The 57,671-nt window shown below is 34.5% G+C and carries 56 protein-coding genes and 2 tRNA genes (1 of these 58 running past the window's edge); 35 read left to right on the top strand and 23 right to left on the bottom strand.

Going from position 1 to position 57,671, the window contains the following annotated elements:
- Positions 1-58 carry the 5' portion of a hypothetical protein gene (locus tag ACVFVN_RS09695; protein WP_456235091.1) on the bottom strand. It extends 386 nt beyond the left edge of the window, so the window shows 58 of its 444 coding nt (coding positions 1-58); its start codon is at positions 56-58; the stop codon falls past the left edge of the window.
- 140 nt (positions 59-198) lie between these two features.
- Here ACVFVN_RS09695 and ACVFVN_RS09690 point away from each other — a divergent pair, with 140 nt between their 5' ends.
- The 4 genes from ACVFVN_RS09690 to ACVFVN_RS09675 all read left to right on the top strand — a co-directional run bounded on the left by ACVFVN_RS09690 (position 199) and on the right by ACVFVN_RS09675 (position 4,818).
- Complete coding sequence (locus ACVFVN_RS09690; RefSeq protein ID WP_456235090.1) at positions 199-1,725, top strand: helicase HerA-like domain-containing protein; 1,527 nt, start codon at positions 199-201, stop codon at positions 1,723-1,725.
- Positions 1,726-1,770: 45 nt separating this feature from the next.
- A complete protein-coding gene (locus tag ACVFVN_RS09685) occupies positions 1,771-2,997 on the top strand; it encodes a 3'-5' exonuclease (protein ID WP_456235089.1) in 1,227 nt (408 codons plus the stop codon).
- A gap of 105 nt (positions 2,998-3,102) precedes the next feature.
- Positions 3,103-4,302 carry a diaminopimelate decarboxylase gene (gene lysA / locus ACVFVN_RS09680; RefSeq protein WP_456235088.1) on the top strand — a complete coding sequence of 400 codons (1,200 nt, stop codon included), beginning with the start codon at positions 3,103-3,105 and terminating at the stop codon, positions 4,300-4,302.
- Positions 4,303-4,308: 6 nt separating this feature from the next.
- Entirely contained in the window at positions 4,309-4,818 is a 510-nt protein-coding gene (locus ACVFVN_RS09675; RefSeq protein ID WP_165135026.1) for a hypothetical protein, read from the top strand.
- Between the two features lie 25 nt (positions 4,819-4,843).
- Here the strand turns inward: ACVFVN_RS09675 and ACVFVN_RS09670 are convergent, their stop codons facing one another.
- Entirely contained in the window at positions 4,844-5,530 is a 687-nt protein-coding gene (locus ACVFVN_RS09670) for a methyltransferase domain-containing protein (protein WP_456235087.1), read from the bottom strand.
- 105 nt (positions 5,531-5,635) lie between these two features.
- Here ACVFVN_RS09670 and ACVFVN_RS09665 point away from each other — a divergent pair, with 105 nt between their 5' ends.
- Genes ACVFVN_RS09665 through tsaB form a run of 3 tightly spaced genes read left to right on the top strand, consistent with a single transcriptional unit; the run spans position 5,636 to position 7,515 of the window.
- On the top strand, positions 5,636-6,385 hold the full coding sequence (locus tag ACVFVN_RS09665; RefSeq protein WP_456235086.1) for an SDR family NAD(P)-dependent oxidoreductase: 750 nt from the start codon (positions 5,636-5,638) through the stop codon (positions 6,383-6,385).
- A complete protein-coding gene (locus ACVFVN_RS09660; RefSeq protein WP_456235085.1) occupies positions 6,385-6,819 on the top strand; it encodes a nuclear transport factor 2 family protein in 435 nt (144 codons plus the stop codon). The genes ACVFVN_RS09665 and ACVFVN_RS09660 overlap by 1 nt, the downstream gene beginning before the upstream one ends.
- Positions 6,820-6,828: 9 nt before the next feature.
- On the top strand, positions 6,829-7,515 hold the full coding sequence (tsaB, locus tag ACVFVN_RS09655) for a tRNA (adenosine(37)-N6)-threonylcarbamoyltransferase complex dimerization subunit type 1 TsaB (RefSeq protein WP_165135014.1): 687 nt from the start codon (positions 6,829-6,831) through the stop codon (positions 7,513-7,515).
- Positions 7,516-7,536: 21 nt separating this feature from the next.
- Here tsaB and ACVFVN_RS09650 read toward each other — a convergent pair whose 3' ends face one another.
- Positions 7,537-8,754, bottom strand: a complete 1,218-nt coding sequence (locus ACVFVN_RS09650; RefSeq protein WP_456235084.1) for a PQQ-dependent sugar dehydrogenase — start codon at positions 8,752-8,754, stop codon at positions 7,537-7,539.
- 136 nt (positions 8,755-8,890) lie between these two features.
- On the opposite strand from ACVFVN_RS09650, the gene uvrB reads away from it, so the two are divergent.
- Positions 8,891-10,882 carry an excinuclease ABC subunit UvrB gene (gene uvrB, locus ACVFVN_RS09645; RefSeq protein ID WP_456235083.1) on the top strand — a complete coding sequence of 664 codons (1,992 nt, stop codon included), beginning with the start codon at positions 8,891-8,893 and terminating at the stop codon, positions 10,880-10,882.
- Here uvrB and ACVFVN_RS09640 read toward each other — a convergent pair.
- From ACVFVN_RS09640 to ACVFVN_RS09625, 4 genes are all read right to left on the bottom strand, one after another.
- Positions 10,877-11,131, bottom strand: coding sequence for a DUF3820 family protein (locus ACVFVN_RS09640; RefSeq protein ID WP_456235082.1), 255 nt, complete (start codon positions 11,129-11,131; stop codon positions 10,877-10,879). The genes uvrB and ACVFVN_RS09640 overlap by 6 nt on opposite strands.
- Positions 11,131-12,222 carry an AI-2E family transporter gene (locus tag ACVFVN_RS09635; RefSeq protein ID WP_165135002.1) on the bottom strand — a complete coding sequence of 364 codons (1,092 nt, stop codon included), beginning with the start codon at positions 12,220-12,222 and terminating at the stop codon, positions 11,131-11,133. The genes ACVFVN_RS09640 and ACVFVN_RS09635 overlap by 1 nt, the downstream gene beginning before the upstream one ends.
- A gap of 11 nt (positions 12,223-12,233) precedes the next feature.
- The gene (locus ACVFVN_RS09630; protein WP_165134999.1) at positions 12,234-12,965 is read right to left on the bottom strand and encodes a beta-carotene 15,15'-monooxygenase; all 732 of its coding nucleotides are present in this window, start codon (positions 12,963-12,965) and stop codon (positions 12,234-12,236) included.
- A gap of 67 nt (positions 12,966-13,032) precedes the next feature.
- The gene (locus ACVFVN_RS09625; protein ID WP_456235081.1) at positions 13,033-13,752 is read right to left on the bottom strand and encodes a hypothetical protein; all 720 of its coding nucleotides are present in this window, start codon (positions 13,750-13,752) and stop codon (positions 13,033-13,035) included.
- Positions 13,753-13,803: 51 nt separating this feature from the next.
- On the opposite strand from ACVFVN_RS09625, the gene ACVFVN_RS09620 reads away from it, so the two are divergent.
- Together ACVFVN_RS09620 and ACVFVN_RS09615 are read left to right on the top strand one after the other, a co-directional pair.
- The gene (locus tag ACVFVN_RS09620) at positions 13,804-14,781 is read left to right on the top strand and encodes an aminodeoxychorismate synthase component I (RefSeq protein WP_456235080.1); all 978 of its coding nucleotides are present in this window, start codon (positions 13,804-13,806) and stop codon (positions 14,779-14,781) included.
- Positions 14,765-15,394, top strand: a complete 630-nt coding sequence (locus tag ACVFVN_RS09615) for an aminotransferase class IV (protein ID WP_456235079.1) — start codon at positions 14,765-14,767, stop codon at positions 15,392-15,394. Before ACVFVN_RS09620 ends, ACVFVN_RS09615 begins: the two co-directional genes overlap by 17 nt.
- Here ACVFVN_RS09615 and menD read toward each other — a convergent pair whose 3' ends face one another.
- Positions 15,395-17,062, bottom strand: coding sequence for a 2-succinyl-5-enolpyruvyl-6-hydroxy-3-cyclohexene-1-carboxylic-acid synthase (menD, locus tag ACVFVN_RS09610; RefSeq protein ID WP_456235078.1), 1,668 nt, complete (start codon positions 17,060-17,062; stop codon positions 15,395-15,397). It abuts the gene before it with no gap.
- Positions 17,063-17,371: 309 nt separating this feature from the next.
- Between menD and ACVFVN_RS09605 the strand changes: the two genes are divergently transcribed.
- The 5 genes from ACVFVN_RS09605 to ACVFVN_RS09585 all read left to right on the top strand — a co-directional run bounded on the left by ACVFVN_RS09605 (position 17,372) and on the right by ACVFVN_RS09585 (position 20,544).
- A complete protein-coding gene (locus tag ACVFVN_RS09605; RefSeq protein WP_456235077.1) occupies positions 17,372-17,806 on the top strand; it encodes a DUF6646 family protein in 435 nt (144 codons plus the stop codon).
- 43 nt (positions 17,807-17,849) lie between these two features.
- Positions 17,850-18,326 carry a hypothetical protein gene (locus tag ACVFVN_RS09600; RefSeq protein ID WP_456235076.1) on the top strand — a complete coding sequence of 159 codons (477 nt, stop codon included), beginning with the start codon at positions 17,850-17,852 and terminating at the stop codon, positions 18,324-18,326.
- A gap of 115 nt (positions 18,327-18,441) precedes the next feature.
- Complete coding sequence (rseP, locus tag ACVFVN_RS09595; RefSeq protein WP_456235075.1) at positions 18,442-19,779, top strand: RIP metalloprotease RseP; 1,338 nt, start codon at positions 18,442-18,444, stop codon at positions 19,777-19,779.
- An 85-nt stretch (positions 19,780-19,864) separates the two neighbouring features.
- Positions 19,865-19,938: transfer RNA gene (locus ACVFVN_RS09590), tRNA-Asn, on the top strand.
- Positions 19,939-20,046: 108 nt separating this feature from the next.
- A complete protein-coding gene (locus ACVFVN_RS09585; RefSeq protein WP_456235074.1) occupies positions 20,047-20,544 on the top strand; it encodes a DinB family protein in 498 nt (165 codons plus the stop codon).
- Positions 20,545-20,663: 119 nt separating this feature from the next.
- Here the strand turns inward: ACVFVN_RS09585 and ACVFVN_RS09580 are convergent, their stop codons facing one another.
- Positions 20,664-22,787 carry a carboxy terminal-processing peptidase gene (locus ACVFVN_RS09580; protein ID WP_456235073.1) on the bottom strand — a complete coding sequence of 708 codons (2,124 nt, stop codon included), beginning with the start codon at positions 22,785-22,787 and terminating at the stop codon, positions 20,664-20,666.
- A 207-nt stretch (positions 22,788-22,994) separates the two neighbouring features.
- On the opposite strand from ACVFVN_RS09580, the gene surE reads away from it, so the two are divergent.
- Entirely contained in the window at positions 22,995-23,762 is a 768-nt protein-coding gene (gene surE / locus ACVFVN_RS09575; RefSeq protein WP_165134969.1) for a 5'/3'-nucleotidase SurE, read from the top strand.
- Between the two features lie 31 nt (positions 23,763-23,793).
- Here the strand turns inward: surE and ACVFVN_RS09570 are convergent, their stop codons facing one another.
- From ACVFVN_RS09570 to ACVFVN_RS09540, 7 genes are all read right to left on the bottom strand, one after another.
- On the bottom strand, positions 23,794-24,366 hold the full coding sequence (locus ACVFVN_RS09570) for a 5'-methylthioadenosine/S-adenosylhomocysteine nucleosidase family protein (RefSeq protein ID WP_456235072.1): 573 nt from the start codon (positions 24,364-24,366) through the stop codon (positions 23,794-23,796).
- Between the two features lie 69 nt (positions 24,367-24,435).
- Complete coding sequence (locus ACVFVN_RS09565; protein ID WP_456235071.1) at positions 24,436-25,839, bottom strand: radical SAM protein; 1,404 nt, start codon at positions 25,837-25,839, stop codon at positions 24,436-24,438.
- A gap of 15 nt (positions 25,840-25,854) precedes the next feature.
- Entirely contained in the window at positions 25,855-26,085 is a 231-nt protein-coding gene (locus tag ACVFVN_RS09560) for a hypothetical protein (RefSeq protein ID WP_456235070.1), read from the bottom strand.
- Between the two features lies 1 nt (position 26,086).
- Positions 26,087-26,854 (bottom strand): prolipoprotein diacylglyceryl transferase, encoded by a 768-nt coding sequence (locus ACVFVN_RS09555; RefSeq protein ID WP_456235069.1) that lies wholly within the window; start codon positions 26,852-26,854, stop codon positions 26,087-26,089.
- A 60-nt stretch (positions 26,855-26,914) separates the two neighbouring features.
- The gene (gene fabG / locus ACVFVN_RS09550; RefSeq protein WP_456235068.1) at positions 26,915-27,658 is read right to left on the bottom strand and encodes a 3-oxoacyl-[acyl-carrier-protein] reductase; all 744 of its coding nucleotides are present in this window, start codon (positions 27,656-27,658) and stop codon (positions 26,915-26,917) included.
- A gap of 94 nt (positions 27,659-27,752) precedes the next feature.
- Complete coding sequence (gene rsmI, locus ACVFVN_RS09545; protein ID WP_456235067.1) at positions 27,753-28,427, bottom strand: 16S rRNA (cytidine(1402)-2'-O)-methyltransferase; 675 nt, start codon at positions 28,425-28,427, stop codon at positions 27,753-27,755.
- The gene (locus tag ACVFVN_RS09540; protein WP_456235066.1) at positions 28,427-29,599 is read right to left on the bottom strand and encodes a hypothetical protein; all 1,173 of its coding nucleotides are present in this window, start codon (positions 29,597-29,599) and stop codon (positions 28,427-28,429) included. Before ACVFVN_RS09540 ends, rsmI begins: the two co-directional genes overlap by 1 nt.
- A gap of 128 nt (positions 29,600-29,727) precedes the next feature.
- Between ACVFVN_RS09540 and ACVFVN_RS09535 the strand changes: the two genes are divergently transcribed.
- The 6 genes from ACVFVN_RS09535 to ACVFVN_RS09510 all read left to right on the top strand — a co-directional run bounded on the left by ACVFVN_RS09535 (position 29,728) and on the right by ACVFVN_RS09510 (position 38,244).
- Positions 29,728-30,324, top strand: a complete 597-nt coding sequence (locus ACVFVN_RS09535) for a thymidine kinase (protein WP_165134948.1) — start codon at positions 29,728-29,730, stop codon at positions 30,322-30,324.
- Between the two features lie 15 nt (positions 30,325-30,339).
- The gene (locus tag ACVFVN_RS09530; protein ID WP_456235065.1) at positions 30,340-32,784 is read left to right on the top strand and encodes a bifunctional UDP-N-acetylmuramoyl-tripeptide:D-alanyl-D-alanine ligase/alanine racemase; all 2,445 of its coding nucleotides are present in this window, start codon (positions 30,340-30,342) and stop codon (positions 32,782-32,784) included.
- 2 nt (positions 32,785-32,786) lie between these two features.
- Positions 32,787-34,943 carry a patatin-like phospholipase family protein gene (locus tag ACVFVN_RS09525; RefSeq protein WP_456235064.1) on the top strand — a complete coding sequence of 719 codons (2,157 nt, stop codon included), beginning with the start codon at positions 32,787-32,789 and terminating at the stop codon, positions 34,941-34,943.
- Positions 34,944-34,947: 4 nt separating this feature from the next.
- The gene (ybeY, locus tag ACVFVN_RS09520) at positions 34,948-35,367 is read left to right on the top strand and encodes an rRNA maturation RNase YbeY (protein ID WP_456235063.1); all 420 of its coding nucleotides are present in this window, start codon (positions 34,948-34,950) and stop codon (positions 35,365-35,367) included.
- Between the two features lie 54 nt (positions 35,368-35,421).
- On the top strand, positions 35,422-37,284 hold the full coding sequence (gene mnmG, locus ACVFVN_RS09515) for a tRNA uridine-5-carboxymethylaminomethyl(34) synthesis enzyme MnmG (protein ID WP_456235062.1): 1,863 nt from the start codon (positions 35,422-35,424) through the stop codon (positions 37,282-37,284).
- A 132-nt stretch (positions 37,285-37,416) separates the two neighbouring features.
- The gene (locus ACVFVN_RS09510) at positions 37,417-38,244 is read left to right on the top strand and encodes a class I SAM-dependent methyltransferase (RefSeq protein ID WP_456235061.1); all 828 of its coding nucleotides are present in this window, start codon (positions 37,417-37,419) and stop codon (positions 38,242-38,244) included.
- Between the two features lie 215 nt (positions 38,245-38,459).
- On the opposite strand, the gene ACVFVN_RS09505 is transcribed toward ACVFVN_RS09510, so the two are convergent.
- On the bottom strand, positions 38,460-39,650 hold the full coding sequence (locus ACVFVN_RS09505) for a phosphoglycerate kinase (protein WP_456235060.1): 1,191 nt from the start codon (positions 39,648-39,650) through the stop codon (positions 38,460-38,462).
- A gap of 623 nt (positions 39,651-40,273) precedes the next feature.
- On the opposite strand from ACVFVN_RS09505, the gene rpiB reads away from it, so the two are divergent.
- From rpiB to ACVFVN_RS09480, 5 genes are all read left to right on the top strand, one after another.
- A complete protein-coding gene (gene rpiB, locus ACVFVN_RS09500) occupies positions 40,274-40,705 on the top strand; it encodes a ribose 5-phosphate isomerase B (protein WP_165134932.1) in 432 nt (143 codons plus the stop codon).
- A gap of 54 nt (positions 40,706-40,759) precedes the next feature.
- Positions 40,760-42,907: a ribonuclease R gene (gene rnr, locus ACVFVN_RS09495; RefSeq protein WP_456235059.1), complete on the top strand. Its 2,148-nt coding sequence runs from the start codon at positions 40,760-40,762 to the stop codon at positions 42,905-42,907.
- Between the two features lie 84 nt (positions 42,908-42,991).
- Positions 42,992-43,675, top strand: a complete 684-nt coding sequence (locus tag ACVFVN_RS09490) for a LysE family translocator (RefSeq protein ID WP_165134928.1) — start codon at positions 42,992-42,994, stop codon at positions 43,673-43,675.
- The gene (locus tag ACVFVN_RS09485; RefSeq protein WP_456235058.1) at positions 43,675-44,610 is read left to right on the top strand and encodes a S66 peptidase family protein; all 936 of its coding nucleotides are present in this window, start codon (positions 43,675-43,677) and stop codon (positions 44,608-44,610) included. The genes ACVFVN_RS09490 and ACVFVN_RS09485 overlap by 1 nt, the downstream gene beginning before the upstream one ends.
- Before the next feature lie 4 nt (positions 44,611-44,614).
- Entirely contained in the window at positions 44,615-44,983 is a 369-nt protein-coding gene (locus tag ACVFVN_RS09480) for a YraN family protein (protein ID WP_165134923.1), read from the top strand.
- A gap of 76 nt (positions 44,984-45,059) precedes the next feature.
- Here ACVFVN_RS09480 and ACVFVN_RS09475 read toward each other — a convergent pair whose 3' ends face one another.
- Positions 45,060-45,566 (bottom strand): superoxide dismutase family protein, encoded by a 507-nt coding sequence (locus ACVFVN_RS09475; protein ID WP_456235057.1) that lies wholly within the window; start codon positions 45,564-45,566, stop codon positions 45,060-45,062.
- Between the two features lie 230 nt (positions 45,567-45,796).
- Between ACVFVN_RS09475 and ACVFVN_RS09470 the strand changes: the two genes are divergently transcribed.
- The 4 genes from ACVFVN_RS09470 (at position 45,797) to ACVFVN_RS09455 (ending at position 49,382) form a co-directional block, all read left to right on the top strand.
- Positions 45,797-45,940: a hypothetical protein gene (locus ACVFVN_RS09470; RefSeq protein WP_456235056.1), complete on the top strand. Its 144-nt coding sequence runs from the start codon at positions 45,797-45,799 to the stop codon at positions 45,938-45,940.
- Between the two features lie 32 nt (positions 45,941-45,972).
- Positions 45,973-46,617 (top strand): hypothetical protein, encoded by a 645-nt coding sequence (locus ACVFVN_RS09465; RefSeq protein WP_456235055.1) that lies wholly within the window; start codon positions 45,973-45,975, stop codon positions 46,615-46,617.
- A 94-nt stretch (positions 46,618-46,711) separates the two neighbouring features.
- Positions 46,712-48,832: a prolyl oligopeptidase family serine peptidase gene (locus tag ACVFVN_RS09460; RefSeq protein ID WP_456235054.1), complete on the top strand. Its 2,121-nt coding sequence runs from the start codon at positions 46,712-46,714 to the stop codon at positions 48,830-48,832.
- Between the two features lie 118 nt (positions 48,833-48,950).
- Complete coding sequence (locus tag ACVFVN_RS09455; protein ID WP_165134910.1) at positions 48,951-49,382, top strand: hypothetical protein; 432 nt, start codon at positions 48,951-48,953, stop codon at positions 49,380-49,382.
- A gap of 21 nt (positions 49,383-49,403) precedes the next feature.
- Here the strand turns inward: ACVFVN_RS09455 and ACVFVN_RS09450 are convergent, their stop codons facing one another.
- From ACVFVN_RS09450 to ACVFVN_RS09440, 3 genes are all read right to left on the bottom strand, one after another.
- A complete protein-coding gene (locus ACVFVN_RS09450; RefSeq protein WP_456235053.1) occupies positions 49,404-49,874 on the bottom strand; it encodes a YdeI/OmpD-associated family protein in 471 nt (156 codons plus the stop codon).
- A gap of 2 nt (positions 49,875-49,876) precedes the next feature.
- Positions 49,877-50,650 carry a hypothetical protein gene (locus ACVFVN_RS09445; RefSeq protein WP_165134904.1) on the bottom strand — a complete coding sequence of 258 codons (774 nt, stop codon included), beginning with the start codon at positions 50,648-50,650 and terminating at the stop codon, positions 49,877-49,879.
- A gap of 75 nt (positions 50,651-50,725) precedes the next feature.
- Entirely contained in the window at positions 50,726-52,267 is a 1,542-nt protein-coding gene (locus ACVFVN_RS09440) for a glycine--tRNA ligase (protein WP_456235052.1), read from the bottom strand.
- 409 nt (positions 52,268-52,676) lie between these two features.
- Here ACVFVN_RS09440 and ACVFVN_RS09435 point away from each other — a divergent pair, with 409 nt between their 5' ends.
- Positions 52,677-53,378, top strand: a complete 702-nt coding sequence (locus ACVFVN_RS09435; protein ID WP_456235051.1) for a pseudouridine synthase — start codon at positions 52,677-52,679, stop codon at positions 53,376-53,378.
- Positions 53,379-53,449: 71 nt separating this feature from the next.
- Positions 53,450-54,487: a quinone-dependent dihydroorotate dehydrogenase gene (locus ACVFVN_RS09430; RefSeq protein ID WP_456235050.1), complete on the top strand. Its 1,038-nt coding sequence runs from the start codon at positions 53,450-53,452 to the stop codon at positions 54,485-54,487.
- 105 nt (positions 54,488-54,592) lie between these two features.
- Here ACVFVN_RS09430 and ACVFVN_RS09425 read toward each other — a convergent pair.
- Positions 54,593-54,666, bottom strand: a tRNA-Asn gene (locus ACVFVN_RS09425).
- A 247-nt stretch (positions 54,667-54,913) separates the two neighbouring features.
- Here ACVFVN_RS09425 and ACVFVN_RS09420 point away from each other — a divergent pair.
- Both ACVFVN_RS09420 and scpA read left to right on the top strand, forming a co-directional pair.
- Positions 54,914-55,144: a putative signal transducing protein gene (locus ACVFVN_RS09420; RefSeq protein WP_165134892.1), complete on the top strand. Its 231-nt coding sequence runs from the start codon at positions 54,914-54,916 to the stop codon at positions 55,142-55,144.
- Between the two features lie 85 nt (positions 55,145-55,229).
- Positions 55,230-57,350, top strand: coding sequence for a methylmalonyl-CoA mutase (gene scpA / locus ACVFVN_RS09415; RefSeq protein WP_456235049.1), 2,121 nt, complete (start codon positions 55,230-55,232; stop codon positions 57,348-57,350).
- A gap of 59 nt (positions 57,351-57,409) precedes the next feature.
- Here the strand turns inward: scpA and ACVFVN_RS09410 are convergent.
- A partial coding sequence (locus ACVFVN_RS09410) for an integrase core domain-containing protein (protein WP_456235048.1) occupies positions 57,410-57,671 on the bottom strand: 262 nt, incomplete at its 5' end.

Below are 57,671 nucleotides of genomic sequence, written 5' to 3'. Positions count from 1 at the left end.
TATCAATCACTTTTTGTTGTTCTTTGATAATAGCATCCATTATTCTGGTTCTGTCCATATTGCTAGGATTTTGTACATTAACAAATTTACTAAAATTAAGTAAGATTCGATTAGACTTATATCAACTAAGCATTTTAAGATATCTTGCATTTTTACTAAGAAATTATTTACCTTTATCCTTTTATTTAAATTAAAAAAATGGTGGAGAAAGCAAAATTTATTGAAGAACTTAATTCCAGATACAGGCCAAAAGGCGAACATATTATTCTCGGAAAAGCGATGTTAGATGGTGAAGTAATCCCTGAGGTGAATGTCACTATCCCACTGAAAACCATCAACAGACATGGTCTAATAGCTGGTGCAACAGGAACAGGAAAAACCAAAACTCTTCAAGTTTTTGCTGAACAACTTTCGCACGCGGGCGTTCCGTCTTTGGTATTGGATATCAAAGGAGATTTTTCTGGAATTGCAGAACCAGGAACGCGCAATGTTATTATTGATGAACGTTACAACAAAACGCAATTACCTTACGAGCCTCAGGCTTTTCCAGTAGAATTGATGAGCATCTCTGGAGAAAAAGGTGTGAAGCTTCGCGCAACCGTTACAGAATTTGGGCCGCTATTATTAAGTAAAATTCTTGGATTAAACGATACACAGACGAGCATTATGTCTATCGTTTTTAAATATTGTGATGATAAAGGTTTGCCATTGATCGACCTTGACGATCTTAAAAAAGTTCTCCAATATGTGACCGATAACAAACAAGGAAAAGCAGAACTTGCTTCCAATTACGGTTCTATTGCATCCGCTTCTTTAGGTGCCATTTTGCGATCAATTGTTGCATTAGAACAACAAGGCGCAACGGCTTTTTTTGGAGAACCGAGTTTTGACGTTCAGGACTTGTTACATACGCGCGACGGAAAAGGCGTTGTTAATATTTTGCGCGTTGCAAACATCCAGAATCAACCGCAATTATTTTCAACATTTATGCTGTCTTTATTTGCTGAAATCTACATGACTTTACCAGAAGAAGGCGATAGTGGGAAACCAAAATTAGTCTTGTTCATCGATGAAGCGCATTTGATTTTCAGTGAAGCCTCCAAAACGCTTTTATCACAAATCGAAACCATGGTGAAATTAATTCGATCAAAAGGTGTCGGAATTTATTTCATTACTCAAATTCCAGGAGATGTTCCGGAAAATGTATTGTCACAATTGGGTTTAAAAATCCAACACGCATTGCGTGGTTTCACGGCTAAAGACAAAAAAGAAATTTCTAAAGCCGTAGAAAATTATCCTACGACTGAATATTATAATGCCGCGAATCTTATTCAGAATCTAGGAATTGGGGAAGCTTTTATAACAGCTTTGGACGAAAAAGGTATTCCTACACCTTTGGTACAAACTTATTTGGTTTCTCCAGAATCGAGAATGGATGTTCTAAATGATGCTGAAGTTACAGAACTTACCAACAAATCAGCTTTGGTGGCGAAATACGAACAAACGATAAACAAAGAGTCGGCCTTCGAAATTCTTAATCAAAGGATGAATCAAGCTGTAGAAGCGGCGTCACAAGCTCAAAAAACCAAACCCATCAAAGAAGAACCAGGCATGTTCGAAACTGTTATGAAATCCAGTGCTGGTCGTACTTTTACCAATACCATCATGCGCGAAGGTGCCAGAGCTATTCTGGGAATGTTGGGACTTGGTGGACGTAGAAGATAATAAAATTTGATCCGTTTGAAAAAGCGAAGAACATTAATAATGTAGATGTATTCCATAGTAGACATAGAAAGCAATGGCGGACCGTACCGCAAAGAAAATATAATAGAAATCGCAATATACCGTTACGATGGCCACGAAGTTGTCGATCAATTCATCTCTTTGGTAAATCCAGAATCTGACATCACCTCTTTTGTACAAAAACTGACTGGCATTTCTCCAAATATGGTGAAAACTGCTCCTAAATTCCATGAAATCGCTAAACGAATCATCGAAATTACCCAAAATTCAACTTTGGTGGGACATAATATAGAGTTCGATTATCGGATGTTGCACCAATCTTTTAAAAGACTTGGATACAATTTCAAAATCAATACTTTAGACACAATTCCTTTAGCCAAAAAACTAATTCCTGAAGAAAAAAGCTACTCATTAAGTAAACTTTGCAAGTCGATTGGCATTCCTCTTTCGGAAGCCCATCGTGCAAGTGGTGATGCGAGAGCGACTTTGGACCTACTTAAATTACTGATTACCAAAGACAAAGACCACGAAATAATCCAGTCGCAATTCGAAGAAAGCAAAGCCATCAATTATGTCAACAAAATCAAGGAGTTAACCGAAGATCTTCCGGCTGACAAAGGCATTATTTATTTCCAAAATAAAGACGGCAAAATCATTTTCCATGATTTGGTAGATAATATTTACAAAGCTGCCAAAAAAGTCTTTAATTCCAATGCAAAAAAATACAAAGCCATACAGCAAAACGTTGAGCAAATTAATTACGAACTAACTGGTAACGAAGTTATTGCACAGCTTATCATGAAAACCAAAAACTTAAGCAAAGTTCAGAAATTAAGTTTTGGTTTATTTTATCAAAATGGAAAATATAATGTTGAGAAATTCACCAAAGAATCTGAACCTCAACCTATTTTAAAATTCAAAAGCTATACACAAGGCCTTAAAGCATTAAGTTTTCTTAAACATCAGGAAGATCTTCAGGATTTAGTTAATTTAACACAGAAAATTAATCTTAAAACGCGTCACGAAATCTGGACTTCCAGCGGCAGACAATTGGGCGAAAAGGTTTTCATTGTTTTTGAAAAGGGAAAACTAAAAGGTTTCGGTTTTTATGAACTCTATCATCAGATTAAAACATTGGACAAAATCAAAAAACTGATGATTCCCGTTTCTTCTGTTTCGCCTTATCTTAAAAACGAGTTACAATTATCCCTTTTGCGTGGCGATTTTGAAATCCAAGTTTTGCCAGAAAAATAATTTCAGATTTAGATTATAGAATTTCAGAGCTTTTCGGTGTTTTTATCCAAAAAAATACCGAAATTCGCGTGTTTATTTATTTCAACTACAATATAGTTTAATCCAATGACCAATCAAGATTTATTAAAAATTGCTGATGAGTTTGGTACACCAGTATATGTGTACGATGTAGAATCGATAAAAATGCAGTACGAAAAGTTGACTGGTTCTTTCTCGAAGAACACGCGATTTTTCTACGCTGCAAAGGCTTTAACCAACATTAATATCTTGAAATACGTTGAGAAACTTGGCGCCAATCTCGACTGTGTTTCTATCAACGAGGTCAAACTGGGATTAAAAGCTGGATTTTCGTCAGACCGAATTCTCTTCACACCCAATTGTGTGGATATCACAGAAATTGAAGAAGCCATGGGCCTTAACGTGCATATCAATATCGACAACATCTCGATGCTAGAGCAGTTCGGGAACAAGCACGGCGACAGCTACCCTATTTTTGTAAGAATTAATCCGCATATTTTTGCAGGCGGAAATTATAAAATTTCTACAGGACATATCGATAGCAAATTTGGTATTTCAATCCACCAAATGCGTCATATCGAGCGTATCGTGAAATCTACAAAAATCAATGTAGAAGGACTACACATGCATACAGGAAGCGAGATTAAAGATCCTGATGTTTTCCTACAAGGCCTTGAAATTATGTTTGAACTGGCAGAACATTTCCCAAATCTAAAATACTTGGACATGGGAAGCGGTTTCAAAGTACCTTTCCAAGATAGCGATCTAGAAACCGATGTGAAGTCTTTAGGAAAAAAGGTTGACAAAGCTATGAAAGACTACACCAAAGATTCTGGCAAAGATTTCCAACTTTGGTTTGAGCCTGGGAAATATTTGGTAAGTCTTAGCGGCCATTTTTTAGTAAAATCAAATGTTATTAAACAAACGACCGCTACGGTATTTGTTGGGGTTAATTCTGGCTTCAATCATTTGATTCGTCCAATGTTCTACGATGCTTATCATAAGATTGAAAATTTATCGAATCCAAAAGGTCCAGAAAGAATCTACACAGTTGTTGGAAATATTTGCGAAACGGACACGTTTGCATGGGATAGAAAACTTCACGAAGTTCGAGAAGGCGATGTTTTGGTATTTAGAAATGCGGGCGCTTATGGTTTTGAAATGAGCTCTAACTTCAACTCCAGATTAAAACCTGCCGAAGTCATGTTTATCGATGGTAAAGCGACTTTAATCAGAAAACGTGAAGATTTTGAAGATTTATTAAAAAATCAAATTGAAGTTTTGTAAATTAGTATGATGAAACGATTAGCTTTAATTTTTAGTTTTATTTCTGCCTTTTCTTTTGCACAAACCGATGTTGAAGAACAAGGACAAGAGAGTTTTGTGTCGATAGATTCTTCAAAAAATTTGATGACGTACGACCTTCGCGGGATCTATCAATTGGCAGAGAAAAAATGTAGCAACACAGAAGGACATCAGTTCAACAGCGCTAAGATTAATTTGGGAGAAGAAAATTTCAAGCAAGACTTAAAAAAACGAATTAACCAATATCTTAATAATGATGCTTACGCCGCGAATGGACCTTTTTACATCGATTTTTTGATTGATAAAGATGGTAAAACGACTGACATAAAAGTTGGGCCAGCTATTGAAAATTCAAAGTATTTTTATGATGATCTAAAGTCCGCTGCTAAAAAAGTGAAAACCAATTGGACGCCCGCAAATTGCGATGGGCAAGCAATTCCTTCAACTGTTAGAGTTAAACTTCTTTTTGATTCTTTAGTTATTGACAATTCACAATAAAGAAAAACCTCGGATAATCCGAGGTTTATTTTTTTAGTTCTACTAGATAATGGTAATGATTGTCTTCAAAAAGATGTGTCATTTTCCAACCCAGTTTTTCACAAATATCTTGTAGTTTTTCTTCATCGATGTATAGCCATTGGAAGGTTTCCGTTTTAATGTCTTTATAAGAATAAGAACATTTTATTTCTCCGTAATAGCGCTCTGGCAGCAGATCGTCTTCGTACATATAAATAACATCGGAAGAATCAAAAATCAATTTTCCATTATCAGCCAACAAATTTTCTGCTTTTTTAAGAAAAATTTCCAACTGATCTAGTGTTCCACAAAGTCCAATTCCGTTCATTAATAATAGAATTGTATCAAATTTTTCAACAGTTTCAAACTCAAAAAAATCCTCACAAATAACATTATTTACTCCACGATGTTTCATAACATCACAAGCCGCTGGAGAAATTTCCAAAGCAGAAACCTCATGGCCACGCACTTGCAAAGCCAAAGCATGGGCACCGGCGCCGGCGCCAATATCCAAAACCTTTCCTTGACATTGGTCAAGCGCCAAAACTTCCAATTCGGGCATTTCTATTTCGTTACGGAAATAAGCAGAAATCGGCATTTCCACTTTCGGTCCAAATTCATCATGTACAAAAAGCTTAGACTTTGTTCGTCCTTCATAAAATTCTTTAATTGCTAAACCTGGTAAATCTGTCATTATTTTGAATTGAAGCGTAAAATTAATCATTAAGTCCAAAATATAATTCTAAAAGTCTATTTAAAATTTAGAAATGAAATAAATTTGTGTCGCAATTACATTCTTATGAAAACAATATTCATCACCGGAGCAACTTCTGGAATCGGAAAAGCAACAGCTATTGTGCTAGCAAAACAAAAACAAAGATTAATTCTTTGTGGAAGAAACGTCACAATTCTTGAAGATTTAAAAAATAAATTATCCGAAGAAACCGAAATTATTACATTGAACTTTGATGTAAGAAACTCGGAGGCGGTTTTTAAAGCAATTGACTCTTTACCAGAATCTTGGAAAAACATTGACGTCCTTATCAACAATGCAGGAAATGCTCATGGTTTGGATTCTATTTCTAATGGAAACATCGAGGATTGGGACGCTATGATGGATGGCAATGTTAAAGGCCTACTCTATGTTTCGCAACCGATTATTAAGTTGATGAAAGAAAAACAAAATGGACAAATCATCAATATAAGTTCTGTTGCTGCTAGACAAACTTACGCCAATGGTGTTGTCTATTGCGCTTCCAAAAAAGCGGTGGATGTCATCTCTGAAGGTATGAGAATTGAGTTAACAGAATTCGGAATTCGCGTTACCAACATTCAGCCTGGCGCTGTAGAAACGGACTTTTCCAAAGTGAGATTTAAAGGTGATGAAAAACGTGCCGCAACAGTCTATACTGGTTACGAGCCACTTACAGCAGAAGATATTGCAGATGCCATTGCCTATTGCATTAATGTGCCCGAAAGAGTTTCTATCGCAGAGATGACCATTTATCCAAAAGCCCAAGCAGAGCCAAGAACCATCTATAAAAAATAATGAAGTCGTTTTTAAAGCTTTTATTTCTATTATACTTTACCATTGGTTTTTCGCAAGACTATTCCAGAAAAGAAACAGAAATTTTGATGCAAGTTTCAAAACTGGATTCTTTAATGGAACATAATGACAATAAGATTTTAAACTTGTTGGCTGATGATGTTTCATTCGGACATTCCAATGCTTGGATTCAGAATTATGAGGATTTTCGCAAGGATTTTGAGTCGGGAAAAGTAAAATATCAATCTGTCAAACAAACCGAACTGAAAGAATTAAAATTCAGAAAAAAATTAGCCAACATCAGAAGAATTATTTCTGTAAAAGGTCTTTACAACAATCAGCTTTTTAGCATGCAACTTTCTGTCTTAGAAATTTGGATTCATAAAAAAGGCGTTTGGAAATTGTGGACCAGACAAAGTGTTGGTTTGAAATCGTAAATTTGTAACATGAAAATCTTACACATCGAAACCTCATCAAAAAACTGCTCGGTTGCCATCTCCGACAATGCCGAATTGCTATGTCTTTGCGAAGAAGTTTCAGAAAATTATAAACAATCTGAAAGCCTGCATACATTTGTAGAATGGGCATTGGAAGGAGCAGAAATAGAACTAAAAGATCTTGACGCGATTTCTCTTGGAAAAGGTCCCGGATCTTACACAGGACTAAGAATTGGCTCGGCTTCTGCCAAAGGTTTTTGTTTTGGATTAAAGCTGCCACTTATTTCAATTAATTCTTTAGATAGTATGATTGAAAAATTTGTGAATCAAGGATTTGACAAAATTATTCCATTAATTGACGCCAGAAGAATGGAAGTATATACCGCAACCTATGATGGTACAACAGGAAACATCATTTCTGAAACTGAAGCTAAAATTCTTGACGAACATTCTTTCCAAGATTTAAAATCAGAAAAAGTTTTGTTTGTTGGCGATGGCGCAACGAAAGCACAAGAAGTTCTACAACTTCCTAATGCAGAATACAAGGCGGATATTTTTCCTTCTGCTCAATATTTAATTAACAAAGCAAAAGCAAAATACGAGGCAAAAGATTTTGAAGATGTTGCCTATTTTGAACCATTTTATCTTAAAGATTTTCATGGTGTCAAGAGAGCTGATCGCATAAAAAAATCCTAAGTTTCCACTTAGGATTTTATTTTATTTTTTAGAAATTTTCATCAATTTTCCGCTATCGGTTATTGTATAAAGATTGCCATCTTTTCCATCCAAAATATCTCGAAAGCGTTCGCCTTTGTCATCCAAAAGCCGTTCTTCACCAACAACTTTATTGTCTTTGATGACGATTCTGTCAATATGTTCGCCACTAAGGCAAGCTAAAAACAAGTTATTTTTCCATTCATCAATTGTACCTGTATAAAAGGTTATGCCACTTGGAGAAATCACGGGATCCCAATAATAAACGGGCTGCTCCATACCTTCTTTCTGGGTGATGTGTTTTCCGATGTTGTTGCCGCTATATTCAATACCATAAGTGATGTCAGGCCAGCCGTAGTTTTTCCCTGGTTTTATTAAATTAATTTCGTCTCCACCGCGAGGTCCGAACTCCGAGTTCCAGAGTTCTCCAGTCGAAGAATCTATCGCCAAACCTTGTACGTTGCGATGTCCGTAGGAATATATTTCGGGCTTTACATCGGTTTTTCCAATAAAAGGATTATCGACAACAGCTTTTCCTTCTTTTGTAATTCGGACAATTTTCCCAAGATAGGTTGTAAGATCTTGCGCCAAAGGTCGCGTCACTTTATCAGACCGTTCGCCAGTGCTGACAAAAAGATGTCCCGAAGTATCAAACACGATTCTACTTCCGTAATGCAATTTACCATTATAAGATGGTGTTGCACGGAATATCACTTGTGGGTTTTCTATTTGGGTTTCGTCCAAAGACAGCCTTCCTTTCGCAACGGATGTTAGATTTCCATTTTCAAAAGGTTCTGAAAATGTCCAAAATAACATTCTATTATTTGCAAAATCTGGATCAACTGCAACATCTAGCAAACCGCCTTGTCCAGAAGCATCGACTTTTGGAAGTCCCATTATTTTTTTAACATATTGTCCATCTGCTGAAACCAAATGTAGAAAACCACTTTTTTCTGTGATTAAAAATCGACCATCATCCAACTGCGTAATTCCCCAAGGACGACCAAGTTTTTCATTAAGCGTTTCTACTTTGTAAGCGGTATTCGTCTTAACAGCAGCAATTCTTGTTTGTCCAGAAAATGCAGGTTTAAGATCTGTAGAATTGGGTTTTTCAGTTTCTACAGAATTATTTTGGTAGGTATTTTTATTCTGAGATTTTGACTCGCACGAGAATAATATTGCCAAAATACTAAAGATTGAAATTTTAATATTGGTTTTCATCTTTTACACTTTTTATTAAGTTTAAAATTAATGTTTTTAAACCAAATAAATAAACATTTGATAATCAATGAATTTATTAAAACACACAATTAAAAAGCATCGATAAAAAATATAAAATCTTTCGTAATTTTGAGGTATGAATTTTAAACTTCAATCAGATTATCAGCCAACCGGCGATCAACCAAAAGCTATCGAAAAACTTGTAAAAGGCATAGAGCAAGACGAGAAGTACCAAACACTTTTGGGCGTTACAGGTTCTGGAAAGACTTTTACAATTGCTAATGTGGTTAACCAAATCCAAAGACCTACCATTGTCTTGGCACATAACAAAACATTGGCAGCACAACTTTTTATGGAGTTTAAAGAATTTTTTCCTGATAATGCTGTAGAATATTTTGTGAGTTATTACGACTACTATCAACCCGAAGCATACATCGCTACAACAGGAACTTACATTGAAAAAGACCTCAGCATCAACGAAGAGGTTGAGAAATTGCGACTTTCGGCAACAGCATCCTTACTTTCTGGACGTCGCGACGTCTTGATTGTGGCTTCTGTATCGTGTATTTATGGTATTGGAAATCCATCAGAATTTCATAAATCTTTGATAACCATTGAAAAACATGAAAAATTATCAAGAACAAAATTGCTCCACTCGTTAGTTAGCGCATTATATTCCAGAGCATTGAATGATTTCCAACGCGGAACTTTCCGTGTTAAGGGTGATGTGGTTGATATTTTCCCCGCTTATGCCGATAATGCCGTCCGAATTCAATTTTTTGGAGATGAAATCGAGAAAATACAGAGTTTTGACCCTGTTAGCGGAAATGTACTTTCTAATTTTGACCAAATTAATATTTATCCTGCCAATCTTTTTGTAACCTCTCCAGAAACTATGCAAGGCGCAATTCGCGAGATTCAGGATGATATGGTTAAGCAAGTTGATTTTTTTAATCGGATAGAAAAACCACTTGAAGCCAAAAGAATTCAAGAACGGACAGAACTGGATTTAGAAATGATAAAAGAACTCGGCTATTGTTCGGGCATCGAAAATTATTCGCGTTATATGGATGGCCGTTTGCCAGGATCTCGACCTTTCTGCCTTTTGGATTATTTCCCTAAAGATTATTTGATGGTCATTGACGAAAGCCACGTTACTATTCCGCAAGTCCATGCGATGTATGGCGGCGATAGAAGTCGTAAAGAGTCTTTGGTAGAATACGGCTTCCGACTTCCCGCTGCAATGGACAATCGTCCATTAAAATTTCCAGAGTTTGAACAAATGCAAAATCAGGTTATCTATGTTTCGGCAACACCGGCAGATTATGAATTAGAAAAAACTGGTGGCGAATATATCGAGCAAATTATTCGTCCTACAGGACTTTTGGATCCGATTATTGAAGTGCGACCAAGCTTGAACCAAATTGATGATTTAATCGAAGAAATTCAAAAACGTGCTGAAATAGATGAACGAACTTTGGTAACAACTCTAACCAAAAAAATGGCGGAAGAGCTCACCAAATATTTCATAAAATTCGGAATTAGAACACGTTACATCCACTCTGATGTAGAAACACTTGAACGTATCCAAATTATGCAGGATCTTCGTCTTGGTTTATTTGATGTATTAATCGGTGTTAACCTTTTGAGAGAAGGTTTGGATTTACCAGAAGTGTCGTTGGTTGCGATTTTGGATGCCGATAAAGAAGGTATGTTGAGAAGTCGCCGATCGATGATACAAACTGTTGGCCGTGCTGCAAGAAATGTGAATGGTAAAGCGATTATGTATGCTGATAAAATGACCAAATCCATGCAGGCAACGATTGATGAAACCTATTATCGTCGTGAAAAGCAAATGCAATACAATGAAATAAATGGTATCGTACCAACTGCTCTTAACAAAAAAATAAGTGAGAATCTTGTGGGTAGAAGCAAGGATTTCCCTGATGAAAAATACACTCAGAAATCTATTCTCCAAGAAGTTGCTGAAGTTAAAGCCCATTACGCTTCTGGAGATATCCAGAAATTGATTGACCAAAAACAAAAAGAAATGGAAGATGCTGCGAAAAAATTAGACTTTATAGCTGCAGCAAGACTTCGTGACGAAATTGCCGCGTTGAAATCATAGCCTATATATTTTGGGTTTCGTTGGTGCTTCTGGCTTTTTATTCTCTCGAATAACAGAGAAAATATGATCGAGGCCATTTAGTTTAATTTCATAAACTGTAGCAAGCTGCGAGCCTAATTTGTTTTTGGGAAAACCTTTGCGGTTAAACCATTCCAAATACGAAATAGGAAGATCAATTATCCATTGATCCTTATGCTTTCCATAAGGCATTTTGGTATTGCAAAGTTCTTGAAGAATTTCTGGCGTCATTATATAATCAAATCTATTTTATCGTCAAGTTCGTCTTTATCGGGCATCAAAATATCTTTTGGAGTATCATCATCACCTGAGAATTCGTCGCGATAAACCTGAATTAGCAAAGCGGTAACGGACACAAGAATTGGTCCAAAAATAAGACCAAGGAACCCAAAGATATTCATCCCCGCAATAATCCCAAAAACGGTATTCAAAGGATGGATGTTTTCTAATTTTTTTAATAATGTAAAACGCAACAAGTTGTCTGTAAGTCCAACAATTACCAAACAATATACTGCAAGTCCTAATCCGGCTCCAGTTTGTCCTTCTGCAATCATAAAAATACTTACCGGTACATAGATGATTGCCGCTCCAACTATTGGAATCATACTTGTCACAAAGGTTAAAGCAAACAAAAGAATTGGACTTGGCGCACCAAAAATAAAATAACCAATAATAGCAACCACAGCCTGTCCCAATGCTACTACAGGAATTCCGACGGCATTAGCAATGACCATTTTTCGGATTTTTTCACCAAGCAGATTAATATTGGATTTTTTAAAAGGTGCTGCATTGGTTAGCAATTTTTCAAACTTCCGCGGTGCAATCAACATAAAATACAAAATAAAATACATTGAAAAAATCACCGTAAACGTATTGAAGGTTGTACTTAGCGCTGAAGTAGAAAATCGTCCAGCTGCGGATTTTAGCTTATCAAGATTCTCTTTGCTAAGAATATCAACTTGGAGTTGAGAAAAGATATAATCGTGAACTTTATCAATAAAAGCATTGAATTTTACCATATAAGCTTGTGCATTTCCCAACTTTTCGATGAGCAAATCCACAATCCAATAGACTGGTAAAATAAGAATGACTAAAGTTGCCACAATAATAACGCTTGCGGCTAAAGCTGGTTTCCAGCCTCTATCTTCTAAAAGATAAAGAAGGTATCTTCTGGAAATAATGTATAATGTTAAAGCGCCTAACAACGATGGGATAAACATCGCAAGATTATAACAAATGAGCCCTGTAAGAATTACTATCAGAAGTATAAGAGCAATTTGTTTGATAATGTTATCGTTGATTTGTTTTTCGGGATTAGGCACTTTAATATATTTTAAGAATTATAAACAATCTTTTTTGGAAGATCAGTAAATGCTATATACATCGAATAAGCAGCAGTTAAATAAAATGGCGCAGTTGCAATAATACCAATACCACAAAGGATTATTCCTGCAATACTGATAATTGCAGACAAAAATGCAACGCCTAAAAATGTGCCGTAATTTTCTTTAGCAATATTAAAAGATTTGCTCAAAGCTTCTGTAGCTGAGGCATTTTCAAAAATTAAAATCGGATAACCAATGAAAAACAATGGCAATATTAACAATCCCGGAAGAATGCATAAAGCAAAACCTATAGTTGTTATAATTCCTGTAATTACACTATAAAGTAGGATATTTACCAAATTGTTTTTGTAGCCATAAAACAAATCTCCAAAAGAAACAGCCTCCTTCACATTCACTTTGTGAGAAATATAGATAAGACTTAAAAATAATGGGGAAATTAAAAGTCCAAACAAAGACGAAAACGCATAATAAGTTGTAAGCCCTGGAATTGCAAAATAATTAATATTTCCGCCAGGATTAGCCATAATCTCCTCATACATCGATTGAGAGTTAAAACCAGAAAGCCCTTGTACCAAAAATGATGCAATCATATACAATATCATCGCTACAATCGCGTACAAAACCACACCTTTATAGGTTTCAAAAGCGTGGGAAATAATATCACCTGTATTCCTAGCAGGAACTTTTCCTTGTGAATCAAAATCGTTGAATGTCTCCATAATTTATTTTTTTGTTGATTCCAAATTACAATTTTTTTAGCTTCAAAATGTTAATTAATTAAAAACTTTAAGCTTTTGCTACAAAAACATGTCGAAAACAAGCATAAATGATCGCATTCCAAAAAGGAAAAGTCAACAAAAAGCCAAATCCAAACATTAGTAACCCAGAATAAGAAAATGCAATTGCCACCAATGTGCAAACAAATATCAAAATAAAATTACTCTTCAAAGCTGCAAAACCAAGGCTAATCGCTTTGAAACTACTTTGGTTAAGAAAAAACATAATCGGACTAACAAAGAAACTCACCAAAACCCAAACTAAAAGTAATGGCGCGAAAATCGAACTCAAATAATAAACAGAGCCCCAGAAAATACCGTAAGTAAAATATTTAAAAAAATTAATGCCTTGATATCCCACCAAAAGATCGCTTAATAAAGGGTCTTTGCCGCTTTCCTTCACCGAGAAAATATTCAGCATTCCAATATTAAGAGGAAAAACAATAGCTTTGATAACAATAAGAGCAAACATGAAATTGGAATATTCTTCCGTAACCGCCAACTCTTTCATCTTCGTCATAAAAACATCAGGATTGCTTTGTAACAAAGGCGCGAAAGCTTCTACTTTTTCGTTAATTCCAAAATAATTAAAGGCAAATGACGCCAATGCAAAAAGAATTGCAAAATAAAAAAGACTGAACGAGATCTGAAATTTCAGCGTACTACTCCACAAGTTAAAAGCGCGCGAAAGTACAAGATTAATATCAGAAGTATTGGGAGTTTTCTCCATATTGATTTATATTTGAACTGCAAAAATAAAGCTTCAAAGCCTAATAAAAGAATGTTACAAGAAATTGATTTTGATTCCGAGATGATTGATGCGCTTTCTCTTGCGAAAAAGCCTTTCGCTTTCTTCATCGATTTTTTGAAACAGAAAATGATTCTATTGCAAAATAATGAATTAAAAAAATCTAATATTCTAATTGATTTCCCAAACTTTCAATCTTCTGAAAACATTTCATTTAACGATAATCAATTTAAGTTAAACTTTAATTCTGAATCTTTAGAATCCTACAAAATTGGATTTGATATTGTACAACATAATCTTCGGAAAGGCAATTCTTATTTGGTGAATTATACCCGAAAAACACCCATTGAAATTAATTTTTCTTTAGAAGAAATTTTTGCATATTCTAAAGCAAAATACAAGGCTTGTCTTCCCAATCGTTTTGTATTTTTCTCGCCAGAAACCTTTATTGAGATTAAAAACAACAAAATCTCGACACATCCGATGAAAGGCACAATCGATGCTAACATAGCCAACGCAAAAAAGCTTCTCAAGCAAAACATCAAAGAAAAAGCAGAACATTACACTGTTGTCGATTTGTTGAGAAACGACCTCAGCATGGTTGCAAATGATGTTAAAGTGGACAAATTTCAACGCATTGATTATATCCAAACGCAACAAAAAAATCTTTTTGCGATGAGTTCTGAAATTTCGGGGATGCTGAAACCCGAATTTCATAATAAAATTGGAAGCATTCTTAATCTTTTGTTGCCAGCAGGATCGATTTTGGGGGCACCAAAAAAGAAAACTTTAGACATTATTTTGGAAGCAGAGCAATATGACCGCGGCTATTATTCTGGCGTTTCGGGATATTTTGATGGTGAAAATTTGGACTCTTGCGTTATGATTCGTTTTATTGAAAAGACGGGTGAAAATTATGTTTTTAAAAGTGGCGGCGGCATCACACATCAAAGCCAATTGCTCGACGAATACGAAGAAATGAAAAATAAAATTTATGCTCCAATTTATTGAAAGTATTAAAATTGAAAACCAAAAAATCCATTTGGTAGAACTTCATCAACAACGTGTTTTTGAAACATTTAAGCATTTTGAAAGAGAATGTCATCTTAATCTTTTAGAAATTTTTAAGACTTTGGAACACGATGAAGATGGTCTTTATAAACTAAGAATTATTTACGATTTGGACCACAATTTTGAAACCCAAATGATTCCTTATGCGATTTCAGAAGTTAAAGATTTTGAGTTGGTTAATAATAATCAATTAAAGTATCAGTTCAAATATTTAGACAGAAATAAATTTAATAATCTCAAACAAAATTCTACCGCTGACGAAATTATAATCATCCAAAATGGGAACATTACAGATACGAGTTTTAGTAATATAATTTTCCTAAAAAATAAAATATGGTATACGCCAGAAACTTGTCTGTTGCAAGGCGTACAACGTCAACATCTTTTGCAAACCAATCAAATTAAAACAATGCTAATCACACTTGACAACATCTCGGAATTCAGTCATTTTAAAATTATTAACGCCATGAATAATTTTGAAGAAAGTTTCATTTATCCCATTTCAAAAATTAAAAACCTCCCGACTAAAATTACCGATATCGATGATTTATAATCAAGCTTTTAGATTTTCAAAATAGGCTTTTAGCTTGTCTTCATTATGTTCGTCCTTAGTCATAACTTCCAAAATTTTTGGTTTTGGTCCAGATTTGAAGAAAGCCTCCATCACACGATCTAGACTCATCTCATCTTCAGCTTTTATATAATCGAAACCAAAATTCTTAGCCAACAACTCTGCCGTGCGATGATGTTGTGTAGCGATCAATTCATCAACCGCATTGGTATCACTAGGTCCAGGAATGATTCGGAAAATATTACCTTCTCCATTATTGAAAATCACAATTCTTGTGTATGGCGGGATGTAGGGATTCCAAAGTCCATTTATATCATAAAAAAAACTGATATCGCCCGTTATCAAAAGTGTTGGTTCGTCGTTCATAATGGCAAATCCCATTGCTGTAGATGTACAACCATCGATACCGCTGGTTCCTCTATTACAATAGGTTTTGTATTTATTAAAATCAAAAAGTTGAGCATAACGAATCGCCGAACTATTAGAAATATGAATGTTATATTCTGCGGGAATTGTTTGAGAAAGTATATTAAACAGGTAAAAATCCGAATAGCCTATTTTTGGCAAACTTTCTTGATGGCGCACATCTATTTTATCTCGCAAAACATCCCATAGATTAAAATAAGACGAAGGCTCTAGGCTAATATTATTCAAAAGTTTACCAAAAAAAACTTCTGGTTTAGTTTCTATTTTTCTATCTAAAGCAAAATAAGTGTCTGGTTGCCAATATTCGTCAATATGCCAATGGTGCTTTGGTTTTGCCTCGCGCAAGAAATTTTTCACTTTTTTGGAAACCACATTTTGTCCAACTGTGATTAACAGATCTGGCGCATAAGTTTTGAAATCTTCTTCTTTAAAATTAAAAATATAACGATCGATATGCGAAAAGAATTTTTCGTTCTCCAAGTTAGATGTTACTTCTGTAAGAATTACCGCGCTGTGATTCTTCACTAGTTGTGACAACTGCATTTGCAATTCTGGATTGGGATCTTGCATACCTACCAAAATCAAAATTCTTTTGGAAGTATTCCACTCGGCTGCCAAATTCGGTGAAAAGTCAAAATTCTTTGGCTGAATGCTTGACTCTATACTTGGCAAAACAGGAAGTTCGTTCACCAAATTATAAAGAGGCTCGCTCAAAGGAATGTTAATATGAACTGGTCCATTTTGTTCGATACACAGTTCTACCGCTTTTTTTACAGTATCTAAATTGTAATCATAAGAGTTTTCTTCTGTATCATCCATCAATTGAAAGTCACCATACGAATGTTGCTGGTAAAGATTATTTTGGCGAATGGTTTGTCCATCAAAAATATCAACATAATCCCTTGGGCGATCTGCTGTCAAAATTAAAAGCGGAACATTTTGATAAAAAGCTTCAACAATAGCTGGATAATAGTTGGTTGCTGCAGAACCACTTGTACAGGTTATAGCTACAGGTTTTTTCAAAGCTTTTGCCATGCCCATTCCTACAAATGCAGCAGAACGCTCATCCACAATACTATAACAATGCATAGCATCCATCTCCGAAAAATGAATTGCCAATGGTGCATTACGAGATCCTGGCGAGACTACAACTTTATCGATTCCGTATTGTTGTAAAACATGCGCTAAAATCTGTACACTTCGTATTGAGGAATATTGTTTCATACTTGTAACTTAATTATAAGTGCAAAACTAAGCAAAATCCATGGCATTTCTGGAACGAAAACTCATTTTAAAACGATGATTTTGGAGTAATTACTATTTGATTTTTTTAAAAGAATTTACTTTTTAATTTCAAAATCATATTAGTTTTAAAATATTATTTTATACTAAAAAACAACAGAACATCATTCACCAAAACCTATTAATTATGAAGCTTTTAACACAATATTATATTATTTTTTGTTAAAAAAACTATGCTATTCATAAAATCTTGGTCTTATTTTTGATGAGCATTTTAACAGAAGAAAACTTATGAAGAAATTGATGATAGCAGTTATGGGCTGCTTTATGATGACAACAGCCACTGCACAAGCTTGGAATGGTAAAGGCGATCAAAAAGTTCAGGCTGGTTTTAATTTTTACGGAAACGAAGGCCTTGGTCTTAAAGGCAGTTACGATTATGGTGTAACAGATGCTATTTCTGCTGGTGCAGGATTAGGACTTTACTTCGGAAAAGACGATCACGGATCGGACTTTTCTATTCATGGCCGTTTTAATTACCATTTGCAAGATTTATTAAGTCTTGATGATAATTTTGATATTTATCCTGGTGTAACGCTAGGTGTGTTAGGAGACACTTTTGATCTTGGTGCGCATGTTGGTGTACGCTATTTCTTTACGGATAAAATCGGTGGATTTGTGGAGCTTGGAAATCGTGGCGGATTAGGAGTCGTTATTAATTTATAAGAATAAAATACAAAATAGACACAAACAATTAAAATTTACAATAATGAAAAACTTAGTTAAATCAATCGCTTTATTAGGTGCAGTAGCACTAGGAAGCCAGTTCGCACAAGCACAATCGTATAAAGATGCATTAGGTATCGCTGTAGATCTAGGAGATGGCCCAACATTATTTGGTCCTCAGTACAAACACTCTTTCGATGGAAGAAATGCTGGTAATTTGCAAGTATTATTCGGAGACAACACCACCGTCTTGGGTGCAGATTATACTTATAACGAAAAATTCAACGGAGCTGGTGGCCTTGGTTGGTATGTTGGTGTAGGTCCACAACTTACTTTTTGGAAAGCTGGCGGTCATAGTGATACATCTTTCGCCATTAGACCACAATTAGGTTTAGAATACAAAATCCCATCTGCTCCATTAGCAATGAGCTTTGACTGGAAGCCTTGGTGGAACCTTTCTAATGACTCTAACTTCGAAGCTGGTCGCTTTACTTTAGGTTTCAAATATGTTTTAAAATAAGCAATTATTATAAAAATAAGTTAAAAAAGGTCTTATCTTGTGGATAAGGCCTTTTTCTTGTTAAGAATCTAAGCCAATTGCTTACCTTTGCGTAATTTAATTTTAAACAAAATAAATGGCACCAGAACAGTTATTTCAATTTATACTGAGTATTTCAATTCTTGTTATTCTACACGAATTAGGACATTTTATCCCAGCAAAACTTTTTAAAACTAAAGTTGAAAAATTTTATCTATTCTTTGACCCTTGGTTTTCTGTGGTTAAAAAGAAAATCGGTGATACCGAATATGGTATTGGTTGGCTTCCTTTAGGAGGTTACGTGAAAATTGCCGGAATGGTTGATGAGAGTATGGATACCGAACAACTTAAAAAACCTGCAGAACCTTGGGAGTTTCGAGCAAAACCAGCTTGGCAACGTCTTATCATCATGCTAGGTGGTGTTACGGTTAACTTCTTTTTAGCATGGTTAATCTATTCTTGTTTATCTTATTTTAAAGGTGAAAAATATTACGACAATTCCAAATTTGAAGCAGGAATAGCTGTCACTTCAGAAGGCGAAAAAATGGGCTTAAAAACAGGTGATAAAATTCTGAAAATAGACGGAAAACCTGCCGAGCGTATGCAAACGTCAATTATGAACATGTTATTCGCGAACGATGTTACAGTTTTGCGCGATGGTCAGGAAGTTACCTTCCCTGTTAACGAAGATGGCGTTGCCGAAGTTTTGAAAGCCAATGAAGCGAAATTATATTTCAGCAATCGTTTTCCTGCTGTTGTTGATAGCATTGTTCCTAATATGCCAGCAGCAAAGATGGGATTACTAAAAGGTGATAAAATTGTAGATATTAACAACCAAAAAACAGAATATTACGACCAGGTAACTTCAGCTTTAGCTCAAAATGCAGGCAAACCAATTAGCATGAAAGTTCTTAGAAACAACCAAATTCAAGATTTACAAATTAATGTTGGAAAAGATGGAAAATTAGGCTTTTCTTTTAGTCTGGAAGTTGCTCAAAAAGAATTAAATAAAACTGAAGTTGTTAAAAGCTATACCTTCTTACAAGCCATCCCTAGAGGTTTTGAACGTACTATTGATGTTTTGGTAATGCAGGTAAAGCAATTCAAAATTATCTTTAATAGCAAAACCGAAGGTTACAAAAAAGTATCTGGCCCAATCGGAATTATCAAACAAATGCCAACCACGATCAATTGGGAATTTTTCTGGAGTTTTACAGCAATGTTCTCTGTTTGGTTAGCATTCCTTAATCTAATCCCGATTCCTGGATTAGACGGTGGTCACGTGATGTTTACGCTTTGGGAAATGATTACAGGAAAACCTGTTCCACAAAAAGTTTTGGAAAACGCCCAAATGATTGGTGTCATCTTCTTACTAGGATTAATGGTCTTAATCTTTGGAAATGACATTGTTAAATGGATTACTGGACGATTCTAGATAAAAAAAACAGAAAAAAGTTCTTGAAAAATTTGGTGCAAATATAAATTCGTTTTATATTTGCACCACTTTAAACAAAGGACATTCCTCCTTAGCTCAGTTGGTTAGAGCATCTGACTGTTAATCAGAGGGTCGCTGGTTCGAGCCCAGCAGGAGGAGCTTTCAAAAGTAAAACACCTACAGATAAATGTAGGTGTTTTTTTTATCACTTCTTTAATATAGTTTTGATGTTATTCTTTGTAATTTTATTTTTTAAAAACATAAGATATGGATACTTTAAAACAATTAAAATCAGAGCTTAAAAGCGAATACGAAACGACCAGACGTTTCTTCGAGCGATTTCCAGAAAACAAAAACGATTATTCTCCTCACGACAAAAGCATGAAAATGATGCCTCTTGCGGCACATATTTCAGAAGTTTTCGGTTGGCCAAAATATATTCTTGATACATCCGAACTTGATTTCGGTAAAAATGAATATAATCCACCCAAAGCAACTAATAAAGAAGACCTGCTTAACATGTTGGACAATTCTTACAAGTCAGGTTTAGAAAGTCTAGAAGCAGCAACAGAGGAGCAGCTAGAACCCAACTGGGCGATAAAAATGAATGGCAAAACGCTGATGGAATGGAGTAAGTATGGCGCCATTCGACATGCTCTTAATCAGGCTACACACCATCGCGCGCAACTTGGCGTATATTATCGCTTAAATGACATTCCGCTTCCTGAAAGCTATGGTCCCTCAGCAGATACAGAATTTAAATGATAGAAACAAAAACGAGGCTGTCTCAAAAGGTAAACCAATACTCTGAGAATCTTCTAAATGACAAAAGTTGTCAGACAGGAGTCCGAGAGATGGGGTACTTTTGAGACAGCCTCTTTTGTTTATTTAGTAGATTGTTCTAATGCGTCTAACGTTTCCTTGAGATAAAAGTCTTTCTGTAGGTTTTTAATCCAGTTTTCGGATTTTTTAGCAAAAGCTTCATCTTTTTTCTCTCTTGCTACTTCGTCAGCATGCAAGGAAATTTTGAGACCATTATTGTATTTATCTAAGGCTTTGAATTTTTCAATCTGGGCTTTTCTTTCTTTCATCAAAGCCAGGTATTTTGTTTCGTTCAACGTTATTTTTTCTTCTTTAGATAATTTTTCTCTCCATTTTGCTGATTCTATCAAAAGCTGATAATTGGCATTATTTTTAATTTTAGAATCAATAGATTGTTGAAGTGCTGCGGTATTGATGTCTTTAACTTTGTTAAACTTAGCGGGCGCTATTTTATCCCATGGCAAAGCAAATTGATCATATCGCTCCCCTATCTCTGCATAGGTAAATAGATCTTGCATTTTAACATCGGATTCTACACCTTTTCGTTGTGTTGACTCGCCCGTTACACGATAATATTTTTGAATGGTTAATTTAAGGTCTCCAAAATCATCATTAGAATTTAAAAATCTATTGAGCGACACAAAAGTTTGCACAGTTCCTTTACCAAAAGATTGTGGAGAACCTATAACCGCTGCTCTACCATAATCTTGCATGGCGCCTGTCAAAATCTCTGATGCCGAAGCAGAAAGTTCGTTTTGCATCACCACAAGCGGTCCTGTCCATACTGGTGCGCTGGTTTTGTTATTAAGAACATTAATTTTTCCATTGCCATCTTTAACCTGAACAACTGGACCTGCGTTAATAAACAATCCCATAATATCCACAACTTCTGTTAACGAACCGCCACCATTATTCCTAAGATCAAGAACGATACCTTCAACTTTTTGTGCTTTTAATTTTAGCAATTCCGCTTTTAAATCATCGGAAGCATTTCTACCTTTACTATCTTCAAAATCTGCATAAAATCCAGGCAAATAAACGTAGCCTAATTTTTTAGCATTTGGAGAATTAATGATAGAGCTTCTGGCATAAGTATCTTCTATCGCAACTTCTTCACGAATTAATGTAACATCTTTCACCGTTCCATCTGTTTTTTCTACAGTAAGTGTAACAGGTGTTCCTTTTTCACCGCGAATAAGTCTTACGGCTTCTTCTGTCAACATTCCAACAACATTCACAGGATCTTCTTTAGGTTTTGAACGAACTTTTAGTATTTTATCACCTTTGGTAAGTTGTTTAGATTTCCACGCTGGCGCACCAATCGTTAAATCGCCTAAATACAGATAACCTTTTTTCTCTTGAATTAAAGCGCCGATACCAATAATCTTACCTGTAAAATTGGTGTCAAAATCTTCTTTATCTTTTGGTGAAAAATAGTTCGTATGCGGATCAAAAACTTCCGTATAAGCATTCATATAAACTGTGAACCAGTCGTTTTGTTTTCTCTTTTTGTAACGACGGAACATATCGGTAATCAAATCTTTAACCTCGCTTTGTGCTTTGATACGTTTTTGTTCGCTTGATAAAATGTCAAGTTTTATGGTATCTTTCAATTTGTTAGCGATAACAGAATCCTTTTTTTTCTTTTGAGTTTCTTCTTTATTGTTAAGAGACTCCATTTCGCGAAGGATATAGTATTTTACATAACGTTTCCATTCTGCTTTTTGCTCGGCACTATTTATGGCATTTTTCTTCAACTTTGGTTCAAGAATCATGCTGTCATCTTCGTTAAGATCAATAGGCTTGCTCAAAATTTCTTGTGTCATTTTATCGACATCATCTAATCTCTTATAAAGGCGATCCGTTGTGGTTTTATAAAACGTAAGATCACCATTGTTAAGATAATCATCAAGTTTTGTTTTGTGCTTTGCAAACTCATCCATATCAGACTGAAGAAAAATTCTTTTGTCAGGATCAGCAGACTCGAAAAACTTGTTATAAACTTCCGCAGAATAAGCGTCGTTAATCGGTTTTGGTGAATAATGTAAATATGAAAGTGTATTTTTGACGCTTACCATTATGGTTTGCATCTTTTCATCATCATTCTGTGGTGCGTTGAAACAAAACATCAGCGTCATAAGTGGCGCAAACATTAATATTCTGTTCCATTTAAAATTTTTAAACATATAAAGTACTTAAATGATAAATATTGGTAAAAAGTTTTTAAGTTTTGTTACAGATGCTAAGAAAATAATTTCAAAATTCTAAGCGAAACTGACATCAAATTTAATACCTTATTTCTATTCTGCTACTATATTTTAACTAATTTTGTGTAATTCTTAAAAGTAATTTTCAATTGAAAGGTACTTTGCTAAACATTTTTGACTATTATTATGAAAAAACCTTTGATTTTGGTAACTAATGACGACGGCATTACGGCGCCTGGCATTAGAAATTTGGTGGAATTTATGAACGAAATAGGCGAGGTAGTCGTAGTTGCACCTAACTCGCCACAAAGTGGAAAAGGTCACGCCATAACTATTAATTCTACTTTAACATACGAAGAAATTAATCTTGAAGGCCCACAGAAAGATTTTTCACTTAGCGGAACACCTGTTGACTGTGTCAAATTTGCACTGGACAAAGTTTTAACAAGAAAACCCGACATCGTTGTTTCGGGTATTAATCATGGGGCTAATTCTTCCATAAATGTCATCTATTCGGGGACGATGTCTGCCGCAGTAGAAGCCGGTGTAGAAGGACTTCAAGCTATTGGATTTTCCTTATTGGACTTTTCGTGGGACGCCGATTTTGGACAAGCCAAAGAATATATTCAAAAAATTGTTTTGAAAACTTTAGAAAAACCAATGCCCAAAGGCGTTGTTCTGAATGTCAATATTCCAAAACTTTCGAAAGATGAGATAAAAGGTGTTAAAGTTTGCAAACAAGCCCATGCAAAGTGGGAAGAAAGTTTCGATGAACGCATCAATCCGCATGGTAAAAAATATTATTGGTTGTCGGGATATTTTAACAACATGGACCAATCTGAAGATGCTGACGAAACGGCTCTAGCAGACGGATACATCTCTATTGTCCCTGTTAAATTTGATCTTACCGATTATGAATATATGAAAGAACTCGATGCTATCATGAAATTCTAAAACAAATAAGGACTCAATTTGAGTCCTTATTTTATTTATCCAAAGCTACTTTTAAAGCTTTTGCTGCTTTTTTAACTTCCGTAGTCCAATCGTCAACCGCATTTCCGTCGGCGCCGTCAGAAATATATTTTAAACACAGAAAATCTATTTGTTCTAGCTGACAGACTTTCGCCAAAGCAAAAGCTTCCATATCAATAACATTGTATTCATGGTTGTTGTGCTCCATCTCAAATTGATCGCCACTTCCACAAATCCCGATAGGCAAATATTCTAACTCAATTCCATGATTAAGAATAATTGAAGAGTTCTCAAAAGGCGTTTCAAATTTTTGAAATCCTAAAGCCATCACCTCCATATCTCGTTGGATAAATTGGTTACAACAAACCACTTCTCCTCTATTAAAAGTCGTACTTCCCGCCGTTCCTAAATTGATGACAACATCTGGCTGATGCTCGTGTAAAGCTTTCATTAAATAATAGGTTGCATTTACTTTTCCCACACCAATAAAGACTTTATTTTCACCTTTAAATTCAACGTCTGCTTCACTTTCTAATGCAAAGACAAAAAGTGGATTTTTATATGTTTTCTGATTAATTTCTAACATTATTTCTTACTAAAAGGACAAAAATACAGACAAAAACTAGCTTATCCGAATTTCTTGAAATTAAATTTATTAAAATAAAACCCTTGTATCTTTTCTTAATTCTTCCAAATGTTTCTGTTTATCATCTCTGTAAAAAAGATTCATCGTTTCGAAAGGGATGAGCTTTAAATCTTTATTCACGATATGTACACAAGATTTTTTCACTGCTCGAACATCGAAATCATGAGCATCCATAAAATTCATAATGATGATTCTGAAAAGATTGTCGTAACCCAAATCTGGCGCGACAACTTCTGGAAGGCAACACAACAATTGGTTAACTTTTGGCTGAACTTTATCCACAGAAATTCCCGTACTAAAAATATCGATGAGCTGCATTTTCAAACCCTCATCTTGTTCATAAACAATGGTGTTTTTGGATTCATTGTTCAGTAAATCAGCAGGATTGATGTATCGGGTTAAAGGAATAATTTCATTGTCTAATTTTAAAAAATATCCCATCGCCAAAGCATCTGGATTACACGGAACAGGAATAATATCATCTGAATTTAACAAAGGAAACTGGTTGAGAATTTCTTGACGAACCTCGGTTAAAGTAATTTTTTCGTGCGGAGAATCTTCACGGTTTCTTCCTGCAATTTCCACGGGTTGAAAAGTAATTCCACGAACGCATTTTTGTTTCAAAGCAAAATCTATGATTTTACCAATTTCGTCAATATTTTTCCCTTGTTGAAGAACCACCACCAAAGTTGTTGAAAGATTGAGCGCATTTAATTTTTCAAGCGCTTTCATGCGAACATCCGTCAAATCTTTTCCTCTAAAATCGTCTAAAACTTCAGGTTTAAAAGAGTCAAACTGAAGATAAACTTCAAATTCGGGAGCATAAGTTGCCAATTTTTCTGCAAAACCAGGATCATTTGCAATCCTAATTCCGTTGGTGTTCAACATTAAATGTTTAATTGGTTTCGACTTAGCAATATCCATAATTTTAAAAAACTCTGGATGTATGGTAGGTTCGCCGCCGCTAATTTGCACCACATCGGGTTCACCTTCATTTTTTACAATGATATCAAACATGGCTTCTATTTCCTCCAAACTTCTGTGACTTCCGTAATGTGGCGAAGACATGGCATAACAAGTTGGACAGGTGAGATTACAACGATCTGTAACTTCTACAATCGACAAACAGCTGTGTTGCTCGTGATCTACACACAATCCGCAATCGTAAGGGCAGCCGTAAAGAACATCTGTCCCAAAATGAATTGGCATTTCCGAAGCTTTGTTGTAGTTTCTGATATTTTTGTAATAGTCAACATCTGTGGCAATTTTTGTTTTGAAAAATCCATGATCTGGACAACGTTTGGTCATGAAAACATTCTCATCTTCGATAATAATTTTCGCGCCAACACGCTTCAAACATTCTGGACAAAGACTTAGTGTATAATCGTAATAGGTATAATTTCTTATTGGCATTTTATTTTTTTAAAATTACATACAAATCATTCCTGTAATAAGTCCGCAAATAAGCAAACAGACAAGAACAACCTGCCAAAATTGGGATTTAGAAAGCTTTTTCGTGCCTTTAAATTCATACATTAATTTATAAATTCCAGCAACGATTAAGGATAATAAGAAAGCACCAATGCCAATTATTGCAAAAATCATAACAACAACACCTCCAAGATTGCCTACTTCTAATAATATTAAGGAATTTTTCATATTATTTTACAATTGTGTTTTTGAGATTGACGTTTAGAGAATTTTTAATCTTATAAATGTAATAAATTATGACAAACAGACTTACAATTTGTATGGTTCCAAGATTAAAAATTAAATCAACTTTAGGTTTAATAAAATCTAATAAAAACCTAAATGTAAAGTAACTCAACATAAATATTTGAAACACAAATCCCGATGGAAACGCATTTTTATCTTTTATTTTCTTTAAAATAAACCAAAGGAAAATTAAGAAGACAATTTCATACAAAGCTACGGGATGTCTTTTGTAATCATCACCGAGATACATTCCAAAAATTGAATTGGTGGGAAGTCCATAAGTTTCTTCATAAACTCCCGTTAAGAAACAACCAATTCTCCCGATAATCATCGCAAGAATAAGCGGAAAAACAATTAAATCTCCCGTGCTTTCTTTATGTTTTACCATTTTTTTAGCAAGTTCTACTCCTATAAGTCCAAACGCTAATCCACCAACAATGGTATTACTGGACCAAAACTCTTTCAAATTAAACTGTTGATTAAAAAGAGTAAATGGATCTTCAAGATTTCCGATAAGTTTAGAACCCAATAAAGCACCGCCAGTTGCACCAATAATAACGGCTAAAGAAACTGTAAGCGACATTTTTTCTGTAGAACGTCGCTTTAGAAAATAATAGTAACGCATCGCAAGAAAAATCCCAAAACTTTCCATGATGGGATGCAACAATACATCATAACCGAAAAAATGAAGCGTTATGGGGAAATCAATCATTAAATGAAGATATAAAAAAAGCAGCCCGAAAGCTGCAATATTTTAAATTTAATTTTGAATCTAAGTTAACATTCCTCCATCAACATTGATGACTTGTCCTGTGATATAGCCTGACATATCGCTTCCTAGAAACACACAAGCATTGGCAACATCTTGTGGCTGTCCACCGCGCTTCAACGGAATGGCTTCTCTCCAGCCTTTTACTGTATTTTCATCCAAAACGGCAGTCATTTCAGTTTCAATAAAACCTGGCGCAATAACATTACAACGAATGTTGCGCGAACCAAGTTCTAAAGCTATTGATTTAGAAAAACCAATAACCCCAGCCTTAGAAGCCGCATAGTTAGCTTGTCCGGCATTTCCTTTAACCCCAACAACCGATGACATATTAATAATTGACCCCGATTTTGCTTTCATCATCGGCTTAATCACCGCTTTTGTAAGATTAAATACAGAATCTAAATTCACTTTGATAATGGTATCCCAATCGTCTTTTGACATTCTCAACATCAAATTATCTTTTGTAATGCCTGCATTATTTATCAAGATATCAATTTTTCCAAATTCAGCCATAACATCATCCACCAACTTTTGAGCAGCATCAAAATCTGAAGCATCCGACTGATAAGATTTTACTTTTGTCAACTTTGAAAGTTCTTCTTCCAAAGCTTTGGCTTTATCAACTGATCCTGCATAAGTAAAGGCTACTTGTGCGCCTTGCGCTGCAAAAATTTCAGCAATGCCTTTTCCTATTCCTCGTGTTGCTCCAGTGATTAGCGCCACTTTTCCTTCTAATAATTTCATATATTATTTTATCTTTTTCTTAAATCAAATGTAACGAATAATATTTTGTGTTAATAGCCTTGTTAGGGTTTTGAGCTCTAACAAGGCTCCTACATCATATTACATTATTAACTATTAAAACGATTTCTCCTTTTAAAGTTTTACTTTTAGAAAACTCAATTAACTCATTGATTGTCCCACGTTTAGTTTCTTCAAATTTTTTAGAAATTTCTCGGCTAAGACTTACTTTAGTATGTTCACCGAAAAACTCTTTAATTTGTTCTAGTGTGGTATTTATCTTATGCGGACTTTCGTAAAGAATAATGGTTTTCTTTTCTTCTGCCAATTGTTTAAGTTTTGTTTGACGTCCTTTTTTCTGAGGTAAAAATCCTGCAAAATAGAAATCATGATTGGGTAATCCAGACACCACCAAAGCGGGGACAAAAGCCGTTGCACCTGGTAAACAAATCATTTCGATGTAGTGATCTGCGCCTGCTTTGGCTAAAAGATAACCAGGATCCGAAATTCCTGGAGTTCCTGCATCGGTTATAATTGCAATATTTTGACCGTTTTTTAAATCAGAAATAACTTTTTCTGTAGCTTGATGTTCGTTATGCAAATGATAAGATCTCAAAGGTTTCGAAATTTCATAATGTTTTAATAAAATTCCTGAAGTTCTGGTATCTTCACATAAAATATAATCTACTTCTTTCAGAACCTTTATTGCTCTGAAGGTCATATCCTCAAGATTTCCGACTGGCGTAGGAACAAAATATAAAATACCACTCATTATAAAAATCGATTTTCTACCAAAGTCCAGAGACGCTGTGCGTAACTATCAACTTTTTCCCAACCTCGGTTGTAATATAAGTCACTCAAAAATTCTTTAGCATCATCAACATTATCAAATTCGTTAAGGCGAGTAACTACCTGATTGAGTTCTACTTGACTGTTTTTGAACAAATGTTGCGAGAAGGCTATTTTATCATTCAGGTCAAGACGAAATTCTGGTTTTGGTTTTGGTGCCTCCATGTAATCTGTCGGCATATTGCTTTTACTAAGGCTGCCTGTAATCTTAGTTTCCAAAGTTGGCGAATCAGTAGAAATAATTTTTTCCAAGGGATCGTCATCAAATAATGTTTTACCAATTCCTTTGATGTTTGCCAATTTTATTTTTTTAGCATTCGCATTTGCTTCGTCACTTTCGAAAATCGAATCATGAAGTTTTTCTTCAATTCTGGCTGCAATTTCTTCTTGAGGCTCTGCAACTTCAGTATTTTCTTCTAAGTCTTGGCTTGGTTCTTCTTCAACAATTTCAGATTCATCTTTATTTTCTGCCTTAATTTCTTCAACATTATCAACATCCGATTCTTCTTCTGACACAAAAATTTCGGAAATCAAACTCGGCTCTTCAACTTTTTGTTCTTCAGCTGAATTATCTAGCGCAAAAGAAAACTGACTTTCATTATTTAAAAACGAAGCCGATTCTTCAATTTGCGAATCAATATGTTCTTCGTGATGCTCAGTATCATCATCTTTTAACATTTCGTTGTCGTACAAATCTAGTTGGTCATTTTCAAGCTCATCTTCATCAACAAGCTTTTCCTCCACTTCTTCAAGCAATTCTTCCTGATGCGCTTCTGCTAAAATTTGATTATCATTAAGGTCCAGATCTCCGTCATCTATAACTTCTTCCAATTCTGGCTCTTCTAACATTTCGTCTTCAAAAACAGTTTCAGTTTCTGGACTTAAAACAATTGGCACGGCGGTATTAGATTTTGAAACAAGATTATTAAGTCCAAATGCTTCACTTAGTTTTAAGAAAGTTGCCTTTTCTGACAATTCTTTTATTAATTTTTCTTTTTGAAGAAGCTCATCGATGGATGAAATTTCAGTCAATTCCTCAATAATATTTTGAATATCAAGAAACAACTCGTCTTGGATTTCTTGTAGTCCGTTCATAACAATCTTATTATCTTTTTCGTAATTTTGAACTTCATTTTACAGCGAAATTTTTACAAGACAAAAGCTTAAAAAAAAGCTTAAATGTTGTGAAATTTTTTCACCTTTATGAATTGCTAAATTAAAGAATGTTTTTAGAAAATACAATAAATCATTCTAAACAGAGTGGTTGGATGGAAGTTATCTGTGGATCGATGTTTTCTGGTAAAACAGAAGAGCTGATTCGCCGATTAAGACGCGCCGAAATGGCAGGACAAACGGTTGAAATTTTTAAACCAAAAGTGGACACACGCTATTCGGATGATGATGTTGTGTCGCACAATCAAAACAAAATCAGAAGTACAGCGGTAGATTCTTCTAACGAGATTCTGTTGTTGGGCTCGCATTGCGATGTTGTTGGCATAGATGAGGCACAGTTTTTCGATGATGGTGTTGTCGAAGTTGCCAATCAATTAGCCAATTCTGGCACAAGAGTTGTCGTTGCTGGACTCGATATGGATTTTCTCGGAAGGCCTTTTGGACCAATGCCCAATCTTATGGCAACTGCAGAATATGTTACAAAAGTGCATGCCATTTGTAAAAGAACGGGAAATCTTGCCAACTACTCGATGCGGACTTCACATGGAAAAGATATTGTTGAACTTGGAGAAACCGATAGCTACGAAGCAGTTAGCAGACGGGTTTTTATCGACGAAGTTCTGTCAAAAAATAATCCAGAATCATAATGATTCTACAACAAAATGAAATATACAACTCAAGAAATTGCTTTTATTACCAATGCTGGACTAATTGGTAACCCAAAACGCGTTGTCAAAAATATTGCTTTTGACAGCCGTAGTATTTATTCTTCAAAAAACACTGCTTTTATTGCAATCAATTCTTCAAAAAATTCTGGTGAAAAATACATAGAATCCGCGATTGAAAAAGGAATTGAAATTATTATTGCTGAGAAAAAAAGTAGTGACAATCCTAACATTACATGGATTATTGTTGAAAACAGTTTGCAATTTTTGAGGCAATTAGCCAAATATCATTTTGAAAATTCAATTATAAAAAGCATCGGCATTACAGGAAGCAATGGCAAAACAATTCTTAAAGAATGGCTCTATCAAAGTCTTTGGAGCGAATTTTCAACAGTAAAAAGCCCGAAAAGTTTCAATTCTCAAATAGGACTCCCCCTTTCTCTACTACAGATTAATCCAAAAAATGAATTGGGAATTTTTGAAGTTGGCATTTCTAAACCTACTGAAATGACTCAACAAGAAGAAATTTTCCATCCAAACATAGGTGTATTAACTTATATCGGCTCTGCTCATTCGGCTAACTTTGAAAATGAAGCACAACTTATTGACGAAAAAATAAAACTTTTCAAACATTCTAAAGTTATTATCTTTAATGGAGATAAAGAACTGATTGTTAATAAAATAAACAAATCCTATTCAAGTAAAAAATTAATAAGTTTTGGATTAAATCCTACCAATAATATTTTCATTAAAAATAATTTTAACAATAGAAAAGAACCTATTATTGTTCAAGTTTTTAATGAAGAAATTAGTTTCCAAGCACATAACAGAGACCGCGCAACATTGTCAAATGCCCTAGCATTGATTGCTGTATTGAAAAAATTAGGATTTTCTAATGCAAAAATCGTTGAGAAAATAAATGCTTTACAAGCAGTAGAAATGCGTCTAGAAAGTGTCGAAGGAGTTCGTAATAACTTGATTATCAATGATTCTTATAACTTAGATTTAGATTCACTTAAAATAGCATTTCAATTCATTAAAGAATATAACAAGCCAAAAAAATCTTTGGTATTAACCGATTTTGTAGAGTCTGATATTGATGATAATTTTTACAAAGAAGTTATTGATCTGGTAAATGAACAAAATTTTGAACGGGTTTATCTCATTGGAAATGAAATAATTAAATTCTCCAATGAAATTAAAACTAAAATTTATACATTTACTTCAACCCATGATTTCATAGAAAGCAGATCTTTTGATGAATTTGAAAATCAACTCATTCTTCTGAAAGGTGCCCGAAAATTTGAAATCGAACGTATTAAAGATATTTTAGAACTAAGAAAACATGAAACTCGGCTTGAAGTAAATCTCAATGCTTTGTTACATAACATCAACATTCACAAGTCTTTACTAAAACCAGAAACCAAAATAATGGCAATGGTTAAAGCTAATGCGTATGGCTTAGGAGGTTTTGAAATCTCTGAGTTTTTGCAACACCATCACATTGATTATCTAGGCGTTGCTGTTGCTGACGAAGGTGCAGATTTACGAAAAAAAGGAATCACCACTCCCATTATTGTGATGAATCCAGAGCAACATAGTTACAGAACTGTTATTGAGTATAATCTTGAGCCTGAAATCTACAGCTTTCGTGTGTTAGAATTATTTTGCAACGAGTTAAAACGTCTTGGTATTACTGAAAAATATCCTATCCATATTAAGCTAGAAACTGGTATGCATCGTTTAGGTTTCAAAGAGAATGAACTTGGGGAACTTTCCAAAATAGTCTATGAAAACAATATCAAGGTACAAAGTATTTTCAGTCATTTGGCTACCGCAGATATGCCGGAAGAAAAAGAATACGTAAGATTTCAATTAGAAAATTTTAAAAGAGCATCAAATAATTTAATAGATTTGCTTGGATATCAACCAATAAGACATATCCTTAATTCTTCTGGAATTCTTAATTACACTGAGGATCAATATGACATGGTGAGAATCGGAATTGGAATGATGGGAATCGCTTATAATGAAAATATTCAAAAAAGTATGCAGACGACTGTTAGTTTTAAAACTGTAATTTCACAAATTTCGGATATAAATATCGGAAAAACAGTTGGTTATGCACGACGTTTTAAAGCAGAAAAGGAATCCAGAATCGCCACAATTCCTGTTGGATATGCCGATGGAATTCCTCGATTAATTGGGAATGGAGTAGGAAAAGTTAGTGTCCACAATCAATTAGTTCCTATTGTAGGAACTGTTTGTATGGATATGTTAATGATTGATGTTACAGATATTTCCGCGAAAGAAGGTGATGATGTCATAATTTTTTCTGAAAAACCAAGTTTGATTGATTTTTCAAATTACTGTAAAACAATACCTTACGAAGTATTATCATCTATTTCGCCCCGTGTAAAAAGAGTTTATATAAAAGACTAAATGTGAAGAATTTTTGGATTTTAATTGGTTTAACACTCTTTAATTTGTTTAATGCACAAGTTAAAGAGCCTCTTGTTATTCCTCAAAATCCGAAAATTGGTCTATCCTTAAGTGGCGGCGGTGCTAAAGGATTTTCGCATGTGGGCGTGTTAAAAATTATTGATTCTTTAGGAATTAAAATTGATTATATTTCCGGAACAAGTATGGGAGCTATTATTGGTGGCTTATACGCTTCTGGTTATACTGGGAAAGACATCGAAAAAATTGTGATGGATACAGATTTTTATTCATTAATCACAGATCCTACTTCCAGAAAAGATGCTACATTTTTTAGTAAATCCGTTGATAAATATCTTTTAAATATCCCATTACATGACGGAAAAGCCAGTTTCCCTTCTTCTATATCCACAGGTCAGCGCAATGTCTATATGTTGAAAGAATTGCTAAAAAATGTGTCCACAGTAACAGATTTTTCAAAGCTTCCAATTCCCTTTTTATGCGTAGCTACCAATCTGGAAAGCGGAAATATGAAGGTATTAGAAAATGGTGATTTGGTACAATCTATCATGGCAAGTTCCGCATTTCCTTCGCTTTTAGAACCTGTAAAAATTGGTGATAGTCTTTATGTAGATGGAGCAATGACAGTAAATTATCCATCAAAACCGCTTAAAGACAGAGGAATTGACATCGTAATAGGTGTTGATCTCAACCAAGGTCTTGCCAAACGTGATGACCTCAAAAGTATAATTTCGATTTTAAATCAAATCATCGATTTTGGGATTCAAAGGGATACAAAACGACAATATAAATATACCGACATCAACATAAAGCCAGATTTAACGGGTATGACGGCTACAAGCTATGATAACAAACGAAACATTCTCGATAGCGGGTATGTTGCGGCAAAGCGATACGAAACGGTTCTAGATAGGCTTCCTAAGCGCGAATTTGATCGTCTTAGAATTCCAATTAACCCTATCTACAGCAATGTTTATAAAATAGACAGTCTTATCATTGAAAAAAATTATATCTACGGAAAAAATTATATTTTAGGAAAAATGGGACTTCGCACCCCATCGATGCAGACCTATGGCAGCATCAACAAAATGATTGATAAACTGTATTCAACCAATAATTACCGTTTTATAAATTATGATATTATCCAAAATGAAGACAGTAATTATCTAAAAATAGAAGTTACTGAAGATAATACAAGACATTTTATAAAATTTGGACTGCATTATGATGAGATATTTAAGACAGGTTTATTAATTAATTATTCTGCAAAACGGCTATTGTTCAGGAATACGGACTTATCGATGGATTTTGTTGTGGGCGACAATCCTAGATACTATTTTAATTATTTTATAGACAATGGCTACATTCCTGGCTTTGGATTATATGCATCAGGAATAAGTTTTGAATTGTTAAATGCTAATAAATCAGTTTATGAAGATTGGAAATGGTTCAGAAACGAAGCCTATATTCAATCGGTATGGAAAGATAAATACGCCATGGGAACCGGTATTAGCTTTGATTATTTTGATAAAAAAGATGCAGCTGGTGCAAATTATAATTCCGACAGATATCTTAATTTGTATGCCTTTGTAAAAAGCGACACACAAAACGATCGAGATTTTCCAACGCGGGGATTTTATCTAAATAGTGAAGTCAAAGTTTTGGACGTATTTTCTTCAGAATTAGAGAAAAAACCCGTCCAAGTCAAAGCAGATATAAGAATGAATTTTCCTATTTCTAAAAAACTCACCTACAGGCTTTCTTTGTATGGTGGCTTCAGTTTTGGAGAAATTATTCCACATTTTTATCAGTTCCGTCTTGGCGGAATTTTCGAACAAAATTTAGGAAATATAAAATCTATGCCTGGTTTTCAGTTTGCCCAAATTGGTGAGAATAATTTATTATCAGCTTCCAACGATTTACAATTTAGATTTAACAAAAACTATTTTATTATTGGAAACTTTAGTTTTGCCAACACATTTGATAATTTTGATTTAGAAAATACCGTTAAAATTAATTACAGTTCGGTTGGCATCACTGTGGGATACAAATCTCCTTTTGGTCAAATTAAACTTAATTTCAGCCAATCTATTAACAAACAAAAAGGAATGTTCAGTGTAATATTGGGACACTGGTTTTAAAATTATGATACAATTTTTCTTTGAAGAAGTAGAAAATACAATAGATACAAGCTATTCTGCATGGCTTGAAGAACTTGTATTAAAAGAAAACAAAAAACTTGGCGATATCAATTACATATTGTGTGATGATGATTATTTATTAAAAATTAATCAGGACTTTCTACAACACGATTATTACACAGACATTATTACATTTGATAAAGTAAGAGGCAAAACAATAAACGCTGACATTTTTGTATCTTTGCAGCGTGTAACAGATAATGCAGAACTTATGAAAAAATCCAAGGATGAAGAACTTAGACGCGTATTAGCGCATGGCCTACTCCACTTGGTTGGTTTCAAAGACAAATCAGAAGACGAACAAAAAACAATGCGTTCTAAAGAAGATTTTTATCTAGCATTATATAACGAAAAGTATCAATAATTTAAAAATGTTTCACGTGAAACATTTTGTTTTTTTTTATAAACTGAATAAAAAATGATTTCAGAAATATATGACGTTATCGTCGTAGGTGCAGGTCACGCAGGTTGCGAAGCAGCCGCGGCCGCAGCTAATATGGGTTCAAAAACTCTTTTGTGCACCATGAATATGCAAACCATTGGACAAATGAGTTGTAACCCTGCAATGGGAGGAATTGCAAAAGGACAAATCGTGAGGGAAATTGACGCCATGGGTGGTTATTCTGGTATAATTTCTGATAAATCCGCTATCCAATTCAAAATGCTTAACCTTTCAAAAGGTCCAGCAATGTGGTCTCCGAGAACCCAAAATGATAGAATGTTATTCGCTCAAGAATGGCGTATAGCTTTAGAAAATACACCAAACTTAGATTTCTTTCAAGACATGGTTAAAAGCTTAATTATCAAAGATAATAAAGCTGTTGGAGTTGTAACCTCTCTTGGAATAGAAATTCATGGAAAAGCCGTTGTACTAACCAACGGAACCTTCTTAAATGGTTTAATTCATGTTGGCGAAAAACAATTAGGTGGTGGGAGAATGGGAGAACCCAGAGCTTTTGGCATAACAGAACAACTCGTTTCTTTAGGTTTTGAAGCTGGAAGAATGAAAACAGGAACCCCACCACGTGTTGATGGAAGAAGTCTTGACTATTCTAAAATGGAAGAACAAGCTGGTGACGAAAATCCAAAAAAATTCTCTTATCTGGATACGCCAAAACTTACAGAACAACGCAGTTGCTACATCGTATATACCAACGAAGAAGTTCATAACGTTTTACGTTCTGGATTCGATAGAAGTCCGATGTTTAACGGAACCATACAAAGTCTAGGACCTAGATATTGTCCAAGTATTGAAGATAAAATTAATCGTTTTGCAGAACGTACAAGACATCAACTTTTTGTTGAACCAGAAGGCTGGAATACCGTAGAAATCTATGTTAATGGATTCAGTTCTTCACTTCCAGAAGATGTACAAATTAAAGCAATGAAACTTATTCCTGGTTTTGAAAATGTAAAAGTTTTCCGTCCGGGTTATGCAATCGAATACGATTACTTCCCCCCTACCCAACTTTATCACACTTTAGAAACAAAGCTTATCCAAAACCTATATTTCGCAGGTCAAATCAACGGAACAACAGGTTACGAGGAAGCCGCAGGACAAGGTTTAATTGCTGGTATTAATGCATCACTTAAAGTACAAGATAAGCCAGAATTCACCTTAAGTAGAGATGAAGCTTACATAGGAGTTCTTATCGACGATCTTATCACAAAAGGAACCGAAGAACCTTATAGAATGTTTACTTCTAGGGCAGAATACAGACTTCTACTTCGTCAGGATAATGCCGATATTCGTTTAACAGAAAAATCTTATCATATTGGCTTAGCAAAAGAAGAGCGTTTAAGAAAAGTTAATGATAAAATCGCTAAAAGTCAAGAACTTGAGAGCTTTTTGAGAGAAACTTCTTTAAAACCCGGCATTATAAATCCTATTTTAGAAAGCATCAATTCTAGTCCGGTTGATCAAGCATACAGAGCAGCACAAATCTTGACGAGACCTAATATGTCTTTAGAAAAATTAGAAGAAATCCCAGCCATAAAAGAGTTCTTAAGCCAATATAATGATGAAGTAAGAGAGCAGGCAGAAATTAATATCAAATACAAAGGTTATATCGAAAAGGAAAAAGAAAATGTATCTAAACTTAACAGATTAGAAAATATCAAAATACCTGAAGATTTTGATTTTAGTAAAATTTCAAGTTTATCTACCGAAGCCAAACAAAAACTAGGAAAAATAAAACCTAAAACTATTGCACAAGCAGGAAGAATTAGTGGTGTTTCGCCTGCTGATATCAATGTTTTATTAGTTTATCTGGGAAGATAATTTGTGGATAACTTGTTAAATGTTTCACGTGAAACATTTATAAAAGCTAAAAATTAGACTTATTTATTAAATTGTGGAATTGTGGATAACTACAATTCCATTTTTTTAAGGCATTAAAATTAATATCATCAAATGAAAATAAAAGATCATTTTCTAAGCCAAGAAATTTTTGAATTAGAAGAAACTAAAACCAAAGGGGTTTGGAAAACCTACCCTATTCCGGCGAATCTTTCAAAATATTATGAAAGCAAAGACTATATTTCGCACCATCAAGATTCTGGAAGTGCTAAAGAGAAATTATATAAATTTCTGCAAGGATTTAATCTTTCTTACAAGAAAAATATCATAAAAACTTATGCAAATAATAATTCGAAAATAAAAATATTGGATTATGGTTGCGGCGCAGGAGAATTTTTAAAATATATCGAAAATGATTTTGAAACTTTTGGATTTGAGCCCAATCAAGATGCAAGAAATGCTGCTAAATCTAAAACTTCAAAAACGAAGATAATTTCAAATCTTGATGAAATAGAAGATGAATCTTTTGATGCAATAACACTTTGGCATGTTTTCGAGCACGTGGAAAATCAAGAAGAAATGCTTTCTTTATTTTATCAAAAATTGAAAGCGAAAGGTAAATTAATAATTGCTGTTCCCAATCCTACTTCTTACGATGCTAAATATTATAAAGAATATTGGGCCGCTTATGATGTACCGAGACACATTTATCATTTCTCAAAAAATGGAATGGAAAATTTAATTTCTGAAAATAAAAAATGGGATCTTCTAAAAATAAAACCCCTCCTACTCGATTCGTTTTATATTTCAATGTTGAGCGAAAAATATAAAAATTCTAAGCTTTTTTGGCTCAAAGCAACAATTCGTGGAGCAATTTCTAACATAAAGGCATCTTTTTCGGGCGAATTTTCAAGTTTGATATATATTATTGGAAAAAATTAGAAAATTGATTTTTAAGCTATTTATAAAAGCCAATTTTCGGACAAATTGTTACTTTTTTGTGGAAAACCTATTATTTTTAAAATTTAGAATAAAAAAATAAAATTAAACTAAGTCCTTGAGAATCGAATAAAAATTTTATCAAGTCCATTCGTAAAATCTAAGACATAAAAAAACCGACAACATTTTGTCGGTTTTTATTTTTGAAAATTAAATATTTAATTATTGATTGCTGCTACACCAGGAAGTTCTAGACCTTCCAGACTTTCTAACATCGCACCTCCGCCAGTCGATACATAACTTACTTTGTTAGCATAACCGAATTGTTTAACAAAAGCAACACTATCGCCACCGCCAACTAATGAGAAAGCACCAAGTTTTGTAGCTTCTTCAATACTATCACCTAAAGCTATAGTTCCAGCAGCAAATTTTGACATTTCAAAAACACCAATTGGTCCATTCCAAAGAATTGTACGTGAATTCAAAATAACATCGTTAATTTTGGAGCGAGATTCTGGTCCTGCGTCCAGCCCCATCCATCCTTCTGGAATGTCATGGACATTTACAATTTCTGTATTGGCATCGTTATTAAAAGCATCAGCAATCACAACATCACTAGGGAGATATACGTCAACTTTATTTTGTTTTGCTTTTTCCAAAATTTCTAAAGCCAGTTGTAGCTTATCATCTTCTACAAGAGAGTTTCCGATATTTCCACCTAAAGCTTTAATGAAAGTAAATGCCATTCCGCCTCCAATGATAAGATTGTCAATTGCTGGTAAAATATTTTCTATTATTGTAATTTTTGTTGAAACTTTTGATCCTCCAAGAATTGCTGTTATTGGTTTTTGTCCAGATTTAAGAACTTTATCAATTGCTTCTAATTCTTTCGCCATTAACAAACCGAAAAATTTAGTTGAGTGAAAAAATTTAGCTATTACTGCCGTAGAAGCATGTGCTCTATGTGCTGTGCCAAAGGCATCATTAACATAAGCATCTGCCAATTTTGATAATTGTTCTGCAAATGCCTCGTCTCCTTTTTCTTCTTCGCTATGGAATCTTAGATTTTCTAATAACAAAATTTCTCCTGGTTGTAAAGCTTTTGCAGCTGCTTCTGCTTTTTCGCCAATAGATTCATCTACAAACTTTACCTCTTTACCTAGCACTTTAGAAACTTCTGATACAATAGGTTTCAAAGAATATTTCTCGTTAACTTCTCCTTTTGGGCGACCTAGGTGTGTCATCAAAATAACAGAACCGCCATCCGCTAATATTTTGTCTACAGTTGGCTTAACTGCTACAATTCTTGTATTGTCTGTTACATTAAGATGGTCATCTTGCGGAACATTAAAATCTACACGTACCAAGGCTTTTTTGCCATTGAAATCGAAATCTCTAATTGTTTTCATTCGTATTTATTAAATTATTTCTTTTTGGTTTGATATTTGAAAGACTAGTTTCAACGATTACAAATTTAAGATTTCTCTGATTCAAAAAAAGAACTTTCGGCATAAAAGATTCCACATCGTTACAACATTTACTATTCTATATTTTTAATTTTATAAAAAAGAAATATTGTTACTGTATATTGTAGTTGTGAGTTTTGTGGAAAAATAAAATTGATTTTTTTGATAACATTTAATTTAAACTCAATTCATATTCTGTTAACAAATATTAATATTGATTTTCAATTAATTATATCACTTATCCACAATTGTCAATAAATCTTAATTTTATTAAAATCTGAAATCTTTTATGGGGAAAATGCAAGGATGAGCCTGCAAAAAGTTTTTTTAAAATGAAGATTGTTTTTTGAACTTAATTGTGCAATACAAATAAAACTTGAAAGTATAAAGCACATTTTGAAACGAGTTTTCCACAAGACTTTTCCGCTTTATCCACAGGTTTTGTCTAGAGATATTAACAAAATATTAATTTCTAATCTTTAATTCTTCTATTCTTTATTAAATACAATTATCCGTAACTAGAATAATCTTAAATTTGTACAAATCTAATCTTAAAAAAGTACATCATGAAAAAAATAGCTATCGCAGCCGATCACGCGGGTTTTGAATATAAAGAGTTGATAAAAAATTACCTTGCCGATCGATACGAAATAAAAGATTTCGGTACATTTTCTGCTGACAGTGTAGATTATCCAGATTTTGTACATCCAGCGGCTTCTTCTGTAGAAAGTGGAGAAACCGAATTCGGAATTCTTATTTGTGGTAGCGGTCAAGGCGTACAGATTACAGCAAACAAACATCAGCAAATCCGTTGTGCGCTATGTTGGATGCCAGAATTAGCCTCGCTATCAAGACAACACAATAATGCCAATATGCTAGCCTTACCAGCTAGATTTATTGCTAAGGAACTTGCTTTCGATATTGTTGACAAATTTCTCACAACAGATTTCGAAGGAGGACGACACCAGAACAGAGTTAGCAAAATAGCTTGCTCTTAATAGAAAAACCTTAGTATTTACCATTAATATTAAGGTTTATTAATTTTTAAACCTATGAAAAAAAGAAATACAAGTCTTAAAAACGATCAGAAACTTCTCGAATTGGGAAGAATTATTCTTCGTTTTATGAATGAAAATACCAACAAAATTTATAATTATAAACAGATTGCAAATGGTATTGATTATAAAAATCCAAGACAACGCGAATTAGTCATTCAGGCTTTACATCGCTTATTGGCAAGTGAAAAAATAAAAGAAGTAGAAAAAGGGAAATATATTATCAACCTCAAGATTGATGGTACTTTAACAGGTATTATAGACTTTAACCAATCCGGAAATGCTTACGTCAAAGTTGATGGTTTGGAAGATGATATTTTTATTCATCAAAAAAATGTAAAAGACGCTTTGCAAGGTGATAAAGTTCTCATTGTAACCTATCATTTTAAAGGAAAAAAATTAGAAGGTTCTGTTATCAATGTTTTAGAAAGAGCCAAAGATACTTTTGTAGGAACTTTCCAGGATATTCCTCATAAGGATTTTGGATTCGTAGTCTTTGATAAAAAGAATATGAATACCGATATGTTTATTCCAAAAAATAAAGCTAATGAAGCTAAAGACGGTGATAAAGTCATCGTTAAAATGATTAAATGGGATGCCGGAAGCAAAAATCCTGAAGGCGAAATTATTCAGGTTTTAGGAAAACCAGGAGAACACGAAACCGAAATTCATGCGATATTGGCTGAATATGGTTTGCCTTACAATTTTCCGCCAGAAGTTGAAAAAGAAGCCGATGAGATTGACACCAGTATACGCCCAGAAGAAGTTGCAAAACGTTGGGATATGCGCGATATCTGCACATTTACGATTGATCCGAAAGATGCAAAAGATTTTGATGATGCATTATCGATTCAAAGATTAGAAAATGGAAATTGGCAAATTGGCGTTCATATTGCCGACGTATCACATTATGTACGCCCCGGAACTTTGTTGGATGACGAAGCTTACGATCGTGCAACTTCCGTCTATTTGGTAGATCGTGTTGTACCAATGTTACCCGAAGTTTTGAGCAACGGTGTTTGTTCTCTTCGCCCGAATGAAGATAAATATACCTTTTCCGCCGTTTTCGAAATTGATGATCAGGCGAAAGTTAAAAAACAATGGTTTGGTCGTACCGTGACGCATTCCGATAGACGATTCACTTATGAAGAAGCGCAAGAGCGTATCGAAACTAAAGAAGGCGATTATCAAGTAGAAATTAATAAACTTGATGAATTAGCAAAAATTCTTCGTGATGAAAGAATTGATAACGGAGCAATTACTTTTGACAGAAGTGAAGTAAGATTTAACCTTGATTCTGAAGGCAATCCAATAGGTGTTTATTTTAAAATTAGCAAAGATTCTAATCATTTGATAGAAGAATTTATGCTACTAGCCAATAGAAAAGTGTCCGAATTTGTTTCTTTAAATAAAAGAAATGAAGCTTCTCATAATACCTTTATTTATCGTGTTCACGAAGATCCAGATCCAACAAAACTAAATGCGCTACGCGATTTTGTTGGTAGTTTTGGGTACAAAATGAATTTAGCAAATGCGAAAACCACTACCCAATCTATGAACAAACTTCTGCAAGAAGTTAAAGGTAAAGCGGAAGAAAATATGATAGAAACCTTAGCCATGCGAAGCATGAGCAAAGCTAAATACACCACAGAAAGTCTTGGACATTATGGTTTAGGCTTCGAGTATTATTCGCATTTTACATCGCCTATTAGACGTTATCCAGATGTTATTGCACACAGGTTATTGCAACATTATCTAGATGGAGGAAAATCTGTTGATGTCCATGAAGTCGAAGAAAAAGCGAAACATTGTAGCGCGATGGAGCGTCTTGCAGCTGATGCCGAAAGAGATTCTATCAAGTATATGCAGGTCAAATTTATGGAGAAACATGTTGGAGAATATTTCAATGGTGTTATTTCCGGGGTTTCGGATTTTGGATTCTGGGTAGAAATTCCAGAAAATGGTGCCGAAGGTATGATAAAACTTCGCGATCTAATCGACGATTCCTATAGTTTTGACGCAAAAAATTATGCTATAGTGGGTCGAAGAACTGGCAACACTTACCAGTTGGGTGACCAAGTTAAGATAAAAGTCATGAAAGCTAATTTGTTAGCTAAACAGTTGGATTTCAAGATTATCAACTAGATCTAAAATAAAGAATTTTTAGTAAAGCTTATTTTAGCCTAAGGTTTATTAAAAATTCTTTTTCTTTGCAAGATACTATAAGCTATGTTAGAACTTATTTTATATGCAATTTTACTAGGATTAATGCTAAGTTTGGTCTTCATCGGGCCTATCTTTTTTCTATTAATAGAAACGAGTTTTTCGCGAGGACCTAGACATGCATTGGCATTAGATTTTGGAGTTATTACAGCAGATTTACTCTGTATTGTTGCGGCTTATTATGCCAGCGCAGACTTGGTAGAACTTATTGATAAACATCCCTCCTTTTATCGAGTCTCCGCACTTTTGATATTTATTTATGGATGTATTATGGTTGTTTCTAGAACCAAAATGCACATCAGAGGTGAAGAGAAACTCATAGGTCGTAACTATTTAAAAACCTTTGCTAATGGGTTTTTATTAAATTTACTAAATGTTGGTGTCATTCTGTTTTGGTTGGTAACTGTAGTTTCGGTTCGTAATCAATATCCTGATACAGACCGTTTTATCCTGTATATTAGCATTGTAATTTTAACTTATTTGGGAATAGATTTGGCTAAAATTTTTCTCGCAAAACAGTTCCATGATAGGTTAACAGAAAAAGTAGCAAATGCCATCCGAAAAGGTGTTGGCGTTATTTTAGTAATTTTCAGTTTCTTTATATTCTTACAAAGTTTTAAAAAATTTAATCAATTTGATAAAAAATTGGAAGAAGCCGAAAAAACGGAAGCCAAATACAAAAGCAAATAATGAAATCAATTATTTTTCCTAAAAGTTTAAAAAAAGGAGATAAAATTGCCATAATCTCACCTGCAGGTTCTGTAGAAAAAGAACAATTGCAATCGACTTTGGATCTTATAATTTCCAAAGGCTATCAACCAGTTTTAGGGAAAAACACACTTAAAAAGCACCAAGATGGATACACTTATGCCGGTACCGAAAAACAACGTATCGACGATCTTAATGGGGCTTTCAACGATCCTGATATCAAAGCCATCTGGGCAACCCGCGGCGGTTATGGATGTCAACATCTTGTAGAACATCTTCAACTTAATCGTTTCAAAAAAAATCCGAAATGGTACATAGGTTATTCTGATAATACGGTGATACAAAGCTTTTTAATGAAAAAAGGATTTGTAAGCATCCATGGACAAACTTTGAAAACCTCTTCTTTTGGCGTAACCAAAGAAAGCTATGATTTGATATTTGATGTCTTAAAAGGAAAATCGCTTAATTATACTTTAGAAGCTAATAAATTCAATAAAAAAGGAAAAACTAAAGGTCAATTAATTGGCGGAAATTTGGCGTTGATTTATGCACTTTTAGGGACTAAATATTCTTTCGATTTTAAAGATAAAATTTTGTTTATCGAAGACATTGGAGAAAATTTTTATGCGCTCGACCGTATGTTAATGAGCCTCGAATTGGCTGGCGTATTTAAAAAAATAAATGGACTTATCGTGGGAGGAATGACAAATATGGGCAACGAAACCGATAACAAAGCTTATGAAAAAGCTTTTGACCCTTTTGCTTTACATTTGATAGAACATCGTCTGAAAGCTTATAATTTCCCAGTTTTATATGAATTTCCGAATGGTCATATTCGTGATAATCGACCTTTAATCATCGGTGCTGAAGTGTCCTTAAAAGTTGGAAAATCTTCTGAGGTTAATTTTAAATTCTAAAAAAATGGCCGAACATAATGATTTTGGAAAACAGGCTGAAGATGCTGCTTGTAAGTTTTTAGAATCCTATCATTATGAAATTCTGGAACGCAATTTTCGTTTTCTAAAAGCGGAGATTGACATTATTGCGAAACACAAAAATACTTTGATAATAGTTGAGGTAAAGGCCAGAGCCGACAATCATTTCATTAATCCCGAAGATGCGGTTAACAAAAAGAAAATGAAACTTCTTATAATGGCTGCCGACGAATATTCTCAAAGTATAAAGCAAGATTTAGAAGTAAGATTTGATATTATTTCTGTTTTAAAAACAAAAGAAAATAAACTCCAAATACAACATATTCCAGATGCTTTCCAAAGTCACGAAGTATGATTGTTTTACATAGAAATATGATAAACAAATAGATTTAGTGTCTATTATCTATTTGTCTATCATCTCAAAATCTCGTTTACTTTATCTCAACACAACCTACTCTACCACCAGCATTTCCGGTTGGTTGCGTGTGGAAGTCGTCTTTATCAGCATGGATAATTATGGATTTCCCAATAATATTTTTGCTATCGTCGCTACAACCAATACACCATTTATCCGTTTTGAATACCAATTGCGCCGTTCCGTTAGCATCAGCTTTTAAGTTGCCGATATCACCCATGTGGAAATGTCCGGATTCCCATTTACCATGGTCATTTCCTGCAGGATTCCAGTGTCCGCCAGCAGAACTTCCATCGGTTGCTGAGCAATCACCTTTCTCATGAATGTGTATGGCATGTTCTCCAGGCTTCAATTTGTATGCATTTACAGTCATTGTAACCTCTTTTCCAGATTGTGAAAAATCTATATATCCTTGCGTAAAAGTTCCACTTTTTGAGTGAATTGTGTAATGTTTTTTTTGTGAGGAACATGATGTTATAGCAAGTCCAAGTCCTAAAAAAACAAGTAAAAGCATTTGTTTCATAATATTATTTTTTGTGTTATTAAAATAGAAAAGATATTATGAATTTACAAAAATTAAGCCATTTGATTGTATTTTCCTTAATTTAAAAAAATTACCATTCAGGAATGTTTTTTTACCTCTCAGGTTAAAATAGTTTACTGTAGAATTTATAGCAATTACTTTTGAAGCAGAATTTACTCACAAAACATGTTGGTTTTATAAAATATTACAGCAATTTCCAAACAAGGGATATGGACGACATTAGTCCGAGTTTGGAATCTAATGTTGACAATACTGATATGAGATTAAAATCTAATTTCTCTTTTCATACACTATCCTATCGGGAAAAATTTGGAAAATACAAATTGGATTTTGAGTACTTCTTACATTTTTAATTCATTAATTCAAACCATAAAAAAATAAGGATATGAAAAATTTAATCTTAATAGCAATTCTTCTATTTGTAAGTTTTACAGCATTTGCACAATCGGCTTATGACAAAATAATGGCCGAAAAAATTTCAAAAATAGAAACACACATGACAACAGATGATTTCGCAGCACTTGCGAATGATTTTGACAGGATTGGTACAAAAGAGGTCAAACAATGGCAACCCTATTATTTCGCAGCTTTTTCTACAATCCAGAAAGGAAGATTACTAATGCGCGAAAACAACTTGTCAGAACTTGATGTTATTGCAAGCCAGGCGGATAAATATATTACAAAAGCCGAAGAATTAAGTCCTAACAATGCGGAAATCTATATCCTAAAAAAGATGTCGGCAAGTCTTAAAATGATGGTGGATCCGATGTCTCGTTTTATGACTTTCGGGCAAGAAGCACAACAACATTTAGCCAAAGCAAAATCTTTGGACGCTGAAAATCCTAGAATAACATTACTAGAAGCCGAAGATACTTACTTCACACCAGAGCAATTCGGAGGAAGCAAAACAAAAGGAATAGAACTCTTCAAAAAAGCATTGTCGCAATTCGGGACTTTTAAACCAAAAACAAATCTTGATCCTAATTGGGGACGACCAGAAGCTGAATATTTTATAAATCAAGCTAAATAATTAAACATAATTTCTCATAAACTAAATCTTTCGGTTAACTGAAAGATTTTTTTATTTTGAAACTTTCTGTATTTTTGAGATAAATATATTTTTTATGAAGTTAGGATTTACAATTCTTAGTGTTAGCCTATTGTTTTTCACTAATAGTTATGCTCAAAAAATGAAATCAAATTCTTATCCCAAAGCAGAAAAGGGAAACCAAGTGGATAGCTATTTTGGAACTCAGGTAGCCGATCCTTACCGCGATCTTGAAAATGATTCTAAAGCAACACAAAAATGGGTTGACGACGAAGTGGCCTATTCGCAAAATTATCTTTCCAAAATTCCTTACCGCGATGAGATTAAAGAACAACTAAAACACATTTGGAATTATGAAAAAATCTCAGCGCCTTTCAAAGAAGGAGAATATACGTATTTCTATAAAAATGATGGTTTGCAAGCACAATCAGTTTTGTATCGTAACAGCAAGAGATTAAGAAAAGCTGAAGTTTTTTTGGATCCCAACAAATTTTCAGAAAAAGGAACAACGTCTTTATCCAATATTTCGTTTAATAAAAAAGGAAATTTAGCAGCATATTCTATTTCGGAAGGCGGCAGCGATTGGAACAAAATTATCATCATCGATGCCATTACAAAACAACAAATCGATGAAACGCTGGTAGATGTTAAATTCAGTGGAATTGCGTGGCAAGGTGATGAAGGCTTCTACTACTCTAGTTATGACAAGCCAAAAGAAGGAACTGTGCTTTCTGGGATGACAGATAAACACAAAGTATATTTTCACAAATTAGGAACCAAACAATCTGAGGATCAATTAATTTTTGGAGGCGAAAAAACGCCGAGAAGATACCTTAGCGCTTATTTAACCGAAGATGAAAAATACCTCGTTATTTCAGCTGCAAATGCTACTAATGGTAACGAACTTTATATTAAAGATTTACAGAAAAGCGGCGATTTTGTTCAGATTGTAAAAGGTTTTGATATCAACGCCAATGTTGTGGATAATAACGGAGAAGATCTGTTTATACACACCGATAAGAACGCACCGAATGGCCGATTGGTAAAAGCCAGTATGACGAATCCAGCTCCAGAAAAATGGACGGACGTTATCCCGGAAACAGAAAATGTTTTGGGAGTTACTACAGGTGGTGGTTTCTTCTTTGCCACCTACATGATCGATGCAGTTGACCAAGTGAAACAATATGATAAAACAGGAAAACTCATCAGAAATATAGAACTTCCAGGCAAAGGAAATGTTACAGGTTTTGGAGGTAAAAGGACTGATCTGGATGTCTATTTCACGTTTACAAATTATATTACGCCTTCCAGCGTTTATCGTTACAATATCGCAGCGGGAACAATGCGTCAAACGCAAAGACCAATCGTTGATTTTCAGTCAGAAAATTTTGTTTCAGAGCAAGTGTTTTTCACTTCAAAAGATGGAACCAAAATCCCAATGATTATCAATTATAAAAAAGGATTGAAAATGGATGGTAAAAATCCAAGCATTCTTTATTCTTATGGCGGATTCAATGTTAGTTTGCAACCTTCTTTTTCTGTAGTTAATGCGATCTGGATGGAAAATGGTGGCATCTATGCTGTACCCAATATCCGAGGCGGTGGAGAATACGGAAAAAAATGGCATGATGCAGGAACCAAGCAACAAAAGAAAAACGTATTTGACGACTTTATAGCTGCGGGAGAATATCTACAATCCAAAGGCTACACTTCGAAGAATTATATGGCACTTTCTGGCCGTTCTAACGGTGGACTGCTTGTTGGTGCGACGATGACAATGCGTCCCGACTTGGCGAAAGTGGCTTTCCCAGGCGTTGGTGTGTTGGATATGTTGCGTTATAACAAATTTACAGCAGGAGCAGGATGGTCTTATGACTACGGAACTGCGGAAGATTCTAAAGAAATGTTTGAGTATTTAAAATCTTATTCGCCTGTACATAATGTTAAAAAAGGTGTGTGCTATCCATCAACAATGATTATTACAAGTGATCATGATGACCGCGTTGTGCCAGCACATTCTTTCAAATTCGGGGCAGAATTGCAGGAAAAACAATCTTGTAAAAATCCTATTTTATTAAGAATAGAAAAAAATGCAGGACATGGCGCAGGACGTTCTACAGATCAAGTAATTGGTGAAAATGCTGATTTGATGTCGTTTGCACTTTTTGAAATGGGTATCAAATCTTTAAAAAAATAAATTATTCTGAAATTCCTCGATCATTCTTCGGGGAATTTTATTTTGGATATTTTTTTGCATCCTATTTTTAGCTTTATAATGTTTTTAAACTTAAATTTATAGTAAATAAACAATCTATATGAAAACAAAATTTGTAATTGCCAGTCTTCTGGTTGGCTTCATAAGTTTTTCTTGTGACAAGAAAGAAAGCGGAAACAAATCTGTAATAAGTACGTCCACCGAAACAATAATGACTGATGACAACGGAAAAGTGGATAGCATAACCACATCGTCAACACAAAGCAACATCAATGGAGAACAAGCTACAGAAACTTCTATACCGTACAAAGGATTAGACGGGACGCGTGCCACTGCGACTTTCTCGAATGACAAAAAAGGGAAAACCATCTTCATCCAATCGGCTAATAACCAGAAATACCAATTGGATTTTAAAGCTAAAACCGCGGACGGTGAGCATTACGAAAGAAATGGTGTATCAGCCTATACTACGCCAGACTCTTTAATTATAAAACAAGGAGATATAGAAATTCCTTTGGTAAAAGTTAAGTAAATTATAAAGGGATTTGACACATCAAATCCCTTTTTTTCCGTCCAAAATCATTTCTATCATTTTGACTTTTCGGCGCTCTCTGGTTTCTTCTTTTTTTGCATCTTCTATCCAACGCATATACTCTTTTCGGTGTGTGTAGGCCATTGCAGTATACAATTCTTTAGCCTTGGGATGTTCATCAAACAAGATTTTAACGTCATCCGGAACAATGACTATTCGTTCTTCTGTGTCTTTCCAAAGTTTGACATCAACTAGGTTTCCAAAGGATTTTCCGAGTTGTTTTCTTGTAGCTTGTGTCAGAATAAGACAATGGCCTTTTCCCATGTTGGCTAGACTTCCACGATATTCTACAGAATCATCAAAAAGGACTTTTATCTTGATTTGCCCTTTGGTACCAAACAAATCTTCGGTATCAAAAGGAAATTTAACAAAAGCTGCATTCATGTTTTCGTGTTGCTGAATTTCGGCTTGGAAATGTATAATGTTCGACATTTTTAATTTTTATAAAAGTAATCCTTAATATTTGTTGTCGATTCGCCATTGCTGTTAAGACCTTTGGTTGTCTGCTTATCTGGAAAATTTTTCGAGTTATAGACATAGCTAGAGTTGGTTGTAATAGAGTTAGTTGTAGTTCCTCCGTTGCTAGTATGCGTCGTTGTCATTGTTGTTTTTATAATATTATTTTTCCCGTAATTTGAATCTAATAAATTGATTTTATTAAAAGATTTGATGTTGACAAAAGGATTTTGTTTGGTATCATATTCATAAATATTTTCATAGGTTGAGGTGACATCATTGTTTTTTAAGATGTTAACAGTTTTCGTCAAATTCCCATTGGTATAAAAACATTCTCCCGTTTCTGATTCTGGATTTTGTACATCAACTTTGGTATATTTTAGATGGTTTTCCGTGATCCATTCATACAAATAAATGATTTTGTCCCCATTTTCGTAAGTGATGGTTTCTGTAGAAACTATATTATTGGCGTATTTGTAATCTAGCGTTTCTACAACTTTGTTGTTTTGGAAGATGCTCACTTTTACGATATTTCCCGCGTCGTAGGTGAAAATTTTTGTTCCTGTAGAATTGCTAATTTCGCTAAGTTCTGAAGTGTTTTTATATGTAAATGTTTCAGAATTATTATTGTTAAAAACGACTTTCGTTGGTAAAGTGTTTAATATAACTTCATTGTTTAGATTATCATCATTACTGCTTGAACAAGAGATGAATAAACTTGTAATAAGAAAAGCGCTAATTATTTTTTTCATGTTATTTTTTTAACAAATATATTGTTTTAATACAAAAAAAAAGACTTCCAATTTGGAAGTCTAAAAATCTTGAATTTATATCTTACTCAAAAGAGTTCTGAAATTCACTTTCTCATCGATAATTCGTCTTAAATCAGCTACTGGAACTCTTACTTGTTCCATGGTGTCTCTGTCTCTTAACGTTACCGTGTTATCTACTAAGGAGTCGTGGTCAACCGTAATACAGAATGGTGTTCCCAATGCGTCATTTCTTCTGTAACGCTTACCAATAGAGTCTTTTTCTTCGTAAATCAAATTGAAATCGTATTTCAAATCATTGAAGATTTTTTCTGCATATTCACCAAGACCGTCTTTCTTCATTAGTGGAAGAATAGCTGCTTTTATTGGTGCAATGGCTGGAGGAAGCGATAAAACTGTTCTTTCTGAACCGTCTTCTAACACTTCGTCTTTTAAACAATGCGAGAAAATTGCCAGGAATAATCTGTCCAAACCAACAGAAGTTTCTACAACGTAAGGAACGTAGCTTTCGTTTCTTTCTGGATCGAAATATTGTAGTTTTTTACCCGAATGTTTTTCGTGAGCCGAAAGGTCAAAATCTGTTCTGGAGTGGATTCCTTCCAATTCTTTAAATCCGAATGGGAATTTAAACTCAATATCTGCAGCAGCATTGGCGTAATGCGCTAACTTTTCGTGGTCGTGGAATTTATAGTTTTCTGCGCCCAAACCTAAAGCCAAATGCCAGTTTAGGCGCTTTGTTTTCCATTGTTCGTAAAATTCTAATTCTGTTCCTGGTGGAACGAAGAATTGCATTTCCATTTGCTCAAATTCACGCATTCTGAAGATGAATTGTCGTGCAACAATCTCGTTTCTGAAGGCTTTACCAATCTGTGCAATCCCGAAAGGTAATTTATGTCTGGATGTTTTCTGTACGTTCAAATAGTTTACGAAAATTCCTTGTGCCGTTTCTGGTCTTAAATAAAGATCCATTGCAGAATCAGCAGAAGCTCCTAGTTTAGTCCCAAACATCAAGTTGAATTGTCTTACTTCTGTCCAGTTTCTAGAACCAGTGTCTGGATCAGCAATTTCCAATTCCTCAATTAAAGCTTTTACATCTGCTAAGTCGTTGGTTTCCAAAGATCTTGCTAATCTTTTTACAGCAGTATCGGCTTTAGCTCTGTATTCTAAAACGCGAGGATTTGTTTCTTCAAACTGTGCTTTATCAAAAGCATCACCAAATCTTTTCGCTGCTTTTTCAATTTCTTTTTGCGCTTTTTCTTCCAGTTTTGCGGCCCAATCTTCTACCAAAACATCGGCACGGAAACGTTTTTTAGAATCTTTATTATCAATCAACGGATCGTTGAAGGCATCAACGTGTCCAGAAGCTTTCCAAATGCTTGGATGCATGAAGATGGCAGAATCTATTCCTACAATGTTTTCGTTCAGCTGAACCATCGCTTTCCACCAATATTGTTTGATGTTATTTTTTAGTTCTGCACCGTTTTGTCCATAATCGTAAATTGCGGAAAGTCCGTCGTACACCTCACTAGAAGGGAAAATAAAACCGTATTCTTTAGCGTGGGAAACCACTTTCTTGAAAACATCTTCCTGCTTTGCCATGTCGTAAATATCTATTTACTGCAAAAATAGAGAATTTTAGTTAGATACTTCTAATTTATTTGGAGCCGGGAACCTGCTTTCCGCTATATCTTTTGCTCCGCTTCGCTCCGCAAAAGGATGCCGCTTCAATCAGGGCTATGAGTTTCGACGATTCTAAAAAACAATAGATAAGCTTTAAGTCAATCGGGGCTAAAGATTATGTCAGAAAAGAAAAAGTGCCCTGTTATATTTATCGACCTCAGAATTGCAACCGTTAAAAAATGAAATAGAAATTACGTTAAGAAAATTCTAATGTTTAAGCGCAGCAAGTTTTAAAATTTTTAGGAATTTATATTAAATTTTAGGCTCATATTCCAAGTCTTGATCTTTTGATTCTCGTACCAAGACAAAAGAACAGTATTTTTGCGGAATGTTAGAAATCCTTTATCATGACGAGAACCTAATCGCCATTAACAAACCAAGTGGACTTTTGGTGCACAAATCTTATTACGCTGGCGAAGCCGATGAATATGCCGTGGAAAAATTAACGCAGCAAATGGATAGAAAAGTGCATCTTGTTCATCGTTTGGACAGAAAAACATCGGGTGTTTTGTTATTTACTTTCGATAAGGAAACGCTTAAATTAATGAGCGATCAGTTCATGAACCGCGAGGTGGAGAAAAAATACATCGCCATTCTTCGTGGTTGGACCAAAGAGGAAGAAACCATCGATTATGATTTAACCAACGAAAACGAAATCATTCAAAATGCAATAACTTACTATCGCCGACTTCAAACTTCTGAAATTGATTTGCCTTTTCTCAAACATCCAACTTCGCGTTATTCTTTAGTAGAAGCGATTCCCGAAACTGGTAGATTTCATCAGTTAAGAAAACATTTCAAGCATATTTTGCATCCTATTTTGGGTTGCCGAAAACATGGCTGCAACAAGCAGAACAAATTGTGGAGGAATACTTTTGAAATTACCGCAATGCCTTTACATTCGCATCAATTGAATTTTAAACATCCTTATACGCAACAAAATATATCCATTAATGCGAGTTTAAACGTGAATCCTGAGTTCTTGCAAATTGGAGAAATTTTAAGCTTCGATTTAAAAGATTATCTATAAATTTTCAGAAATTATCGTAGATCAATAGAGGCTTTGTTTTAAAATGAGTATTTTTGTAAAACTTTTTTCCAATGTACAAAAGTATCATTCGACCTATTCTCTTCAAATTCGATCCCGAAGAAGTTCATCACTTTACATTTTCAATGCTTAAGAACTTTGGTTTTTTAACCAAGATGTTTCTCCCAAAACCTGTTGTAGACAAACGTTTGGAACGGGAAGTTTTTGGTCTGAAATTTAAAAATCCAGTGGGTTTAGCAGCAGGATTTGATAAAAATGCGGTGCTTTTTAATGAATTGGCGGATTTAGGTTTCGGTTTTGTGGAAATTGGGACAGTTACACCCCGAGCGCAAGCGGGAAATCCTAAAAAAAGATTGTTTCGACTGATTGAAGATGGCGGAATTATCAACAGAATGGGCTTTAATAACGATGGCTTAGAAGCTGCGATTGAAAAATTGAAATCCAATAAAGGAAAAATTATCATTGGCGGAAATATTGGTAAAAATACCGATACAAAACCCGAAAATTATACCCAAGATTATTTGGATTGTTTCGAAGGACTTCATCCACACGTTGATTATTTTGTGCTGAATGTAAGTTGTCCGAATGTAAGCAGCCATGCGAAATTGGAAGATGTAGGTTATCTGCGAGAACTGATAACGGAAGTGAAGAAAATCAACGTTACAAAAGCGAATCCTAAACCTATTCTTCTGAAAATTGCACCCGATTTGAACGACGGTCAGTTGGATGAAATTATCAATTTGGTCGCTGAAACTAAAATAGAAGGAGTCATTGTTTCGAATACGTCTGTTAACCGAGAAGGTTTAAAAACCACAAAAGAAGTTTTGGATCAAATCGGCAACGGTGGACTTTCCGGAAAACCCATTCGAGAACATTCTACAAAAATGATTAAATATTTGGCCGACAAAAGCAACCGCGCTTTCCCGATTATTGGCGTAGGCGGAATTCATTCAGCGAAAGATGCGATGGAGAAACTGGATGCTGGAGCTTCTTTGGTGCAGCTTTATACAGGATTTATTTACGAAGGGCCGCAACTCATCAACGATATTAACAACGAACTTTTGAAAAGAGCAAGCCGATTGCCGAGATAAACTTTTACATATCAATCGAATAGATAAAATATGATTTTTTATTTGTTCGATTCTTTTAAATAAAAAAACACCTACAGATGAATGTAGGTGTTTTACTTTTAAAAGCTCCTCCTGCTGGGCTCGAACCAGCGACCCTCTGATTAACAGTCAGATGCTCTAACCAACTGAGCTAAGGAGGAATGTCCTTTGTTTAAAGTGGTGCAAATATAAAGATTAATTTTTATCAAATCAAGCCAGTTAACCTCCAAATATAGAAAAAAATCATTTTTTTGATCAAAATTTCTTTATCTATTTGATTTTGAATTAATAAAATTTTTGAATTATTTCTTAATAATGTTATTTGCTTTGAAACGCTAATCGTCTTTGGCGCGATAATTTCTTCTTAACTTGTGAATTTATTATATTAACGATTGCAAATAGAAAAATATGGAACTCATTACACTTAAAGTTTTCAATACAGAGCCAGAAGCACAAATGATAAAAGCTTTCTTAGAAACTAATGATATCGAATGCTTTGTATTCGGGAATGTGCTTGCGAATACATATAATGTTTTTAATTTGACATCGGGAGGCGTTCAGTTAAAGGTTGCGAAACAACATCTTGAAAAAGCGACAGAACTTCTTAATCAATTTTATAAAAAGGATGATGATAACTAATTTTTGGGGATAATTTCTATTTTAAGCGTCTGATTTAGAATAATTCCTTCAAAAGTCGTAAATTTACGGGGATAAATATCCCAATATGCGACAAGTCATAAAGGCGGAAAAGCCTGATTTTAATATCCAATTTACAGAGCCAGAAGTTTATCATTTCGAAAAAGATGGACTTCACCTAAAATCTTCGTACAAACAATCCGATGCTGTTTCTTTTACAGAGAAATCTTATTCCGCAGGAATCGCACCATATTTGCGTGGTCCTTATTCTACCATGTATGTTCAAAAACCTTGGACGATTCGTCAGTACGCAGGATTTTCTACCGCTGAGGAATCCAATGCTTTTTATAGAAGAAATCTTGCAGCTGGACAAAAAGGACTTTCAGTAGCTTTTGATTTGGCAACCCACAGAGGTTATGATTCCGACCACGCTCGTGTTGTTGGAGATGTTGGAAAAGCAGGTGTAGCCATCGATTCTGTTGAGGATATGAAGATTTTGTTCGATCAAATTCCTTTGGATGAAATTTCGGTTTCCATGACGATGAATGGTGCGGTTTTACCAATTTTGTCTTTCTACATCGTAGCTGCAGAAGAACAAGGTGTTTCTCAAGAAAAACTTTCAGGAACTATTCAGAACGATATTTTGAAGGAATTTATGGTACGTAATACTTACATTTATCCACCTGCTCCTTCCATGAAAATTATCGCTGATATTTTCGAATATACCTCTAAAAATATTCCGAAATTTAACTCGATTTCTATTTCGGGTTATCACATGCAGGAAGCGGGAGCTACGCCCGTTTTAGAAATGGCTTACACACTTGCTGATGGTTTGGAATATGTGAGAACGGGGATTAAAGCTGGAATGAACATTGATGATTTTGCTCCACGTTTGTCTTTTTTCTGGGCAATTGGGATGAATCACTTCATGGAAATCGCAAAAATGCGTGCTGCACGTTATATTTGGGCGAATTTATTGCAACAATTCAATCCTCAAAATCCAAAATCTTTGGCTTTGAGAACGCATTCCCAAACTTCGGGTTGGTCTTTAACCGAACAAGAACCTTTCAATAATATCACCAGAACGGCTATTGAAGCGCTTTCTTCAGCTTTAGGTGGAACACAATCTTTACACACCAATGCTTTGGATGAAGCCATTGCTTTACCAACGGATTATTCAGCGAAAATTGCGAGAAATACTCAAATTATTTTGCAACAGGAAAGTCATATCTGCGATGTTGTAGATCCAATGGGAGGAAGTCATTTGGTGGAATCTTTAACCCAGCAAATGATTGATGAAGCCATGAAGTTCATCGATGAAGTGGAAAAAGAAGGCGGAATGACGAAAGCCATCGAAGCTGGAATTCCAAAAATGAGAATTGAGGAAGCTGCAGCCATCAAACAAGCAAAAATCGACAGTGGTGAGGAATTTATTATCGGTGTAAATTCATTCCAATCGGAATTAAAACAACCAGAAATTGAAATTCTAGCCATCGATAATACTGAAGTTCGCAGAAAACAAATCGAAAGATTAGACAAAATAAAATCTGACAGAAATCCAGATTCTGTAAACGAAATTCTTAATCAAATCCGCGAATCGGCAAAAACTGGACAAGGAAATCTTCTTGCTTTGTGTATTGAAGCTGCTCGTAGAAGAGTAACTTTAGGCGAGATGAGCGATGCGATGGAAGAAAGTTTCGGACGTTACAGGGCCAATATTAAAACCATTTCAGGAGTTTATGCTATGAATGCCAATAAAAATGAATATTTCGAAAAAGCCGTTCAGTTGGCGCAAAAATTTGAGGAAGAAGAAGGACGTCGTCCAAGAATTATGGTGGCAAAAATGGGACAAGACGGTCACGATCGTGGTGCAAAAGTGGTAGCAACCGCTTTTGCAGATATGGGATTTGATGTAGATGTGGCGCCTTTATTCCAAACTCCAGAAGAAGTAGCAAAACAAGCGGTAGAAAACGACATCCACATTTTGGGTGTTTCGTCATTGGCTGCAGGTCATAATACTTTGGTTCCACAAGTGGTTGAAGAATTGAAAAAATTGGGTGCAGAAGATATTACCATCGTGGTAGGTGGTGTTATTCCACAACAAGATTACGATTATTTGTACTCCAACGGAGCCGATTTCATTTTCGGTCCAGGAACGAATCTTCCAAAATCTGCAGTAGAAATTTTGGAAAAGATGTTGGGTAAATAGTTTTAAACCTTGTAACGTCCTGAAAAAATGATACAGGATTAGACTAATAAAACTTTATTTTAAACAGTACATATATTCTTATTTGTACTGTTTTTCTTTTTGTACGATTTTGGTATTAAATCTTGTTGCTGGTGCATTTGCATCGGTGTTAAATAATAGTTTGACAAATGCGGTCTTAACTCATTATAAACTTTTACGGTTTGTTTGACCAAAATCTTTCTTGTATTCAAATCTACATTAGATTTATCAATATCATACTCTTGTTTTAAAATTCCATTAATTCTTTCGGCTATGGCATTCTCATAAGGATCTGATTCTTGT

This window comes from Soonwooa purpurea (assembly GCF_053891095.1).
The sequence above is the reverse complement of the archived record's forward strand: the minus strand, read 5'-3'. Positions and strand labels throughout refer to the sequence as shown.

Coding starts and splice junctions, on each gene's coding strand:
- ACVFVN_RS09690 (WP_456235090.1), top strand. CDS start 199: ATGGTGGAGAAAGCAAAATTTATTGAAGAACTTAATTCCAGATACAGG.
- ACVFVN_RS09685 (WP_456235089.1), top strand. CDS start 1,771: ATGTATTCCATAGTAGACATAGAAAGCAATGGCGGACCGTACCGCAAA.
- lysA (WP_456235088.1), top strand. CDS start 3,103: ATGACCAATCAAGATTTATTAAAAATTGCTGATGAGTTTGGTACACCA.
- ACVFVN_RS09675 (WP_165135026.1), top strand. CDS start 4,309: ATGATGAAACGATTAGCTTTAATTTTTAGTTTTATTTCTGCCTTTTCT.
- ACVFVN_RS09670 (WP_456235087.1), bottom strand. CDS start 5,530: ATGACAGATTTACCAGGTTTAGCAATTAAAGAATTTTATGAAGGACGA.
- ACVFVN_RS09665 (WP_456235086.1), top strand. CDS start 5,636: ATGAAAACAATATTCATCACCGGAGCAACTTCTGGAATCGGAAAAGCA.
- ACVFVN_RS09660 (WP_456235085.1), top strand. CDS start 6,385: ATGAAGTCGTTTTTAAAGCTTTTATTTCTATTATACTTTACCATTGGT.
- tsaB (WP_165135014.1), top strand. CDS start 6,829: ATGAAAATCTTACACATCGAAACCTCATCAAAAAACTGCTCGGTTGCC.
- ACVFVN_RS09650 (WP_456235084.1), bottom strand. CDS start 8,754: ATGAAAACCAATATTAAAATTTCAATCTTTAGTATTTTGGCAATATTA.
- uvrB (WP_456235083.1), top strand. CDS start 8,891: ATGAATTTTAAACTTCAATCAGATTATCAGCCAACCGGCGATCAACCA.
- ACVFVN_RS09640 (WP_456235082.1), bottom strand. CDS start 11,131: ATGACGCCAGAAATTCTTCAAGAACTTTGCAATACCAAAATGCCTTAT.
- ACVFVN_RS09630 (WP_165134999.1), bottom strand. CDS start 12,965: ATGGAGACATTCAACGATTTTGATTCACAAGGAAAAGTTCCTGCTAGG.
- ACVFVN_RS09625 (WP_456235081.1), bottom strand. CDS start 13,752: ATGGAGAAAACTCCCAATACTTCTGATATTAATCTTGTACTTTCGCGC.
- ACVFVN_RS09620 (WP_456235080.1), top strand. CDS start 13,804: ATGTTACAAGAAATTGATTTTGATTCCGAGATGATTGATGCGCTTTCT.
- ACVFVN_RS09615 (WP_456235079.1), top strand. CDS start 14,765: ATGCTCCAATTTATTGAAAGTATTAAAATTGAAAACCAAAAAATCCAT.
- menD (WP_456235078.1), bottom strand. CDS start 17,062: ATGAAACAATATTCCTCAATACGAAGTGTACAGATTTTAGCGCATGTT.
- ACVFVN_RS09605 (WP_456235077.1), top strand. CDS start 17,372: ATGAAGAAATTGATGATAGCAGTTATGGGCTGCTTTATGATGACAACA.
- ACVFVN_RS09600 (WP_456235076.1), top strand. CDS start 17,850: ATGAAAAACTTAGTTAAATCAATCGCTTTATTAGGTGCAGTAGCACTA.
- rseP (WP_456235075.1), top strand. CDS start 18,442: ATGGCACCAGAACAGTTATTTCAATTTATACTGAGTATTTCAATTCTT.
- ACVFVN_RS09585 (WP_456235074.1), top strand. CDS start 20,047: ATGGATACTTTAAAACAATTAAAATCAGAGCTTAAAAGCGAATACGAA.
- ACVFVN_RS09580 (WP_456235073.1), bottom strand. CDS start 22,787: ATGTTTAAAAATTTTAAATGGAACAGAATATTAATGTTTGCGCCACTT.
- surE (WP_165134969.1), top strand. CDS start 22,995: ATGAAAAAACCTTTGATTTTGGTAACTAATGACGACGGCATTACGGCG.
- ACVFVN_RS09570 (WP_456235072.1), bottom strand. CDS start 24,366: ATGTTAGAAATTAATCAGAAAACATATAAAAATCCACTTTTTGTCTTT.
- ACVFVN_RS09565 (WP_456235071.1), bottom strand. CDS start 25,839: ATGCCAATAAGAAATTATACCTATTACGATTATACACTAAGTCTTTGT.
- ACVFVN_RS09560 (WP_456235070.1), bottom strand. CDS start 26,085: ATGAAAAATTCCTTAATATTATTAGAAGTAGGCAATCTTGGAGGTGTT.
- ACVFVN_RS09555 (WP_456235069.1), bottom strand. CDS start 26,854: ATGATTGATTTCCCCATAACGCTTCATTTTTTCGGTTATGATGTATTG.
- fabG (WP_456235068.1), bottom strand. CDS start 27,658: ATGAAATTATTAGAAGGAAAAGTGGCGCTAATCACTGGAGCAACACGA.
- rsmI (WP_456235067.1), bottom strand. CDS start 28,427: ATGAGTGGTATTTTATATTTTGTTCCTACGCCAGTCGGAAATCTTGAG.
- ACVFVN_RS09540 (WP_456235066.1), bottom strand. CDS start 29,599: ATGAACGGACTACAAGAAATCCAAGACGAGTTGTTTCTTGATATTCAA.
- ACVFVN_RS09535 (WP_165134948.1), top strand. CDS start 29,728: ATGTTTTTAGAAAATACAATAAATCATTCTAAACAGAGTGGTTGGATG.
- ACVFVN_RS09530 (WP_456235065.1), top strand. CDS start 30,340: ATGAAATATACAACTCAAGAAATTGCTTTTATTACCAATGCTGGACTA.
- ybeY (WP_456235063.1), top strand. CDS start 34,948: ATGATACAATTTTTCTTTGAAGAAGTAGAAAATACAATAGATACAAGC.
- mnmG (WP_456235062.1), top strand. CDS start 35,422: ATGATTTCAGAAATATATGACGTTATCGTCGTAGGTGCAGGTCACGCA.
- ACVFVN_RS09510 (WP_456235061.1), top strand. CDS start 37,417: ATGAAAATAAAAGATCATTTTCTAAGCCAAGAAATTTTTGAATTAGAA.
- ACVFVN_RS09505 (WP_456235060.1), bottom strand. CDS start 39,650: ATGAAAACAATTAGAGATTTCGATTTCAATGGCAAAAAAGCCTTGGTA.
- rpiB (WP_165134932.1), top strand. CDS start 40,274: ATGAAAAAAATAGCTATCGCAGCCGATCACGCGGGTTTTGAATATAAA.
- rnr (WP_456235059.1), top strand. CDS start 40,760: ATGAAAAAAAGAAATACAAGTCTTAAAAACGATCAGAAACTTCTCGAA.
- ACVFVN_RS09490 (WP_165134928.1), top strand. CDS start 42,992: ATGTTAGAACTTATTTTATATGCAATTTTACTAGGATTAATGCTAAGT.
- ACVFVN_RS09485 (WP_456235058.1), top strand. CDS start 43,675: ATGAAATCAATTATTTTTCCTAAAAGTTTAAAAAAAGGAGATAAAATT.
- ACVFVN_RS09480 (WP_165134923.1), top strand. CDS start 44,615: ATGGCCGAACATAATGATTTTGGAAAACAGGCTGAAGATGCTGCTTGT.
- ACVFVN_RS09475 (WP_456235057.1), bottom strand. CDS start 45,566: ATGAAACAAATGCTTTTACTTGTTTTTTTAGGACTTGGACTTGCTATA.
- ACVFVN_RS09470 (WP_456235056.1), top strand. CDS start 45,797: ATGGACGACATTAGTCCGAGTTTGGAATCTAATGTTGACAATACTGAT.
- ACVFVN_RS09465 (WP_456235055.1), top strand. CDS start 45,973: ATGAAAAATTTAATCTTAATAGCAATTCTTCTATTTGTAAGTTTTACA.
- ACVFVN_RS09460 (WP_456235054.1), top strand. CDS start 46,712: ATGAAGTTAGGATTTACAATTCTTAGTGTTAGCCTATTGTTTTTCACT.
- ACVFVN_RS09455 (WP_165134910.1), top strand. CDS start 48,951: ATGAAAACAAAATTTGTAATTGCCAGTCTTCTGGTTGGCTTCATAAGT.
- ACVFVN_RS09450 (WP_456235053.1), bottom strand. CDS start 49,874: ATGTCGAACATTATACATTTCCAAGCCGAAATTCAGCAACACGAAAAC.
- ACVFVN_RS09445 (WP_165134904.1), bottom strand. CDS start 50,650: ATGAAAAAAATAATTAGCGCTTTTCTTATTACAAGTTTATTCATCTCT.
- ACVFVN_RS09440 (WP_456235052.1), bottom strand. CDS start 52,267: ATGGCAAAGCAGGAAGATGTTTTCAAGAAAGTGGTTTCCCACGCTAAA.
- ACVFVN_RS09435 (WP_456235051.1), top strand. CDS start 52,677: ATGTTAGAAATCCTTTATCATGACGAGAACCTAATCGCCATTAACAAA.
- ACVFVN_RS09430 (WP_456235050.1), top strand. CDS start 53,450: ATGTACAAAAGTATCATTCGACCTATTCTCTTCAAATTCGATCCCGAA.
- ACVFVN_RS09420 (WP_165134892.1), top strand. CDS start 54,914: ATGGAACTCATTACACTTAAAGTTTTCAATACAGAGCCAGAAGCACAA.
- scpA (WP_456235049.1), top strand. CDS start 55,230: ATGCGACAAGTCATAAAGGCGGAAAAGCCTGATTTTAATATCCAATTT.